The 42146-nt window shown below is 69.1% G+C and carries 34 protein-coding genes (1 of these 34 cut by a window edge); 12 read left to right on the top strand and 22 right to left on the bottom strand.

All coding sequences use genetic code 11. The features are described from left to right. Positions 1–926, bottom strand: a 926-nt coding sequence (locus tag F4X11_01320; GenBank protein MYN63662.1) for a TonB-dependent receptor plug domain-containing protein, incomplete at its 3' end; no start/stop codon positions are given. 252 nt (positions 927–1178) lie between these two features. Between F4X11_01320 and F4X11_01315 the strand changes: the two genes are divergently transcribed. Beyond that, the gene (locus F4X11_01315) at positions 1179–3989 is read left to right on the top strand and encodes a hypothetical protein (GenBank protein MYN63661.1); all 2811 of its coding nucleotides are present in this window, start codon (positions 1179–1181) and stop codon (positions 3987–3989) included. A gap of 116 nt (positions 3990–4105) precedes the next feature. Here F4X11_01315 and F4X11_01310 read toward each other — a convergent pair whose 3' ends face one another. The 5 genes from F4X11_01310 to F4X11_01290 form a co-directional block, all read right to left on the bottom strand. Then, positions 4106–5281: a PQQ-binding-like beta-propeller repeat protein gene (locus F4X11_01310; GenBank protein MYN63660.1), complete on the bottom strand. Its 1176-nt coding sequence runs from the start codon at positions 5279–5281 to the stop codon at positions 4106–4108. 108 nt (positions 5282–5389) lie between these two features. Further along, complete coding sequence (locus F4X11_01305) at positions 5390–6103, bottom strand: PQQ-binding-like beta-propeller repeat protein (GenBank protein MYN63659.1); 714 nt, start codon at positions 6101–6103, stop codon at positions 5390–5392. Between the two features lie 104 nt (positions 6104–6207). After that, entirely contained in the window at positions 6208–7062 is an 855-nt protein-coding gene (locus F4X11_01300) for an MBL fold metallo-hydrolase (protein MYN63658.1), read from the bottom strand. Between the two features lie 180 nt (positions 7063–7242). Then, complete coding sequence (locus F4X11_01295; protein ID MYN63657.1) at positions 7243–7467, bottom strand: UPF0175 family protein; 225 nt, start codon at positions 7465–7467, stop codon at positions 7243–7245. Positions 7468–7541: 74 nt separating this feature from the next. Next, complete coding sequence (locus F4X11_01290; GenBank protein ID MYN63656.1) at positions 7542–8543, bottom strand: hypothetical protein; 1002 nt, start codon at positions 8541–8543, stop codon at positions 7542–7544. Between the two features lie 138 nt (positions 8544–8681). Here F4X11_01290 and F4X11_01285 point away from each other — a divergent pair, with 138 nt between their 5' ends. The 3 genes from F4X11_01285 (at position 8682) to F4X11_01275 (ending at position 10722) form a co-directional block, all read left to right on the top strand. After that, complete coding sequence (locus tag F4X11_01285) at positions 8682–9950, top strand: PQQ-binding-like beta-propeller repeat protein (protein ID MYN63655.1); 1269 nt, start codon at positions 8682–8684, stop codon at positions 9948–9950. Positions 9951–10019: 69 nt separating this feature from the next. Next, complete coding sequence (locus F4X11_01280; protein ID MYN63654.1) at positions 10020–10277, top strand: ribbon-helix-helix protein, CopG family; 258 nt, start codon at positions 10020–10022, stop codon at positions 10275–10277. After that, the gene (locus tag F4X11_01275) at positions 10159–10722 is read left to right on the top strand and encodes a type II toxin-antitoxin system VapC family toxin (protein MYN63653.1); all 564 of its coding nucleotides are present in this window, start codon (positions 10159–10161) and stop codon (positions 10720–10722) included. The genes F4X11_01280 and F4X11_01275 overlap by 119 nt, the downstream gene beginning before the upstream one ends. Here F4X11_01275 and F4X11_01270 read toward each other — a convergent pair. After that, the gene (locus tag F4X11_01270; GenBank protein ID MYN63652.1) at positions 10658–12688 is read right to left on the bottom strand and encodes a PQQ-binding-like beta-propeller repeat protein; all 2031 of its coding nucleotides are present in this window, start codon (positions 12686–12688) and stop codon (positions 10658–10660) included. The genes F4X11_01275 and F4X11_01270 overlap by 65 nt on opposite strands. A 108-nt stretch (positions 12689–12796) precedes the next feature. Here F4X11_01270 and F4X11_01265 point away from each other — a divergent pair, with 108 nt between their 5' ends. Further along, positions 12797–13846, top strand: coding sequence for a phytoene/squalene synthase family protein (locus F4X11_01265; protein ID MYN63651.1), 1050 nt, complete (start codon positions 12797–12799; stop codon positions 13844–13846). Positions 13847–13938: 92 nt separating this feature from the next. On the opposite strand, the gene F4X11_01260 is transcribed toward F4X11_01265, so the two are convergent. The 5 genes from F4X11_01260 to F4X11_01240 form a co-directional block, all read right to left on the bottom strand. Then, entirely contained in the window at positions 13939–15903 is a 1965-nt protein-coding gene (locus tag F4X11_01260) for a PQQ-binding-like beta-propeller repeat protein (protein MYN63650.1), read from the bottom strand. 178 nt (positions 15904–16081) lie between these two features. Next, positions 16082–17005 (bottom strand): alpha/beta fold hydrolase, encoded by a 924-nt coding sequence (locus tag F4X11_01255; protein ID MYN63649.1) that lies wholly within the window; start codon positions 17003–17005, stop codon positions 16082–16084. An 85-nt stretch (positions 17006–17090) separates the two neighbouring features. Further along, entirely contained in the window at positions 17091–17636 is a 546-nt protein-coding gene (locus tag F4X11_01250) for an isopentenyl-diphosphate Delta-isomerase (GenBank protein ID MYN63648.1), read from the bottom strand. An 81-nt stretch (positions 17637–17717) separates the two neighbouring features. Beyond that, entirely contained in the window at positions 17718–19529 is a 1812-nt protein-coding gene (gene mutL / locus F4X11_01245) for a DNA mismatch repair endonuclease MutL (GenBank protein MYN63647.1), read from the bottom strand. A 10-nt stretch (positions 19530–19539) separates the two neighbouring features. Beyond that, positions 19540–22326 (bottom strand): pyruvate, phosphate dikinase, encoded by a 2787-nt coding sequence (locus F4X11_01240; GenBank protein MYN63646.1) that lies wholly within the window; start codon positions 22324–22326, stop codon positions 19540–19542. A gap of 168 nt (positions 22327–22494) precedes the next feature. Between F4X11_01240 and F4X11_01235 the strand changes: the two genes are divergently transcribed. Next, complete coding sequence (locus tag F4X11_01235) at positions 22495–23541, top strand: ATP-binding cassette domain-containing protein (GenBank protein MYN63645.1); 1047 nt, start codon at positions 22495–22497, stop codon at positions 23539–23541. Beyond that, entirely contained in the window at positions 23538–24908 is a 1371-nt protein-coding gene (locus F4X11_01230; protein ID MYN63644.1) for an ABC transporter permease, read from the top strand. Before F4X11_01235 ends, F4X11_01230 begins: the two co-directional genes overlap by 4 nt. 18 nt (positions 24909–24926) lie before the next feature. Here F4X11_01230 and F4X11_01225 read toward each other — a convergent pair whose 3' ends face one another. Together F4X11_01225 and F4X11_01220 are read right to left on the bottom strand one after the other, a co-directional pair. Then, the gene (locus F4X11_01225; GenBank protein MYN63643.1) at positions 24927–25277 is read right to left on the bottom strand and encodes a type II toxin-antitoxin system PemK/MazF family toxin; all 351 of its coding nucleotides are present in this window, start codon (positions 25275–25277) and stop codon (positions 24927–24929) included. Further along, on the bottom strand, positions 25270–25506 hold the full coding sequence (locus tag F4X11_01220; GenBank protein MYN63642.1) for a hypothetical protein: 237 nt from the start codon (positions 25504–25506) through the stop codon (positions 25270–25272). The genes F4X11_01225 and F4X11_01220 overlap by 8 nt, the downstream gene beginning before the upstream one ends. A 215-nt stretch (positions 25507–25721) precedes the next feature. Here F4X11_01220 and F4X11_01215 point away from each other — a divergent pair, with 215 nt between their 5' ends. Together F4X11_01215 and F4X11_01210 are read left to right on the top strand one after the other, a co-directional pair. Further along, a complete protein-coding gene (locus F4X11_01215; protein ID MYN63641.1) occupies positions 25722–26138 on the top strand; it encodes a PadR family transcriptional regulator in 417 nt (138 codons plus the stop codon). Positions 26139–26162: 24 nt separating this feature from the next. Beyond that, complete coding sequence (locus tag F4X11_01210; GenBank protein ID MYN63640.1) at positions 26163–27545, top strand: hypothetical protein; 1383 nt, start codon at positions 26163–26165, stop codon at positions 27543–27545. A gap of 4 nt (positions 27546–27549) precedes the next feature. Here F4X11_01210 and F4X11_01205 read toward each other — a convergent pair whose 3' ends face one another. The 5 genes from F4X11_01205 to F4X11_01185 form a co-directional block, all read right to left on the bottom strand. Continuing rightward, positions 27550–28521, bottom strand: a complete 972-nt coding sequence (locus F4X11_01205; GenBank protein MYN63639.1) for a hypothetical protein — start codon at positions 28519–28521, stop codon at positions 27550–27552. A gap of 130 nt (positions 28522–28651) precedes the next feature. Then, entirely contained in the window at positions 28652–31075 is a 2424-nt protein-coding gene (gene glyS, locus F4X11_01200; protein MYN63638.1) for a glycine--tRNA ligase subunit beta, read from the bottom strand. 2 nt (positions 31076–31077) lie between these two features. Continuing rightward, entirely contained in the window at positions 31078–32040 is a 963-nt protein-coding gene (locus F4X11_01195; GenBank protein MYN63637.1) for a glycine--tRNA ligase subunit alpha, read from the bottom strand. A gap of 83 nt (positions 32041–32123) precedes the next feature. Then, on the bottom strand, positions 32124–33119 hold the full coding sequence (locus tag F4X11_01190; GenBank protein ID MYN63636.1) for a nucleoid-structuring protein H-NS: 996 nt from the start codon (positions 33117–33119) through the stop codon (positions 32124–32126). Positions 33120–33325: 206 nt separating this feature from the next. Continuing rightward, a complete protein-coding gene (locus tag F4X11_01185; protein ID MYN63635.1) occupies positions 33326–33967 on the bottom strand; it encodes a hypothetical protein in 642 nt (213 codons plus the stop codon). 153 nt (positions 33968–34120) lie between these two features. On the opposite strand from F4X11_01185, the gene F4X11_01180 reads away from it, so the two are divergent. From F4X11_01180 to F4X11_01170, 3 genes are all read left to right on the top strand, one after another. Next, on the top strand, positions 34121–37036 hold the full coding sequence (locus F4X11_01180; protein ID MYN63634.1) for a S9 family peptidase: 2916 nt from the start codon (positions 34121–34123) through the stop codon (positions 37034–37036). Positions 37037–37190: 154 nt separating this feature from the next. Then, positions 37191–38429, top strand: coding sequence for an AAA family ATPase (locus tag F4X11_01175; GenBank protein MYN63633.1), 1239 nt, complete (start codon positions 37191–37193; stop codon positions 38427–38429). A 24-nt stretch (positions 38430–38453) separates the two neighbouring features. Next, positions 38454–39326 (top strand): hypothetical protein, encoded by an 873-nt coding sequence (locus tag F4X11_01170; protein MYN63632.1) that lies wholly within the window; start codon positions 38454–38456, stop codon positions 39324–39326. Positions 39327–39366: 40 nt separating this feature from the next. On the opposite strand, the gene F4X11_01165 is transcribed toward F4X11_01170, so the two are convergent. The 3 genes from F4X11_01165 to F4X11_01155 all read right to left on the bottom strand — a co-directional run. Then, complete coding sequence (locus F4X11_01165) at positions 39367–41385, bottom strand: PQQ-binding-like beta-propeller repeat protein (GenBank protein MYN63631.1); 2019 nt, start codon at positions 41383–41385, stop codon at positions 39367–39369. A gap of 123 nt (positions 41386–41508) precedes the next feature. Next, complete coding sequence (locus F4X11_01160; GenBank protein MYN63630.1) at positions 41509–42108, bottom strand: hypothetical protein; 600 nt, start codon at positions 42106–42108, stop codon at positions 41509–41511. After that, a protein-coding gene (locus F4X11_01155) for a PQQ-binding-like beta-propeller repeat protein (GenBank protein ID MYN63629.1) crosses the window boundary here: on the bottom strand, positions 42066–42146 show its final stretch. It continues 1719 nt past the right edge of the window; the window shows 81 of its 1800 coding nt (coding positions 1720–1800); the start codon falls outside the window, past its right edge; the stop codon is at positions 42066–42068. Before F4X11_01155 ends, F4X11_01160 begins: the two co-directional genes overlap by 43 nt.

Here is a 42146-nt window from a genome sequence, read left to right as displayed (position 1 = left end):
GGCCGGAACCCCCCGCCTCCCCCCGGCCCGGGGGCCGGGCCGTTGTCGTAGAGGTTGAGGATCTTGTCGTAGAGCGGTCCCTGGAACGAACGCCGCACGGCCAGCAGGCCGGAGCCCCGGTTGTCGAAGAGCGGCTGCTCGTAGACCCCATTGAAGCTCAGCAGTCCCGCGCCGAAGCTGCCGGCCGCGCGGTCGAGCCGGCCGCTCTTGCCGCTGATCTGCATCACGCTGGAGAGAACGCCCCCGTGCCGGGCTTCGAACCCGCCCTTGCTGAGCTCGACCGTGTCGACCGCGTCCATGTTGAAGGCGCTGAAATACCCGAACAGGTGGTCTACGTGGTAGACCCGGAACCCGTCGTACTCGACGCGGTTCTGGTCCGGCGTGCCCCCGCGGACGTAGAGGCCCGAGGAGGCCTCGTTGCTGCCGGAGACGCCGGGCAGGAGCTGAAACGCGCGGAACAGATCGCGCTCACCCAGGCTGGGCAGCGCGGACACCTGTTCCGGCGCGAGCTCGATGCGGCTGACGTCGTCGGTGGTGTCCAGCATCGGCACCTCGGCGATCACCGTCACGTCGGACGCGAACGTCGGCGTCAGCGTGAAATCGATGCGGGTGCTGAGCGGCCCCGTGACCTGAAGGGTGGCATCGTCGCTGGTGAAGTTGGGCAGCTCGGCGAACAGGATGAGCCGGCCCGGCGGGCGCGGCGCCTCGAGCGCGTAGGCCCCGTCACCGTCCGTGGTGGTGATCAGCGGCGTTCCGAAGACCCGCACGGTCGCGCCGGGGAGACGGGATCCGTCGGGGGTTTGCACGGTTCCGGTGATTCGCACGCCGTACGTCGCTTCGTCCGACGCGTTCTGTGCGAGAGCGTCGACGGAGGCGGTCGCCGCGCACAGTGCGAGCGCGAAGAGGTTGCATACGGTTCGGGGCATCGGTCCGTTTCCTCCGGGGAGAGGCCGATCGCTCCGGCTCGTCTTGCACCGGAGCGGGCAGCCGACAAGCGGCAGGCGCTGGCATGCAACCGCCTCTCACGGTTACGAAGGGATGGACCCGCCGGAGGCCGGGTTTATTCCCCGGACGGCTCGGCACCCGAATCCCTGCTCCGCACGCTGAGATCCACCCGCCCGGCGGCGGTCGACGCGTAAGCAGCCGGGGCGTCGGCGTCGTCAACACAGGCAGCAGCGATGACAGCCTGGCGGTCCGCGGCGGCGCTCGGCCTCCTGCTCGCGAGCAGCCAGCCGGCGGCCGCCCTGCAGACCGCGCTGGGACCCAGGGAGCCGCCGGTCCGCATAGCCGGCACCGTTTCCGACGAGACCGGCGGCGTGATGTGGGCGGTCACGGTGCGCGTCTTCGCCGACCCCTCCGGTGAGGCGGTGCGGGAGACCACGACGGATCGGAACGGTCGCTTCAGCGTGGAAGTGCCCCCCGGCCCGTATCGGATACGGGTATCGGCGCCGGCGTTTCGGACCGTCGACCGCCCGGTCGACGCCGTCGCCGGCCTGGAGCCGCTGGCCCTGACCCTGACCCTGGAGGGGTTGGAAGAGAGCGTCGACGTCGTCGACACGGCGGGGGAGTTCGCCGTCGACGCGCTGTCGAGCCTGACGGCCACGACCCTGTCCGGCGACGAGCTGCTGGGGCTGCCCGCCGACGAGGAAGACTTGGCGCTCTACCTGCTGCTGCTGGCCGGCGAGGATTCCACCGGCGACCTGGAGGGCGACGTATCCGGCTTCATCATCGACGGCTTCGACGAGGGCCGGCTGCCGCGACCGGAGGAGATCGCGCAGATCATCATCGATCCCACGCCCCTCAGGGCCGACGGCGGCGGCGAGGGACCGCGCATCGAAATCATCACACGCCCGGGAACGGGCCGCTGGCAGCGCTCGGCGAGCTTCGACTTCTCCGACGAGGCGCTCGACGCGACGACGCCGGGAGAGCGGACGAAGCCGGCACGGCAGACGCGGAACGTCGACCTCGACGTGAGCGGCCCTGTCCTTCCCGGACGCCTCGACCTGGACGTCGAAGCGTCGACCGACCGGCAGCAGCGCGCGGCCGACTCGCTGCGGGCCATCACGCCGGCCGGCAACGTCTTCGACGGCGTCGTCCGCCCGCGGCGCGAGCACGAGCTGGAGCTCGATGCCGACATCGAGGTCGCCTCCAATCGCAGCATGGGGGTCCGGTTCGACTACGAGACACGCCGCACCGAGAACAGCGGCGTGGGCGGCTTCACGCTGGCCGAGCGGGGCACGAACGACACGCGGCGCGACTGGTCGTTTCAGGTCAGCGAACGCAGGCTGGGAGAAGCGTTCGTCAACGATCTGCGGGTCCGGATGAGACGACGAGGCTCGAGCGCGGCCCCGGTGTCCGAAGGGGTGGCGATCGACGTCGCCGACGCCTTCAACCGCGGCGGGGGAACCAGGCGGAACCTGGACGAGGAAACCCGCCTACAGGTAGAGGACCGGCTGCGCTGGCAGCGGCGGGGCTGGAGCTTCCAGGCCGGTTTCGAGGCGAGCTACGACCGGAACTACAGCCTGTCGGAGGACAACTACAACGGCACGTTCGACTTCGCCAGCCTGCACGACTACTGCGGCGCGACCGGCTTCGCCGGCGTCAACTGCGATCCGACCCGGCGCCTCGTGGACGACGCGCTCGGCCGCGGCGTCGCCCCCACCTATCTGAACGGGCGCGGCGAGACGGTCGCGATCACCGGGCTGCCGACCACCTTCACGCTCACGTCGGGCAATGGCGAGCTCGACATCACCGAGCTGGGCGTCGAGAGCTACGTGCAGGCCGACCGGGAGTTCGGCGAGCGGGCGAGCCTGCGTCTGGGGCTGCGCTACGAGGCGACCAACTACTCGGTCGACTACCTGCGATTCGATCCGACCGTCAATTTCCAGTACCGGCTCTTCGACGACACCATCGTCAGCGTCGGGGGGCAGGTGCGGTTCCGGGACTTTCGGGATCACGTGCGGCTGATCCGCAACGACGGGTCGACGTATCAGAAGCAGCTCTCCATCTCGTCGCCGTCGTTCCCGGATCCGTTTCAGGGGGGCCGGGCCATCATCGACGAACGGCGCACGTCCCTGTACCGGCTCGACCCCGGCTACCAGTCCCCCTACAGCATCAATCCGCAGTTCAACGTGACGCAGCAACTGCCCGGCGGGCTGCGCCTGTCGGTGTCCTATCGCTTGAGCCACGGGCGCCGCCAGCAGCGCGTCCGCAACATCAATGCGCCGTTTCCGGGCACGCCCCTGCCGCCGGAGATCCTGCTGCTGCCGCGCGACGTCCGGCGGGAGGCGGTGGATCGGATGCGGCCCTTCTACCCCAACGTCGGCAACATCTACCGGATCGAATCGACGGGGACATCGGTGGGCCGGCGCCTGCGGGTCCGGCTCGAGCGGCGCCGCAGTCTGCAGGTGGCGGGGCTCGGCCTGTCGGGGAGCCTGAACTACAGCTACCGCTCCGGCGAGGACGACGACGACTTCAACAATCCGTACCTGCCGGCCTGGGGGCTGGCACGCCTGCAGCACAGGGTGCAGTCGCAGTTGCGTGTCCGACTCCCGCGCGATGCTGGACTGCGACACCCCTTCCTGAGGGCCATTGCCCGCGCCACCTACGAGGGGACGGCTTTCAACTTCAATCTGCGCGCCAACTCGGGCCGGCCGTACAGCATCCGCAGCGGACGCGATCTGAACGGCGATCAGTCGACGCGCGATCGGCCTCCCGGCGTCGCACGCAACACCGAGACCGGTCCCGGACGCATCAATCTGGACATGACGTTCACGAAGGAGTTCCGGCCGCGGGCGACGGACCTCGCCCGGACGGGCGGGGCCCGGAGCTCGGAACGGCGGGTCCGCTTCCAGGCGCGCTTCTACAACGTGTTCAACCTCACGAACGTGCGCGGCTACAGCGGGGTGCTGTCCTCACCGCTGTTCGGTCAGCCTACCGGGTTTCTGCGCGGCCGGACCGTGCGTCTGTCGATGCATGTCGACTTCTGAGTCGCCGGTCAGCGGAGCCGGCTGAAGGCTTCGGTCGTCGGGATAGGTAACCCGAGAACCTGGCGGACCAGGTCAACGGCCCGCCCGACCCGATCCAATCCTCCGGACCGGGCTGCTCACGCCTCCGGCAGTGCGAGCGCGATGTACTCGCTCGGCATGTCCTCCCAGCCGACGGTGACGACGATGTACTGCCGGCCGTCGACCAGGTAGGTCATCGGCGCCGACGTCGTGCCGCCGGGCAGCTCCATCTCCCACACCACGTCGCCGGTCAGCTTGTCGTAGGCGCGGAACATCTTGCCGCCCGCCCCGCCCCAGATCGGCTGCAGAACGACCACGCCGGCGTTGCCGCCCTCGCCGAGGAACACGAACGACTTCGTGACCAGGGGCGAGACGCGCCCCGGCTGGCCCAGCGGCGGCAGGTCCAGGTCCTGGAGCAGCGGATGGTCCCGCGGTCCGTTGCCGTTGGCCTTCGACCAGAGGATCTCGCCCTTCTTCAGGTCGATGGCGACCAGCCGGCCGTACGGCGGCTTGAAGATCGGCAGCTCGTTGGGGCCTTCCAGCAGCGCCAGCGTCTGCACGACCAGGCGCATGTCCGAGCGGGGATGCTCGGACGGCACGATCCCGATGACCGACTCGGCGTGGACCGACGGCACGTACAGGATCCCGGTCTCCGGATCGACGGCCGAGCCGCCCCAGTCGGCGCCACCGACCACCCCCGGCATCTGCAGGGTCCCCTTCGTGCCGCCCGGCGAGTCGTCGACCAGCGACGGCGCGGTGAAGAGCGGGCCGGTCACGTACTGCTCGAAGACCTCGAGCGCGTCGCGGCGCAGCTCCGGCGTGAAGTCGATCAGGTCGTCTAGGCTCGTACCCTGCTGGTCGAATGCCGGCGGGCGCGTCGGGAAAGGCTGGGTCGACGCGTACCACTCGCCCGGCACGTCGCCCGGCGGCACCGGCCGCTCCTCGATCGGCCACACCGGCTCGCCCGTCACGCGGTCGAAGACGTAGGTGAACGCCTGCTTGCTCACCGCCGCCACCGCCTTGACCGGTTCGGCGCGCCCATCGACCTGCAGGTCGATGACGTTCGGGGCGGCCGGGAAGTCGTAGTCCCAGATGCCGTGGTGCACGGCCTGGAAGTGCCAGACCCGCTCGCCGGTGCGGGCGTCGAGGCAGACGAGGCTCTCGGCGAACAGGTTGTCGCCGGGGCGGTAGCCGCCGTAGTAGTCGTTGGTCGGCGTCGACAGCGGCACGTATACCAGGCCGAGCTCTTCGTCCGCGCTCGGCCAGGCCCACATGTTGGTGTTGCCGCTGTACTCCCACGACGCCCGGTCCTCGGTGAGCGCGGTCAGCCAGGTCTCGTGGCCCGGCTCTCCCTCCCGCGGGACGACGTGGAAGATCCAGACCTACTCGCCGGTCCGCACGTCGAAGCCGCGCACGTCGCCCGGCGGCATCTCCTTCATCGCCGGCATGTTCGGGTTGGTGACGTCGGTCATGGCCGAGCCGATCACGACGATGTCGCCGACGACGAGCGGCGGCGAGCCCCAACTGAAGGTCTCCCACGGGCGGTCGAACCCCTGCGTCAGGTCCACCTCCCCGCCGTCGCCGAAGTCCGGGTACCGCTCGCCGGTGCGGGCGTTCAGCGCCACCAGGTAGGAACCGACCACGGCGAGCACCCGCGCGTCGTCGCTCTGCGGGTCGTCCCACCAGGCCACGCCGCGCGTCTGGCGTACGCGGGTGAACGGCTCGCCGTCGCGGTCGGGCGGCGTGTCGAACCAGAGCACTTCGCCGGTCGTCGCGTCGAGCGCCGCGACCGTACCGAGGGCCGAGCTGATGTAGAGGCGACCGTCCGCCATCAGCGGCGTGTTCTGCGCGGCGACGGAGGGAGTGAAGTCCTCGCGTCCTTCCCGCATGGCCTCCGGCAGCACCGACTGCCGCCAGACGATCTGCAGGTCACCGATCGTGTCCCGGTCGATCTGGTCCAGCGGCGAGTACTTGGTGCCGGCCGCGTCCGACCCGTAGGAGCGCCACTCCACGTCCTGGGCGTGGGTCGCCGAGGCGACGGCAACGAGTCCGAGACCGGCGAACGCCACGACGAACCGACTCTGCGCGCGATGCATCTACACCCTCCCCGACTGCCGCCCGGCGGCGGCACCCCATGACTGGCGCCTGAGCATCCTCGTGGCTGCCCAGGAACCCGGCAAGACCGCGTTGCGACAGCGCGTCAGCGTTCCGCCGCGATCTCGTCGTAGAAACCCGGAATGCTGCGGCGCATGAACAGGCCGTTCTCGGCCGTCGTCCAGCTCAGCGCCGCCGTCACGATCTCCGCCGACGCGTCCTCCTTGGCGAGGCCGCCGTCGATCAGCTCCCGCATGCGGGTGCGGACGGCGACGAACTGATCGCGGAAGGCCTGGACGTCGGCCCGCGTCATCAGGCCGCCGTGGCCGGGGATGGCGGTGTCGAAGTCGAGCGCAAGGATGCCGTCGAGCACACCGAGCCACTCCTTGCTGCTGCCGCCGTTGGCATAGTCGATGAACGGCGCCGTGCCGTGCAGGAGGTCGCCGCCGTGGACCGTGCCCAGGTCCGGGAAGTAGATGACCGAGTCGCCGTTGGTGTGGCCGCGGCCCAGGTGGTGCGCCCGCACCTCGACCCCGCCCAGGTGCACGGCGGTCTGGTCGCTGTAGACGATGCGCGGCGGCGCGTCCTGCTCGTTGCGGATCATGTTTTTGCGCGCGTTCTCGTGCGCGATGACGTCCGCCGAGTCGATGAACCCGACGTTGCCGCCGGCGTGGTCGCCGTGGTGGTGCGTGTTGATGACGTAGCGGATCGGCTGGTCGGTCACCTCGGCCACCCGCGCCTTGATCGCGTCCACGTTGCGCGGGAACTTGTCGTCGATCAGGATGACGCCCTCGGACGTCACGCGCACGCCGACGTTCCCGCCCACGCCGTTGATGTAGAAAAGGCCGTCCTTGACCGGCGTCACGCTCAACGACTCCGGCTGCTGGCCGGTCACGACGATGACGGCCGCGGCCGCAACGGCGAACGCCGCCAGGATGCCCGATCTGGAAATCCCCCGCATGTCGTTTCCCCCCTTGGCAATCACCCGACAAAGGCCCGGGCGCCAGCATCCACACCCGCAGCCTTGCCGCGTCGGCCCGATTATAGGCCCTGGGCCACCTCACCGGGGATGGTCCGCCCCTCTCCGTCGTGCGGCAGCAGGAGCGCAGGCGAGCTCCGGAGCAATCAGGTGCTGAGAGTCTCAGCCATCCCGCTGTTCCAGCTCATCCAGCTCCGTATCCAGCGGGAAGACGCGGTAGCGACGAAGTGACAGGAGGAACTCCACGCGGGGCATTCCAGCGAGTTCGGCGGCCCGCCCGGACGACAGTCGACCGAGCTCGTAGAGCTTGACGGCGGCCAGCATGCGAAGTTCGTTGGCAAACGCCCGCTCGTCGGTCTTCTCCGCCAACAGCACCCTCTCCGCCACGGTGATTGCGATTCGACGGGTCGTCCTCTTCTTCCGGACTCAACTGTTCGCGCAACTCCAGCGCCGGGCTCGCTTCAGGAGAGTTCAGCCAACAGCGCGGCGCCGTCGTCGCAGTCGATGATCCGGCCGCCGATCGCGGCGAGGCGCCCGGGATCGTCGACCCCGGCCAGGACCGCTGCCAACCGCTCCGCGGTCGCGGGGTCGAACTTGCGTGATGCCAAGCGGCCCAGGAGCACCCGTTGTGCGGCGACCCCCTCGGCGCGCCCTGCCCGCAGACCGGTTCCGTGGGCCTGCCGGCGGTGGCGGCCGATCTGCGGATCGTCGTCCGGGGTCGTGCCTTCCTGCCCGCCCAGCCTGCGGCCCACGCGGGTCAGGTCGGTCAGGGTTCGGGGGCTCATGTGCGACTCGTTCAGCGAAACATGGATCCTGGCCGCCGGCCATCCCGGAAACGCGCGGCTCTCCGCGGACACCCGGAAACGCCCCCCGTCGAGCCGGTAGATCGTCAGGCCCGGCCGGAGCCCCCGCGGGCGGTTCGGCGACGGGGTGTCCGGCGTCCCCACCCACACTTCCGGAAACCCCCAGGATTCGTACAACCCGAGCTTGTTGCGGCGGACGTCGGTGGTGTGATCCACCTCCAGGATCACGTTCGGCAACGGGTCTTCGTCCCGGATGATGGCCGGGTCGCTCGGCTTCCAGCGCCCCGGACGCAGGTAGATGGTCTGGTCCGCGACCATCACCCGCCGGGGTCGGCCCGCCCCGTCCCGCTCCATCAGGTAGACCGCGCCGTAGCAGCGGATGCGCGATCCGCGCTCCTGGGAGATCCGGGTCAGGATCTCGCTCAGGACGTTGGGCGGGCTCTCGTGGACCGGACCGGCGTCGCGCAGGACCTGCGCCGTCGACGACGCGCGATCCCAGTACTCGATACGTCCGTCGTAGGCCCAGACATCCTCCCACGTCATGGGGATGGAGTCGCAGCCGGGAAACTCCATCGCCGGCGCTGCTTCGGCGCTATCCGGGGCGGCATCGCCCTCGACCTGCGCGACGCCGCCGTATTCGCCCGTGTGCTCCGTCGCCATTCCCGTCCTCCTCGCCGATCCCGCCTCCCATCATGCCACACCGGACCGGCGATGCGGACTCGCTGGAATCCGGCTTCGCAATTGCCCGGCCGTCCTGCAATCCGACCGCCGTATACAATGCCGGCAAGGGAGAAAGCGATGCACAAGGGCGCCTCGACCGTCCCGCGGCTGGCCGTCTCGACCGTCGCGGTCGTCTCCATCCTCTGGTGCGCCGGCGCCATCGCCCGCGCCGCCGACTGGCCGCAGTTCCGTGGACCGACCGGCCAGGGGCACGCTCCCGATGCAGCGGTACCGCTGGAGTGGAGCGAGACGGAGAACGTCACGTGGAAGGCGCCGGTAGAAGGCCGCGGCTGGTCGTCACCCGTCATCGCCGACGGCCGTATCTGGCTGACCACGGCCGTCACCGATCCGGCCGACGGCAGCTCGCTCCGGCTACTGGCCTACGACGTCGAAACCGGGGCCAACACCCTCGACGTGGAGGTGTTCGGCAGCGACGAGACCTACCTGCTCAATCCGAAGAACAGCTTCGCCTCGCCGACCCCGGTCCTCGACCCGGACGGCGAGCGGGTGTACGTGCACTTCGGCGCGACCGGTACGGCGGCAGTCAGCACGTCGGGCGACGTCCTGTGGCGCACACGCTTCCCCTACATCTCGCAGCACGGGAACGGCGGCTCGCCCATCCTGCACGACGGCCGGCTCGTGATCAGCATCGACGGCTACGACACGGCCTATCTCGTCGCGGTGGACGCGCGCACCGGCGAGGAACGCTGGCGGTCGACCCGTCCCGATCCCGTGTCGCAGGCCTACTCGACGCCGCTCCTCATTCGCGTGGGGGACCGCGACCAGATTTTCAACGTCAGCGCGTTCCGCGCCAGCGGGCATGACCCGGAGACCGGGCGCGAGATTTGGCGGGTCCGCTATCCGAACGGCTTTTCGAACGTCCCGCGGCCCATCTACGGCCACGGGCTCGTCTACCTGTCGACCGGCTTCCAGGCCCCGACCCTGCTCGCGGTGCGCGCCGACGGAGAGGGCGACGTCACGCGCTCGCACGTCGCCTGGCGGCTCCGCCGCGGGGCGCCGCTCACGCCCTCGCCGATCCTGGTCGGCGACGAGCTGTACGTCGTCACCGACTTCGGCATCGCGACCTGCGTCGACGCACTGACCGGCGACATCCACTGGCAGCAACGACTGGGCGGCAACCACGCCGCCTCGCCGGTGTTCGTCGACGGGCGGATCTACTTCCAGAACGAAGAGGGCGTGACGACGGTGCTCGCTCCCGGCCCCGAGTTCCGTGTGCTGGCCCGGAACCAGCTCGATGGACTGACGCTGGCCTCGATGGCGGTCGCGGACGGCGCACTGTTCATCCGCAGCGACAACCACCTCTACCGCATCGAAGAGCGACGGTAACGGCAACGCGCCCGACCCTCGTGATGGACGGAGGCGCGAGACACGTCCGGTTGCTGTATACTGCGCTGTATGCCTGCCACCCGCACGCAGATCTACCTGCGGTCGTCGCAGCGCCAGCGCCTCGACGAGATTGCAGGCGCACGGGGCACGAGCCTCGCATCTGTCGTTCGCGAGGCGGTAGAGATGTACATCGAACAGGCACCGGTCGATCCGACGAACGCCCTCGAGAGCACGTTCGGCGCCGCACCGGAGGCACGCGCCCCGGCGCGCGACGACTGGGAGGCCCGATCCGACCGGCTTAGAGTTCCCGGACGATCCGGTGGCTGACCTGCTGGTCGACACGGACGTCTTCATCGACCATCTGCGCGGCGCCAGAGCACTGAAACCAGGTCGGAACCGGGTCCACTACTCGGTCATCACCCGGTGCGAGCTGCTCTCCGGCGCGGTCGGATCGGCGCTCGTCCAGCGGCTTCTCGATCCCTTCCGGGAACTGGCGGTGGGCCGCAGCGTAGCCGAGCGGGCCGGCCGGATTCGCCGCGAGACCGGCATCGCCACGCCCGACGCCCTCATCGCGGCGACGGCGATCGAGTACGACCTGACCCTCGTCACCCGCAACCGCAGGCACTTCGAGCCGGTGAAGCAGCTACGGGTGCGGGATCCCAGCCCAGGCCCGGGGACCGGCGACGAAGAAACCGCCGCCGGAGCGTCTACTCCTCCGGCAGCCGGTAGGCGATCAGCTCGCCCGGGAACCCGGCGCCGCCGATCGCCGTGACGATGTACTGCCGCCCTTCGTGCAGGTAGGTCATCGGCGACCCGGTCACCCCGGCCGGCATGTAGACGGCGCCGAGCTCCTCGCCCGACATCTTGTCGTAGGCGCGGAGCATCGCGCCTACCTCGCCCGACGGCGTGGTGAAAGTGCCCGCCTCGCCCGCGATGACCATGGTCGGCGTGTTCAGCGTTCCCACCCGCCCGATGCGGCCGGTCCGCGGCACGTCGACACCCTCGAGCAGCCGGTGGTTGCGGATGTTGTCCGGCGTCTCGCCGTGCGGCACCTGCCAGAGAATCTCCCCCGCCTTGAGGTCGATCGCGGTGATGCGGCCCCACGGCGGCTTGACGATCGGGATCCCTTCGATGGTCAGCGACGCCTCGCGAGCCGAGATGCCCTCCCCGCGCCCGCGGATGAAGTTCATGTCCGAGAGCTCGGGATCGTTGACCAGACCGAGCGACACCATCTGCGTGAACGTGTACAGGTAGATGATGCCGGTTTCCGGATCCAGCGACCCGCCGGGCCAGTTCGTCCCGCCGGCCTGCGACGGCAGCATCAGGGTGCCGTAGACGCCGTCCGCCTCCGAGACGGTGGGCGGGGTGAAGATCGGCCCCATCAGGTGCCGCGACGCGATCTCCTCGGCGCGCCGCCGCAGCTCGGGCGTCAGGTCGATCAGGTCGTCAACATCGACCCCCTGCCGATCGTACGCCGGGGGCTTCGTCACGTAGGGCTGGGTCGGCGCCAGCAGCTCGCCCGGCACATCCGACGGCTCGACCTCCCGCTCCTCGATCGGCCAGATCGGCTCGCCGGTCACCCGGTCGAAGACGTACAGCCACGACTGCTTGCTCGGCTGCGCCACGATCTTGCGCAGCTCGCCGTCGATCATGACGTCGGCCAGGATCGGCGCGCAGGGCAGGTCCCAGTCCCACACGTCGTGATGGATGAACTGGAAGTGCCACAGCCGGTCGCCCGTCTCGATGTCCACCGCCACGAGGCTGTCCGAGTAAAGGTTGTCGCCGTGGCGGTGACCGCCGTAGTAGTCGTTGGTCGGCATCTCGGTGGGCAGGTAGACGATGCCTTCTTCCAGGTCGACGCTGATCTGCCCCCACACCCCGGTGTTGCCGGTGTAGCGCCACGATTCGTTCAGCCACGTGTCGTTGCCGAACTCGTCCGCCCCCGGAATCGTGTGGAAGATCCACTTCCGTTCGCCGGTATCGGCGTCGAAGCCGCGGATGTAGCCCTTCGTGTTGCGCATCGAGCGGGGCCGGCCGCCGGGCACGGGCGCCGCGCCCACGACGATGGTGTCGCCGGCCACGAGCGGCGTGGCGTGCAGGCCGATCTCGCCCGACAGCGGATCGATATCCTGATCCATGTTCCGCATCAGGTCGACGATGCCGTCCTCGCCGAAGTGGGACAGCCGCTCGCCCGTCTTCGCGTCGAGTCCGACCAGCCGGTACCCGGGGGTGACGTAGAAGATCTCCCCGTCGCCGCCGTTGTCGCGGTAGGCCAGCCCGCGACCCGAGCGCCGCCGCGGCGCCACCTCGGCGCGCTCGCCCTCGTCGAGGCGGTGCATCCAGAGCAGCTCGCCGGTGCCCGCGTCCGCCGCGATTGCCGCCCGCCGCAGGCCGGCCGTCGAGTACAGCACGCCGTCGACCATCAGCGGCGTCGCCTGGAAGTTGAACTCCGGCTCCGGCCCGAAGTTGGCCGTGTTCAGCCGCCAGGCGACCTCCAGGTCGTCGAAGTTGTCGGCGGTGATCCGGTCGAGCGCCGAGTAGCGCGTGTTGGCGATGTCGCCGCCGTAGCTGCGCCACTCGCCGTTGTCGGTCTGCGCCGCCGCCGGTGCCGTGCCGGCCGCCAGCAATCCGGCGAGCACGATGATCGACGCGATGTGCATGCGCTGTATTGGCACGTTCGGCTCCTTCTTCGTCGCGTCGCGAAGGATAGCAGGAAAGCGGAGCCACAGAGCGACCATTTCAGGGCCGGGAGTCTGCGCCGCGGAGGCGGTGCAGACGGCTGGTCAGGCACGGCTGGGAGGAAAGCGGAGCCACAGGCGACGGTTTTCGGGCTAGGATGGCGGCCGATGACGGCTTCCTCGCCGACAGGACCGGCGCAGAGCGACCTCGCCTACCAGTCGGAGATCCTGCAGGGCGTCTCGCGGACCTTCGCCCTCAACATTCCGCAGCTCCCGAACCCGCTGCGCGACGTCGTCGGCAACGTGTACGCGCTGTGCCGGATCGCGGACACCATAGAGGACGAGCCGGCGCTGTCCCCCGCCCAGAAGCAGGCGTTCTCGGAGCGCTTCATCGACGTGGTCGCCGGCCGCGCCGAGGTGGCGCCGTTCTCCCGCGAGCTCGGCGCGCTGTTGTCGTCATCGAGCACGGAGCGCGAGCAGGATCTGGTCGCCAACACCGCCCGGGTGGTTCGCGTCACCAGGGGGTTCCGCACCGTCCAGCGCCGCGCCATCGAACGCTGCGTGCGCGTGATGTCGCGCGGAATGGCGGAGTTCCAGCAGAGGGCGACGCCGGAAGGACTCGAGGACCTCCCGCACCTGAACCGCTATTGCTACCACGTCGCGGGCGTCGTCGGCGAAACGCTCACCGACCTCTTCTGTGACTACTCCCCCGATATCCGCCGGCGACGCGACGAACTGTTCGCGCTGTCGGTCTCGTTCGGCCAGGGGCTGCAGATGGTCAACATCCTGAAGGACATCTGGGAGGACCGGCGCCGGGGCGCGTGCTGGCTGCCGCGCGACGTCTTTCGGACGACCGGCTTCGAGCTGTGCTCGCTGTCCGCCGGACAGCCCGCCCCCGGCTTCGCCGACGGTTTGTCGGAGCTGGTCGCAATCACCCGCCGCCACCTCACCGACGCGCTGCGCTTCGTCCTGATGCTCCCCCCCGGGGAAACCGGCATTCGCCGCTTCTGCCTCTGGCCGCTGGGCATGGCCGTGCTCACGCTACGGCGCATCCACGCCACGCCGGCGTTCAGGAGCGGCGACGAGGTGAAGATCTCGCGTCTCAGCGTGCGGGCGGTGACCGCGGTGACCAGCGCGCTGGTGCGTTCGAACGTGGGCTTGAGGCTGCTCTTCGAGGGACTGACCCGGGGGCTGCCGGCGCCCCCGAGGACCGTCTGATGCGCGCAGCCCGCCGCGGTGCCGGTGGCGCATGCGCGGGGGCGCCCCCCGACCGGTTCGGAGCCGAGCCGGCCGGATGACGCCCCCCGGCGCTATTCCGGCAAGCGGTAGGCGATCAACTCCCCGGGGAATCCGGCTCCACCGATGGCGGTCACGATGTACTGCCGCCCCTCGTGCAGGTACGTCATCGGCGAGCCCGACACCGACGCCGGCATGTAGACCGCGCCCATCTCCTCGCCCGACGCCTTGTCGTAGGCGCGCAGCATCGCTCCCACCTCGCCCGACGGCGTGGTGAACGTGCCCGGCTCGCCCGCAATCACCAGCGTCTTGGTGATCAGGGTGCCGACGCGGCCGATGCGGCCGGTGCGCGGGATGTCGACGCCCTGCAACGCGGGGTGGTTACGGACGTTGTCGGGCGTCTCGCCGTGCGGAATCTGCCAGAGAAAGTCGCCCGTCGACAGATCGATGGCGGTGATGCGGCCCCACGGCGGCTTGATGAGCGGTAGCCCGCGAATGTTCAACGCGCGCAGACGCGCGGGCACCCCCGGAGGATTCCCCCGGATGAAGTCCATGTCCGAGCGCTCCGGGTCGTTCACCAGGCCGAGCGAGGTGACCTGGGTGAAGGAGTACTGGTAGAAGATGCCGGTCTCGGGATCGACCGAGCCGCCCGGCCAGTTGGCGCCGCCGCCGGCCGACGGCAGCATCAGCGTGCCCCACGGCCCGTCCGTCTCGGCCACCACCGGGGGCGTGAAGATCGGCCCGATGCGGAAGTTCGAAACGAGCTCCTCCGCCGCGGCGCGCAACTCCGGCGTGAAGTCGATCAGGTCCTCGATGCCAACCCCCTGCCGGTCGTAGGGGGGCGGATGGGTCGGGAACGGCTGGGTCGGCGACAGCAGCTCGCCCGGCACGTCGGACGGCGGCATCTCGCGCTCCTCGATCGGCCAGATCGGCTCGCCGGTCACGCGGTCGAGGACGTACAGCCACGACTGCTTGCTCGGCTGCGCGATGAGTTTCCGCATGACGCCGTCGATCTCCACGTCGACCAGCACCGGCGCGCAGGGAAAGTCCCAGTCCCAGACGTCGTGCTGAATCACCTGCAGATGCCACAACCGTTCGCCGGTGTCGATGTCCACCGCGACGATGCTGTCCGAGAACAGGTTGTCGCCGTGGCGGTGGCCGCCGTAGTAGTCGTTGGTCGGCATCTCGGTCGGCAGATAGACGATGCCCAGCTCGAGGTCGGCGCTGATCTGCCCCCACACCCCGGTGTTGCCGGTGTAGCGCCACGAGTCGTTCAGCCAACTGTCGTTGCCGAACTCGTCGGCGCCCGGGATCGTGTGGAAGATCCACTTGCGGACGCCGGTATTCGCGTCGAAGCCCCGGATGTAACCCTTCGTGTTGCGCATCGAGCGCGGCGCGCTGCCGGGAACGTGGGCGGCCCCGACCACGATGGTGTCGCCGGCCACGAGCGGCGTCGCGTGCAGGCCGATCTCGCCGGCCAGCGGGTCGATCTCCTGATCCATGTTCTGCATCAGGTCGATGATCCCGTTCTCGCCGAAGTCGGCCAGGCGCTCGCCGGTCTTCGCGTGCAGGCCGACGAGCCGGTAGCCGGGCGTCACGTAGAAGATCTGCCCGTCGCCCCCGTCGTCGCGGTACGCCAGCCCGCGGCCGGACCGGCGCCGCGGCGCCACCGCGGCCCGCTCGCCCTCGTCGAGGCGGTGCATCCAGAGCAACTCGCCGGTCGCCGCGTCCGCCGCGATCGCCGCCCGGCGCAGGCCCGCCGTGGTGTAGATCACGCCGTCCACCATCAGCGGCGTCGCCTGGAAGTTGAACTCGGGCTCCGACCCGAAGTTGGCGGTCCGGAGCCGCCAGGCGACCTCCAGATCATCGAAGTTCCCGGCGTCGATCTGATCCAGCGGCGAATAGCGCGTGTTCGCGATGTCGCCGCCGTAGCTCCGCCACTCGCCGTTGTCGGTCTGCGCCGCAACCGGCGGCGCACCGGCCGCCAGCAGCCCGCCGAGAACGACGACCGCCGCGACCTTCATCCTGCGTGCAGACATGTCTGCCTCCTCATCGTCATTGCCAACCTGGACATGTCGACTCCTTGCTCCGACCGCACGCGGAGGGCCCTAGCCCGACAATCGTCGCCGAACGCGACCGCTGCGGTCGCGCTGCGGCCTCCGATTGCCGCCCAGCCGGGCCTGACTAGAAGTCTACGCCGTTCTACGGCGCAGACTCCTAGCCGCGGGCGGCGGACGCGTGTCGTCTCAGAAACTCGATCACGAGGCGGTTGAACAGCGCCGGCTTCTCGTAGTAGACCGAATGCCCGGCCCCCGGCACGAGCGCGAACTCGGAGCCCGGCATCTTGCGGTGCATCGCCTCGAGCGCCGCCGGCGGAAAGATCGAGTCCTCTTCGCCGACGACGAACAACGTCGGGATCTGGTGTGCGACGATCGGGCCGATGTCGGTCGACGCCGAGAGCAGTCCCGACGCGGCCCGCGGGCCGCCGCCCGGCGTGCGATCGAGCGTCGACCGCTGGATCTCGCGGTACAGGAACGCGAGCTCCGGTTCGCGCTCGCCGAACGACGGGGCGAACGCCCCGCGCTCGGCCGGCCGCCGCTGCATCAGACGGGCGACCTCCGGGTCCGTGTACCCGCCGGGGGTGTCGCACAACACGAGCGCACTGACCCGCTCCGGCCAGGCGGAGGCGAACCCGAGCGTGGTCCAACCGCCCATGGACTGTCCGACGAGCGCCACCCGGCCGATGCCCAGGTGCTCGAGGAGTCCGTGGAGATCGTCGACGAACGCGGCCCGGCCCGGTCCGGACGGCACGTCGCGAGAGTAGCCGAAGCCCCGATGATCGAAGGTAACGCACTCGAAGTGCTCGGACATCGCCGGGATCTGTTGCCACCAGCTCAGATGCGTCCCGCCGGCGCCGTGCGCGAACACCACGACCGGTCCCTCGCCGTGCACCTCGTAGTACAGCTCGAATCCATCATCGAGCGTCGCAGCGGTCAGGAACCGGCTCTGGGCGGCGAGTCGCGGAACCGCCCCCGCCGCCGCCAGCGACGCTCCGGCGGCGATCATCCGGCCGAGAAAACGCCGGCGTCCCAATCCCTGCTGCCGAGCCCTCACCGCCGACGATGAGTCGCATCGCTCCATGGCCCCTCCGGCGGGGCCTATTGTATCGCCTCGGCCGACTCACGACCTGCTGGAACCTCACCAGGACCGGGAACGCCGACCGGACTCAGATGCTGTCGGCACGCTGCCCGGGAAGCCCGCGAGCCACGAGTCCGTCGAGAGCGAGCTTGAACCAGGCGGTGAACGCCTCCGGCTCTTCGGCGAGGCGTGACTGGACCGCCGGAACGCGCTGCCACTGCCACTCTTCCACCTCCCGAGCGTCGGGAGCGGGAGCGCCCTGGAACCGTCCGACGATAACGTGATCGAATTCGTGCTCCACCAACCCGCCGTCCAGCGCCGCCCGGTAGACGAAGCCGAACACGGCCTCCAGGGGGCAGTCGAAGCCCATCTCCTCGCGCAGCCGGCGGTGGGCGGCGTCCAGCAGACTCTCTCCGGCCCGCGGGTGGCTGCAGCAGGTGTTGGACCAGAGACCACCAGAGTGGTACTTGCCGGTCGCGCGTCGCTGCAGCAGCAACCGGCCGCCCTCGTCGAAGACGAGGATCGAAAAGGCACGGTGCAGGATCCCCTCCCGATGAGCGGTTATCTTGTCCACCAGCCCCGTTTCGCGGTCGTGCGCATCCACGGCAACCAGGAGTGTCTCGGATTCTTGCATCTCTGTTCCACAAGCAAGGCGCGTGCCGTTCCGAGTCGCCGCTGCCGCGTGGCCTCCGACCGCGCCCGTCGGGGCGGCGAGTCAGGTACGTTCGAAGCGCTTTTCCAGCTCCTGCCGCGTCAGCCGCAGCAGCACCGGCCGTCCGTGCGGGCACACCGTCGAATAGGCGGTGCGCCGCAGCTCCTGGAGAATCCAGGTCATCTTCTCCATCGTCAGGCGGTCGTTCGCCTTGACGGCGGCGTGGCAGGCCGTGCTGGCCGCGATCCGGCCGATGGCGTCCGCGACGCTCGCTCCGCGATCGAGCCCCTCCAGATCCTCGGCCAGGGCGCGCACCGCGGTCTCGCAAGCGCCGTGGCTGAGCAGGGCCGGGACCGCCGCGACCCGGACGCTGTCTCCCCCGAAGGGATCAATCTCGAATCCCAGCCTGGCGAGATCGTCGGCGTGGGCGGCCAGGGCATCGCGGGCGCCCACCGGCAGTGCAATCAGCAGGGGCTCGAGCAGTCGCTGCGACTCGAGCGAGCCATGAGTCAACCGCTCGGTGACCTGCTCGTAGAGGATGCGCTCGTGGGCGACGTGCTGGTCGATGATGACCACCCCGTCGTTGTCGACCGCAATGATGAACGTGTCGCGGAACTGGCCCAGGGGCATCAGCGGCCCCGCGCCGACACCGGACGGGACGGCGCCGGGGAGTGCCTCGGGAGTGCCGGCGGACGCGGGGGGGCCGTCCGGGGCCCCCGGCCCCTCACGAACCACGGCCGTCCGACCGCCCTCGCCATCCCTGCGGCGAAAGACCTCGGTCACCGGCCCCCAGCGGCTCGCCGCGCCCATCCCGGCGACGATGCCCGGGATCGCGGGGGCCCGCGGCTCATCCCGCCCCCCCCGTGGTGGAGCGAGCGATACCTGCGGAACCGCCTCCTGCCCCAGCGCGTCGGCCAGACCGCGCCGCACCACCTCGTGCACCAGCGACTGCTCCAGGAACCGCACCTCGGCCTTGGCCGGGTGGACGTTGACGTCGACGCGCTCGTGCGGAAGCTCCAGGAACAGGTGCACCTCCGGGCTGCGCGGCTTGACGCTGGCGCGGCTGTAGGCGTCGTTCACCGCGTGCAGGATGGTGCGGTCCTTCACCGCGCGGCGATTGACGAACAGGTGCTGCGGGCCGCGGGACGGGCCGTCGGCGGCCAGCGCGGCGGCCAGCCCGGACAGCCGGATCCCCGCCGCCTCCTTGCGCAACTCGACCAGCCCCGGCCGGTCTCCGTAGATCTGGAAGAACCGGTCGGCGAAGCTCGCCACCGGCGGGTAGTCGAAGAGGTTGCGCGGACCGCTTCGCAGCCGGAAGCCCACCTCGGGGCGCGCGAGGGCGAGCTGCGTCAGGGAGCGCGAAATGTGCCCGGTCTCGGCCCCGTCCGACTTCAGGAACTTGCGCCGGGCCGGAACGTTGTAGAAGAGATCGCGGACCTCGACGGCGGTGCCCTCCGGCAGTCCGGCCTCCGCCACCCGCGCCTGCTCGCCGCCGTCGACGCCGACCTCCACGCCGCTCGACGCGCCGCGGGCGCGGGTGCGCAGCCGCAGGTGCGACACCGACGCGATGCTCGGCAGCGCCTCGCCCCGGAAGCCGAGCGTGGCGATGGCGGCGAGGTCCCCGAGGCTGCCGATCTTGCTGGTCGCGTGGCGCTCGACGGACAGCTTCGCGTCGCCGGGAGTCATCCCCTCGCCGTCGTCCTCGACGCGAATCAACCGCTTGCCGCCCAGCTCCAGCGTCACCGCCACGCGCCGGGCGCCCGCATCGAGCGCGTTCTCGACGAGCTCCTTGACGGCCGAGGCAGGACGCTCCACCACCTCGCCGGCCGCAATCTGGTTGGCGAGCCCGGCCGGGAGCCGGTTGATCCTGCCCATGCCCCTCCGGCTACCGGCGCGCGAGCGCCGCCTGCGCGGCGGCCAGCCGCGCGGTCGGCACACGGTACGGCGACGCGCTGACGTAGTCGAGGCCGGCGTCCTCGAAGAAATCGATCGAGGCGGGATCGCCGCCGTGCTCGCCGCAGACGCCGAGCTTCAGCTTCGGCCGCACGCCGCGGCCCCGCTCCACCCCGATGCGGATGAGCGCGCCGACCCCCACCGTGTCGATGGTCTCGAACGGGTCGCGGGTCAGGATGCCGCGGTCCTGGTAGTCCTTCAGGAACTTGCCGATGTCGTCGCGCGAGAACCCGAACGCCATCTGCGTCAGGTCGTTGGTGCCGAACGAGAAGAAGTCGGCGTCGGCCGCGATCTCGCCGGCGACGAGCACGCTGCGCGGGATTTCGATCATGGTCCCGACCAGGTACTTCACCTTGACCCCGGCGGTGGTCATCGTCTCGGCCGCCACCCGGTCGATGATCGCCTTCTGATCGCGGAACTCGCCGACGTGGCCGACCAGCGGGATCATGATCTCGGGAACGACCTTCGTCCCCTCCCCGGCCAGCCGACAGGCCGCCTCCATGATGGCGCGCGCCTGCATCTCGGCGATCTCCGGATAGCTGATCGCCAGCCGCACGCCGCGGTGCCCCATCATCGGGTTGAACTCGTGGAGCTGCTCGACGCGCCGCAGCAGCGCCCGCTGCTCCTCGAGCTCCTTCCCGCCGCCGCCCTGCACCTCGGCGCGCGCAATCTCGACCATCAGCTCCTCGCGCTTCGGCAGGAACTCGTGCAGCGGCGGGTCGATGAGGCGGATGGTGACCGGTTGCCCCTTCATCGCCTGGAAGACGCCGTAGAAATCCTCGCACTGCAGCGGCAGCAATTTGTCCAGCGCCGCCCGCCGCTCGGCCTCGGTCTCGGCCAGGATCATCCGCTGCACGATCGGGATCCGCTCCTCACCGAAGAACATGTGCTCGGTGCGGCAGAGGCCGATGCCCCGCGCGCCGAACGCGTAGGCGGTGGCGGCCTGGTCCGGCTGGTCGGCGTTGGCGCGGATGCCCAGCCGGCGGACCTTGTCGGCCCACCTCAGCAGCTTCGAGAAGCGGCCGTAGATATCCGACTTGCGCTGGTTTAGCTCGCCGGCCAGCACCTGCAGAATCTCGCTGGGCCGGGTCGGCACGCGCCCGATCTTCACCTCGCCGGTCAGTCCGTCGAACGACACGTAGTCGCCCTGCTCGAAGCTCTGCCCGTTGACGGTCACCACGCGCCGGGATTCCGAGACGTGCAGCTCGCCCGCCCCGACCACCGACGGCTTGCCCATCTGGCGGCCGACCACCGCGGCGTGCGAGGTCATGCCCCCGGTCGCGGTCAGCACACCCTGCGCGACGTGCATACCGTGAATGTCGTCCGGCACCGTCTCCTTGCGCACCAGCAGCACGTCGCGGCCCTGGCCGGCCCAGCGCACCGCCTCGTCGGCGGTGAAGACCACCTCGCCGCAGGCCGCCCCCGGAGACGCCGGCAGTCCCTTCGTCACCGCCGGCAAGGCGGCCCAGGCGTCCGGGTCGAAGACCGGCGCCAGCAACTGCGACAGCGCGTCCGGGTCGACCATGCGCACGGCGTCTTCCGGCTCGATCACCTTCTCGGCGACCAGATCGGTGGCGATCACCACCGCGGCGTGCCCGGTGCGCTTCCCGTTGCGCGTCTGCAGCATGTAGAGCTTCTCGTCCTCGATGGTGAACTCGAAGTCCTGCACGTCCTTGTAGTTCTGCTCCAGACGCTTCGTGATGGTACGAAGCTCTTCGTAGGCGCGCGGCATCACCTGCTCGAGCTCGCGGATCGGCTGCGGCGTGCGGATGCCGGCCACCACGTCCTCGCCCTGCGCGTTGATGAGGAACTCGCCGTAGAACTCGTTCTCTCCCGTCGCCGGGTTGCGGGTGAAGCCGACGCCGGTGCCGGAGCGATCGCCGGTGTTGCCGAAGACCATCGCCTGCACGTTGACGGCCGTCCCGATGGCGTCGGGGATGTCGTAGATGCGGCGGTACTCCTTCGCGCGCGGGTTCTGCCAGGACCGGAACACGGCGTCGCGCGACATCCGGAGCTGGCGCCGCGGATCGAGCGGGAACGGCTCGCCGCTCTCGCGGATGACCACCGCCTTGAAGCGATCGACCACCTCGCGCAGGGCGATCTCGTCGAGCTCGGTATCGAGGTCGACGCCGCGGTGCGCCTTGACGCCGTCGAACTCCTCCTCGAACGCCTCCTTGGGAATCTCCAGCACGACGTTGCCGAACATCTGGATGAAGCGGCGGTAGCTGTCGAACGCGAAACGGCCGTTGGCGGTGCGCGCCTTCAGCCCCTCGACCGCGCGGTCGTTGAGACCCAGGTTGAGGATGGTGTCCATCATGCCGGGCATCGAGAACTTGGCGCCCGAGCGGACCGATACGAGCAGCGGTTGATTCGGCGACCCCAACCTGGCGCCGGTCAGCTTCTCCAACCGCTCCAGATGCTTGTCCATCTCCTTGTCGATGGCCGCGGGCACCCGCCGGCGCTGCTCGTAGTAGACCGTGCAGGCGTCGGTCGAGACGGTGAACCCCGCCGGCACGGGCAGCCCGGCGTTGGTCATCTCGGCCAGGTTCGCGCCCTTGCCTCCCAACAGATCGCGCATCGTCCGGTCGCCCTCGGCGGAGCCGTCGCCGAAGAAATAGACGTACTTGGCCTTGTCGGCTGACTGTTTCGCGCTCGACTTGCCGGTGGACCTGGTCGACCTGGCGGGCTTGCTCTTCCTATCCGACGGCTTCTTGGACATGCGTATGGATCCGGCTTTCTGTTGGAGCGTCTCCGATGGTGGACGGTGCGACCGCGCGGCTATTCTAGCGTGAACACCCGGACGACGCGCCAGCCCGAGACCGGACGACAGGGCCGTCGTCGGTGTCCGGAACCGCGGGGGACGGACGGACGTCGAAACAGGAGGAGCATGCCCCCCGGGGGGAAGACGAGTGAATGCGCGCCGCCGCCTGGACGGACCGACAGTGGAAACAGGAGGAGCATGGACCCCGCCATCCGGATGACCGGTGTCACGAAGACGTTCGGGCGGATGACCGCCGTCGCCGAGCTCGACCTGGAGGTGCCGCGGGGCGGGCTCTACGGCTTCATCGGACCGAACGGCGCCGGCAAGACGACGACGATCCGGATGATCATGTCGATCCTCTTTCCGGATGCCGGCGCCATCTCCATCCTCGGTCACCCGTCGGCTCTGGAAGCGAAGGACCGCATCGGGTACCTGCCCGAGGAGCGGGGAATGTACAAGCGGATGAAGGTACAGCCGTTCCTGCGCTACCTGGCGCGCCTGAAGGGTGCCGACGGCCCCGATCTCGATCGGCGGATTGCGGGGGCGCTCGAGCGGGTCGGCCTCGACGGGGTCGAATCGAAACGCTGCGACGAGCTCTCGAAGGGCATGTCGCAGAAGGTGCAGTTCGTTGCGGCGACGATTCACCGACCGGACCTGCTGATCCTCGACGAGCCGTTCAGCGGGCTCGATCCGGTCAGCATGCGGATGCTGCGCGACCTCGTCATCGAGGAGCACCGCCGGGGCGCGACCGTCCTCTTCTCCACGCACGTGATGCCGCAGGCCGAGGAAATCTGCGAGCACGTCATCATGGTGCACGAGGGCCGCAAGGTGCTGGACGCCGACCTCGGCGACATCCGCAGCCGGTACGATCCGCGCTCGATCCGGTTCGAGCCGCTCGATCCCGGAGCCGATACGACGGCGCTGGCCTCGATCGCCGGCATAGAGCGCGTGCGGACGGACGACCGGGGACTGGAGATCCTGCTGCTGGCCGGGACGGATCCGGCCGCGACGATGCGGCGGATCCTGGACACGACGCCGGCTGCCCGCATCGAGCTCTCGCGCCCGCGTCTGGAAGACGTGTTCGTCGAGCTGGTCGCCGGCGGCGCCGCCGCGACCGAGGCGGACCGGCTGCGCGCCACGCTCCGGGAAACGGTGGAAGAGGCGCCGGCATGACCCGCATCCTTCACGTCGCCCTCCGCGACTTCGTCGCCACCGTGGCCACCAAGGGCTTCATCTTCGGCCTGCTCGTCATGCCGGCCATTCTGGGCGCGTTCGTGATCGTCGGGCCGCGCATCTTCGACGACGACGCCTACCGGATCGCGGGTGAGTACGCCGTCATCGACCCGACCGGCGTCGTGCTCCCGGAAATGCGGGCCGCACTCGATCCGGAGCCGGTCGCCCGCCGGCGGCTGGAGGCATTCCGCCGGAGCCTCGGCGAGGCCCCGGAAACGGTGCGCAGCATGGCCGAGACGGCGAGCGCAGAGTCGATCGACGAGGCGCTCGGCCCCGCCCCCGACGTCCGCGTGCTGGCACTGGCGGCCGACACGGACGTCGAGGCGGCGAAAGGCTGGCTCAACGAGGAAACGGACGGGCCGCGCCACGCGGCTCTCATCGTGATTCACGAGCACGCGGTGCAGGCTGCGGATTCCGGCGGGGAGCTCGGCGCCTACGACCTCTACGTGGCTCCCGGTCTCGACGACCGCGACCTCTCGTTCATCCACCGCAACGTCCGGGATGCGATCGTCGATGCGCGCATCGCGGCCCGCTCCCTCGACCGCGCCGAGATCGACGCTCTGCTCCGGGTGCGGCGCCAGGCCTCGACCACGGTCAGCCCCGACAGCGAGCGCGAGACGGTTCGCGGATTCAACTTCATCCTGCCGGTAGCGTTCATGGGCCTGCTGATCATGGGCATCATGGCCGGCGGCCAGACCATGCTGACTTCTACCATCGAGGAGAAATCGACTCGCGTGGTGGAGGTACTCCTGTCGGCGGTGTCGCCGATGGAGCTGATGGCCGGCAAGCTGCTCGGCGCGGTCGCGATCAGCCTGCTGATGATCGGCCTCTACCTGGGGATCGGCCTCGTGGCCCTGTCGTCCTTCTCGATGTTCGGCCTGCTCGATCCCTGGCTGATTCTCTACCTGCTGATCTTCTTCCTGATCGGCTTCTTCGTGATCGGCTCGCTGATGCTGGCGGTGGGCGCGGCGGTCAACGACATGACCGAGGCGCAGTCGCTGCAGATGCCGCTGATGCTGATCGTCATGCTCCCCGGGTTCATCTGGCCGGCCGTCTCGCGCAACCCCGACTCGGCGCTCGCCGTCACCGTCAGCCACCTGCCGCCCGTCAACACGTTCGGGATGGTCCTGCGGCTGGCGTCGACCCAGCCCCCGCCGTGGTGGGAGGTGTGGCTGTCGATAGGGACCGGCCTCGTGTCTGTCGTCGCCGCCGTGTGGGTCGCCGCCAAGGTGTTCCGCATCGGTCTGCTGATGTACGGCAAGCCGCCGAACTTCAGAACGCTGCTCCGCTGGGTCCGGGCGGCGTAGGAGCGGCGGGCCGACGGCTCATTCGTCGGCCAGATCGAGGACGTCCAGTAGCGCCTGCCCCACCTGTCGCATCACCCGCGGCCCCAGCCGCGCGAGGGGACCCCGAATCAGCCGGCGGTTGTCGATGGCCCGGAGCTGATCGATCAGAGCATCCGAATCGCGCTGCAGGCCGCCCGTCGCGGCAATCCGGATGCGGAGCGGATAGGCGTTCTCGACCAGGCTTGTGGTAAGCGGCGCGACGAGCGTCGAGGGATGCCCGGCGTCGAGCAGCGCCTGCGCCTGCACGATCAGGACAGGCCGGGTCTTCCCGGGCTCGGTTCCCCGGCGCGGATTGAGATCTGCGACCCAGATCTCGCCCCGCTCAAGCATCGAAGTCCCGTTCGATGGCATCGAACTCGGCGTTGACCCGCATGCTCTCCCGTCTCACTCGGTGGGAGGCGCCCCGCAGCCGGTCAGCGCGCAACCGCGCGTGCGTGTCGCGATTCATGCGCTCCAGCGCCCTCCGGACGTACTCGGCACGAGACAATTGCAGCGCTGCGGCGCACTCGCCGGACGCCGCGAGCAAGTGCTCGGGAAGCTTCAGTGAGATTGCAGGCATGAATATCTGTACTGGAATTCTATGAGGATATCAATAGTGGATATCCACACCAGCAATCCGTCGAGGTGCCCCCCAAATCGGCCCCCCGCGCCCGGGGGGGAAAAAAGGACTCGGACCGCCCCACGCTCAAAGAACGGCTAACTACATTGAATTGCTATGTATAGTTGTGCTATGTATATGAGGTCGCGCGGGAATCCACTCGTGAGTGCCGGACGATGAACATCAGCAAGGACTTGGTAGCCGCTTCGGCCGCACCGCTCGTTCTCGCCATCCTGGCCGAGGGCGACAGTTACGGCTACGCCATCATCAAGCGCGTGGGCGAGCTGTCTGGCGGGCAGCTCCGGTGGACGGACGGGATGCTCTACCCCGTGCTGCACCGCCTCGAGCGTCTCGGCCACGTGCAGGCCCGCTGGGCCACCGCGGAGAGCGGCCGGCGGCGACGCTACTACCGCATCACGGCGACGGGGCGGGCGCACCTGGCGGCGCAGCGCGAGCAATGGCAGGTGGTGGACAAGGCCCTGCGCGGGATCTGGCGCACGCTCACCCCGGCCATCGCGCGACCTCCTCACGGTCGCGTTGGAAGTATCGCCGGCGCGAGACTTCTGCGGCGGAGACTCCCGGCTCTCGGATGACGACGACCAAGGACAGGACGACCCATGGCAAGACACGACGAGACGCTCGAAGCGCAGATAGCGCAGTGGCGGTCCTGGCTGCGCCGGCGCCCGGCGATCCGCCCCGCCGACGTGGAGGAGCTCGAAGGGCATCTGCGCGACCAGGTGGCGGCGCTCGTTGCCGCCGGTCTCGCCGCCGACGAGGCCTTCCTCGTGGCGGTCAAGCGGATGGGCAACCTCGACGCCGTGTCGCGGGAGTTCGCGCGCGAGCACTCCGAGCGGCTGTGGAAACAGCTCGTGGTGGCGCCCGCGGGTGCGACCGAAGCGGAACGACGGGCGTCGTCCGTCGAGACCCGTGTCGTCGTCGGCCTGGCGGCGGCCGCGGGGCTGGCGGTGAAGCTTCCGGAGCTGTTCGGCTACCCGCCGCTGGTCGATGTCGACGAAGAGCTCCGGCCGTTCTACTTCCGCAACATGAGTTTCTTCGTGCTCCCGATCCTCGCCGGCTACTTCGCCTGGAAGCGTCGGCTGGACCGGGCGGGATGCGTGCGCCTGGCGGTGCTGTTCGCCGTGGCCGCCCTCGTCATCAATGTCTTTCCGTTCGCACACGGCGGTCACACGATACTGCTCGCGGCGCTGCACTTGCCGATCGCGCTGTGGCTGGTGGTGGGCGTCGCCTACGCCGGCGGACGCTGGCGCGACGGCGGCGGGCGCATGGACTTCGTGCGCTTCTCCGGCGAGCTGTTCATCTACTACGTGCTGATGGCGCTGGGCGGCGGCGTGCTCACCGGTTTCACCCTCGCCACCTTCTCCGCCATCGGCGCAAACGTCGAGTGGTTCGCGCAACAATGGCTGCTGCCGTGCGGCGCGCTGGGCGCGGTCATCGTCGGTGCGTGGCTGGTGGAGGCGAAGCAGAGCGTCGTCGAGAACATGGCGCCCGTGCTGACCCGCCTGTTCACGCCGCTGTTCGCTGCGGTGCTGCTCGCCGTTCTGGCTACCATGGTCTGGACCGGCAGCGGCATCGACGTGGAACGGGAGGTGCTGATTGGCTTCGACCTGCTCCTGGCGGTCGTCCTCGGCCTGCTGCTGTATGCCGTCTCGGCGCGCGACCCGCACGCTCCTCCCGACGCGTTCGACGCGCTGCAGCTGCTGCTTGTCGTCAGCGCCCTCGTCCTCGACGGCGTGGCGCTGGCGGCCATTGCCGGGCGCATTTCCGAATTCGGCTTCAGCCCGAACCGGGTGGCGGCGCTGGGCGAGAATCTGATCCTGCTGGTGAACCTGGCTTGGTCGGCCTGGCTCTACGCGCGCTTCCTAGGCGGCCGCGGTCCCTTCTCCGCCCTCGAACGCTGGCAGACGGACTACCTGCCGGTCTACGCGGTCTGGGCCGGCTTCGTCGTCGTCGCCTTTCCGCCGCTGTTCGGCTTCCTGTGAAGCCTCAATAGCGCCTGACCCGCGTCTCGCCCATCGAGTTCGACATGTGCAATCGCAGCAGCAGCGTCTCGGCGCTCGCTTCGGCCTCCGTCGGAAGGCGGCTGACCGCGCCGAGGACGTTGGCCGCGTTCGAGTCGGGCGCGATCCGAACCGTGTTCGGAACATTCAGCCTGAACTCGCCCATGGTGTTCTCGATCGTCAGGTCGGCGGCCTGGCCGCGGGGCCAGTCGCCGCCGAGATCGGCAATCATGCTGCCCATCCGCCCAGACATCTCGATTTCCCGTGCTCTCGCGTTGCCGAGACGCTCGACCCGGATCTCGCCCATGCCGCCTTCCACGTGCACCCGGCTCGGAACGCCCTCGAGCGGTTCGCTGAAGTCGAGCCGGTGCTCCCCCATGACGAGCTCGGCATCCAGCTCGGTGAGGGTCAGGCCGCCCAGATCGGTACGCGACTCTCCGGCGCGCAGCCTCAAGGTCAGCGCGATCGGAACGTCCGGCGGTATGGTGACCGTGAGCGCGTTGTGCACGTTGTCGTGCCCGCCGATCGCGCCGGCAAACAGCCGCACGAGGAACGGGTGGGCGGGACGCAGACGAATCGTCGTAGCCGGGCCGCCCGGCTCGCCCGCTGGCGTGTGATCCTCGATCAGCTCGTAGTACCCCTTCGCATACGAACCGTCCACCTGGACCCCGGCGCCCGGCGGGCCTGGACGCACTTCGAACTCGCCTTCCTCCAGCTCGATCTCCACCCGCAACGGCTGCCCGGGACTTCCCTCGCCGGCGGCCTGCTCGCCCGCGTGCCGGCTCGCGACGCTGGAGTCAACCGGCTCGAGGACCGGGTCGCCCAACTGCTCGACGGTAGACGTCGCCCAGACGAAGCCGACTGCGGTCAACCCGACAAGCGCGAAGACCAGCACGCCCGCGGCGCCCATGACTACGAGGAGAATCTTCTTCCAGTCCCAGCCAGTCTGCTGTGCCATCCCTCGGCCCTCCGTCTACCGGCTTGGACGGTGCGCGGACCGGTGTGGTTCCCTGCCCGGAGGTCCAGCCGACGCCTGCGGTTCCCCCGGACCGAATCCGCTCCGCATGCGGATATACGAGGCCGGATCGTCAGGACGACGTTTCCGGAACGATCTCGGAGACGTCCGCGAGTTGCAGGATGACCTGCTCGACCCGCTGCATGAGGCCCAGACGGACATTTTGCAGTGTCGGGTCCTCGACCATGACGAACACTTCGTTGAAGAAGCGGTCGACGGCCGGGCCTATCCTCGCGGCCTCGGCGAAAGCCTCGCGGAACCCGGCGCCCGTGCTGACGGCAGCGTCGATGATGGAGCGACGTGACTTCAGTTCATCGAGCAGCGCCCGCTCGGCCGGTTCGGTGAGCGCCGGTTCGAACTGCTCGTCCGATGAGCTGCCGTCCTTGCGCTCCCGCGCGATGTTCTTGACGCGCTTGAACAGCGTCGCCAGGGTCCGGAAGTCGGCCGTGTCGGTGAATTCCGGAAGCACCTCCAGCTTGCGGCGGGCATCCAGGGGCCGAATCTCGTCGAGCGGCTGGTGCGTCACCGCGCGCACGTTGCGACGGTCGAATCCGCGCTCCTCGAGAATGTAGCGAAGTCGTTCGAGGAGAAAATCTACGGGCCTGGACTTCAGGGCATAGCCTGGCCACCCTGCTTGCGCCGTGAACTGGCGCACCTCGGATCGATGCTCCTCAAGCAGTTCCTTCACGCGTTCTCGACCGAGTCCGGTGTCCTCTTCGACACCCTTCCCGGACCGGCCGTCCTTCCACTTGCGATCCAGCGCCCAATACACCCTGGACCAGTCATCCTTCGTGTGCATGTTGCGGGCGGGTCCGAGAAGCGCTCCGACAGGAACGCGAACGTCCAGCCCGGTCAGCTCGGGAAGATCGATCAGGATCCGCAGCATCCCCTGCGCCTGGCGGCGAATCCCGAGGGGGTCACGCGACCCGGTCGGCTTCTCGCCGGCGCCGAACAGACCCACCACGGTGTCCACCTTGTCGGCCAGCGCCACCGCTGCCCAGGCAGCCGCCGCCTTGCCCAGGTCGTCGCGCGACGGCGGATCGTCGGCGGCGACGCCAATCGGCAGGTAATGGTGGTAGATGGCCTTCCAGACGGCCTCCGGCTCGCCCTGCTCGCGCGCGTAGACGCCGCCCATGGCGCCCTGCAGCTCCGGGAACTCGCCCACCATGTCGGTGGCCAGATCGGCCTTGCAGAGCGTTGCCGCGCGCCGCGCTGCTCGGGCGACCTCGACGGATTGGCCCAGTACGCCGCCGGCGATCCGTTCCGCCAGCTCCTCCACCCGCTTCGACTTGTCGCGGTAGCTGCCGAGCCGCTTGTGAAACAGGAGGGTGTCGAGCCGGTCCAGCCGGTCCTCGAGCCGCTGCGTCCGATCCGCATCCCAGAAGAAGCGCGCGTCGCGCAGGCGGGCCACGAGCACCCGCTCCGAGTTGCGGGCGATACGCGCATTGCGGGCCTGCGCGTGTCGGCGCTCGGCGGCACTCGCGGCCGGATCGTCGCCCGGCGTGTTGGTCACCGCGAGAAAGTGCGCCGAGAGTCGGTCCCGCTCGTCGACGACCGGGAAGTAGTGCTGGTGGTGCACCATGGTGGTCGAGAGCACCTCGTCGGGCAACGCGAGGAACTCCTCGGGAAAGGCCCCGGTCACCACCGCGGGATGCTCGACCAGATCCGGCACCTCGGCGTGGAGCGCCGACTGCCGGTCGAGCGTCGCCAGCCGGCCGCCGACCTCATTGGCGCGGTCCTCCAACTCGCGAGTGACGCGAACGCTGCGGTCTTCCCGATCGATCAGCACGCATGCTTTCTCGAGACGGTCGCGGTAGTCGGCGAACGACGTCACCTCGATCGGCGCTCCCGGCGTGCCGTCGCCACCGAAGAACCGGTGCCCGTAGGTGACGCTGCCGGCCCGGACCGGCGCCACCCCGGCAGCCTCCGCGCCCGGAGTCCGGCCGATCTCGAACGGCACCACCCGAGAGGCGTACAGGAAGACGAGCCACCGGACGGGACGGCCGAAGAGGAACTCGCCGCGCCCGTCGCCCAGGGTGGCGTCCCAGCGCATCGCCTTGGGAAAGGCCAGACCGCGCAGCGTGGCGGCGAGAACGCCCCCCAGCAGGGACCGCGTGTCCTCCCCGTCCTGACGGCGGTGACAGGCGAGGTATTCGCCCTTCGGCGTCTGCACACGCGCCAGGTCGGCGACGTCCACCCCCTGCTTGCGGGCGAAGCCAAGGGCGGCCCGCGTCGGCTCGCCGTTCGCGTCGAAGGCGGCCCGGACGGGCGGCCCGGTCACCGTCTCCTCCAGATCCGACTGCCGATCGGCCAGCTCCGCAACCGTGGCCACGAGCCGCCGGGGAGCCACGAACGCCCGCACCGGCGTGCGGCGCTCGATACGCGCCGCGTCCAGTTGCGCGGCCAGCCGGTCGGCGAGTTGCGCCTCGATGCCCGGAATCCAGCTTGCGGGCATCTCCTCGCAACCGATCTCCAGGAGCAGCTCCCGGTATTCCATGCCTACGCTTCCCCGACCTGCTCGACCCGCGGATGGCCCGGCGCCGCGTCATCGTCCGCCGCGTCGCCGCCCGCCGGCTCGGCGCCGGTCCCGTCGGACGATCGGCCCCGCTCCCACGCCGCGTGCGCCTCGGCGATGGCGACGGCCAGCTTCCTGACGCGCAGGATGTAGGCGGCCCGTTCGGTCACGCCGATGCTGCCGCTCGCGTCGAGCAGGTTGAAGGTGTGCGAGCACTTCAGGCAGTGGTCGAGGGCCGGCAGGGTCAGTCCGGACGCCAGCAGTTGCTCTCCCAACTCGTAGTAGCGGTCGAACAGGTCGCGGTGCGTCCGCCCGAACTCGCCGGCCTCCAGCTCGACCTGCCCGAAGGCGTACTTCGACTGCTCGACCTCCTCGCGATGCCGCACCTCCCGGTAGGAGACGCCGGGCGCCCAGGCAAGGTCGTACACGTCGTCCACCCCCTGCAGGTGCATCGCGATGCGCTCGAGCCCGTAGGTCAGCTCCACCGAGATCGGCGCCAGGTCCATGCCGCCGGCCTGCTGGAAGTAGGTGAACTGCGTGATCTCGAGCCCGTCGAGCAGCACCTGCCAGCCGATGCCCCACGCACCCAGCGTGGGCGACTCCCAGTTGTCCTCCTCGAAGCGGACGTCGTGGCGGGTCGGATCGATGCCGCACGCCTGCAGGCTGTCCAGATAGAGACGCTGGGCGGCGTCCGGCGACGGCTTCAGGATCACCTGAAACTGATGATGCTTGAAGAGCCGGTTGGGGTTCTCGCCGAAGCGGCCGTCGGCGGGCCGGCGCGACGGCTGGACGTAGGCGACGTTCCAGTGGCGCGGCCCGATGACGCGGAGGAACGTTTCCGGGTGCATCGTCCCGGCGCCCACCTCGACGTCGAGCGGCTGCTGCAGCAGGCAGCCCCGCTCCGACCAGAAACGGGACAGGGTGAGGATCAAGTCCTGGAGGGTCATGACGGCACCACCGTCCCCGCCACGGCGAACGTCACCGCTCCCAGTACTGCTCTTCGCATGATCTTCCGCGGCCGCCCGAGCCGTCAGTCCGGGTCTTCCAGAGAGTCGTAGAACTTGATGATGTCGCCGCGGTCGTCGGACTCGTTGAACGCCATCCCCGCCCGCGGATGCTGGTTGAGCACCCCGGTCATCATGTAGGGGTAGTCGAAGCCCCACTTCAGGGCCTCGCGCATCGGCTCGATGTGGTGCTGGATGCAGTGCAGGACCGGCCGCAGCCGGAACTTGGGGTTGTGCAGAAAGCTGAGCAGCAGCTCCATCGCGCAGTTGCCCGCCCCGCGCCCGAGACCCGCCATGCTGGCGTCCAGCCGGTTGGCGCCCTTGATCGTCGCCTGCACGGTGTTGGCGAAGGCGAGCTGCCGGTTGTTGTGGGCGTGCATGCCGACTTCCTTGCCGGCCGGCGCGGCGTAACTCCGGAAGGTGGTCATGTAGTCGTCGATCTGCTCGCAGTAGAGCGCGCCGAAGCTGTCCACTATGCAGATGACGTCCGCCTCGGACTGGGCGACCAGCGCCAGCGCCTCGTTCAGCTCCCGCTCGGGGACCGTCGACAGGGCCATCAGGTTGAGGCTGGTCTCGTAGCCCTTGTCGTGGGCGTCCTTGATCATGTCCAGGGCCAGCGGAATCTGGTGGATGTAGGTGGCCACCCGGATCAGGTCGAGCACGCTCTCCGACTTGGGCAGAATGTCCTCGGCGTAGTCGCTCTTCTCGGCGTCGGCCATCGCCGACAGCTTCAGCGGCGTGTCGTTGTCGCCGACGATGCGGCGGATGTCGCTCTCCACGCTGTGCTTCCAGGGACCGAACTGGCCGGGCGGGAACTGCTTCCGCGAGTTGATGTAGCCGATCTCCATGTAGTCGATGCCGCTCTCGACGCAGGCCTGGTAGACCGCCTTGACGGTCTCGTCCGGGAACTGGTGGTCGTTCATCAGGCCGCCGTCCCGAATGGTGCAGTCCATCACCTTGATCTCGGGGCGGTACGAAATCCAGTGGCCCGCAGGGGTGTCCTGCGGCGCTCGCTCACTCATCGCACGGTCTCCTTTGTCGCGTCGTGGCATCGTTCAACTCGGCGTCGCCTGCTCCGGCATCGGATTCTTGCGGCCCGGACTTCCAGCTACTGCATCGGCGATGAATCGGTCGCTTCCGGGAACACCGACTCGATGGAGGCGGCCAGCCGCCGGCCCCCTCCATCACCCGATCCGGTTGATTCTACAGGGATTCGAGAAGCGCGTCGTCAATCCGGAATCCAGGCCCGGCCTTTCAGCAGCATGCCGCCGCCAACGACGAGCCACGCCACGAAAAGGGTTCCGGTGACCATGTGTACGGTCGTCGCGGCATCGAGCCAGACGAACTGGATCGCCAGGCCGAGCAAGGCCGATGCCGGCGCGATCCGCTCGAGCGTCCCGCCGGCGCGCCGTTGCCGCCCTGCCACGACGATCAACGCCAAGCCGGCAACGGCAAAGCCGGCCGCCCCGGTGAACCGCCGCAGCCACACCGTCGCCTCCTGGTGGCTCAGCGCAACCCGCTCGAGGCCCGCGACATCCATCCATTCCCGCGGCGCCGCGGCCAGGCTGACCGCAAGCGCCCCCGAACACGCGGTGAGCGCCCCCGATACCGCGAACAGGAGCGGGACGACCGCCGCGCGCCCTCGCCCGCCATCACCAGCGGCGCCGAACAGAAACCACCCGGCGGCGATCAGCGTCAGCCCCGACACCAACCGCCCGCCGCCGCCCAGGCCGTAGAGCCCCCGGCTGTCGGCAATCGCCGCGAGCGAATCCGCCAGCGTCTCGTGATCGGCATCGGCGGAGACGCGGCCCAGCACGGCCAGGACCGTGGCGAGCGCGGTGAGGACGAGCAGCAGGCCGACGTTGCGCATGGACTCGGGGATCTTAACGGCTCGCAGGATTGCTCGGACTGGGAACCGGGCCGACCGGCGCCGGATCTTCCCCGTTCCTGTACCCGTTACTATCCACAGGCATGGAAACGGCGGCGGCTCCTCGCCGATGGAGCCCGACCCGGAGATGAGAAGATGAGATACTCGTGCCCACGCGCCACAGTCTCCCCGGTGGCCCTCGCAACCGGCTTCGTCCTGCTCGTCGGCGCCGCCGTTCCCGTTGTCGCGCAGCGGGAATTCCTCGACCACGACGACGTGCTGCACTGGAACACCGTCGACGACCCGACCCTGTCGCCTGACGGAGAGTGGCTTGCCTTCGTCCTCACGCCCATGGAGGGGGACCCGGCGCTCACCCTGAAAGCGGCCGCCGGAGGCGGTCGCGCGCTGACGGTCCGGGGCAAAAGGCCGACCTTCACGTCGGACTCCCGCCACCTCGTCTACGCGGTCCCGGCGCTGGAATCGGAAGTCGACGCCCTCGAGCGCGAGGGAAAGGAGGGCGAGGAGCTCCCGAAGGACGCCCTCGCGGTGGCGGATATCGGCGCCGTAATCGTCGACGGAGACGCCGGGCCGAGCGGGATCCGCGACCTCGGACCGGTGGAGAGCTACGAGGTCGCGCGAGAGGGAAGCTGGATCGCGTACATGCCGGTGGAGGAAGACGGCGCGGACGGCTCCCGGGAATCGGAGGCGGAGAACGCCACCGGGGAACGGGCTCGGCAAGGCGAAGCGAGCGAGAGCGGCACGGCCGCGGAAGGAGATGTCGACGACGAGAAGGACGAAGGCTCCACGCTGGTCCTTCTGCACCTGGCTACCGGTGACGAGACACGCTACGACCTCGTCGCCGACTACGAATTCGCCGAGGAAGCCGCCGTCCTGGCGTTCACCACCTCGACGAAGGACGGGTCCGGAAACGGGGCCCACGTGGTGGCGTTGGACGACGTCACGCAGCGCGCGCTGCTCGAGGGCGACGGACGCTATGAGCAACTGGCGTTGTCGAAGGACGGCGCGCAGGTCGCCTTCCTGACGGACCGGGACGATTCAACCTCGGACCAGCCCGAGTTCACGCTGTACCGGGCCGGGGCGCCGGACTGGCGGGCAGAACCCCTCGCCGCTTCCGGCACGGACGGGGTTCCCGACGGCTGGTGGGTCAGCGAGCACGGTGAGGTCCGCTTCTCGGAGGGCGGCGCCCTTCTCCACTTCGGGACGGCGCCTCGGCCGGCGGCGGAAGCCGAGGACGAGACGCTGGAGGAGGACGAGGTCACCCTCGACATCTGGAACTGGAAAGACCCCTACCTGCAGCCGATGCAGCTCGTGCAGGCCGATGACGAACGGAAGCGCACGTACGCTGCGGCGTTCCACCGGGACGGCGGCGCTGTCGTGCAACTGGGCACGGCCGACGTCCCGACGGTCCGGTTCGCCGCGGAGTCGGACGCCGGGCACGCGCTCGGCGTCACCGACATGCCGTACCGGCAGCTCCTGTCCTGGGACGGGCGCTACAACGACCTCTACGCCATCGATCTGGCCAGGGGAACGCGTCGTCCCGTTGCGAACAAGGTCGGGCGCTTCGCCCGCGCCGCCATCTCGCCGGCCGGGAAGTACGCGGCGTGGTGGAACGGCGCAGAACGGCAGTGGAAGGTGGTGCGACTGGAGCGCGGTGAGCCGCTGACCGCGAGCGCCGACGTTCCGCACCCGGTCTGGAACGAGCTGGACGACCACCCGCACGATCCGCCCCCCTACGGCTCGGCCGGCTGGACCGCGGACGACGGCGCGTTCCTGTTCTACGACCGCTTCGACGTCTGGCGCTTCGAGCCCGAGTCGGGCCGGACCATCAACCTCACGGCGGGCGCGGGCAGGGAGTCGCAGACTCGCTTCCGCTACGCGCGGACCGAGCCCGAGCTGGACCACATCCCGGAGGGAGAAGCGCTCTGGCAGGCGTTCCACGACCAGAGCAAGCAGGGCGGACTCTACCAGGGCCGCACGGACCGCGAGGCCTCACCGGCCGAGGTGGTCATGGCGGACAAGAGCTTCCGGCTGCGCGGCAAGGCGAAGGACGCGGACCGCTGGCTGCTCACCCGCGAGGACTTCCGGGAGTTCCCGGACCTGTGGGTGACTGACCGTGGGATCACCGACATGCAGCGCGTGTCGGACGCCAATCCACAGCAGGCCGACTACCGGTGGGGTTCGGCCGAGCTCGTCGAGTGGACATCCAACGACGGCGTCGAGCTGCAGGGCATGCTGTTCAAGCCCGATGGCTTCGATCCCGCGGAGAAGTACCCCCTGCTCGTGTACTTCTACGAGCGGATGTCGGACGGCCTCCATACGTGGCGAACGCCCCGGCCGGGCAGCTCATCAGTGTCGGTTCCCTTCTACGTCAGTCGCGGCTACGTGATGTTCATCCCCGACATTCCCTACGAGATCGGTTACCCGGGCGAGAGCGCCCTCGACGCGGTCGTCCCCGGCGTGCTCGACCTCCTCGACGAAGGCTTCGTCGACCGGGATCGGATCGGCGTCCAGGGCCATTCCTGGGGCGGATACCAGATCGCGTACATGATCACCAAGACCGACCTCTTCGCCGCGGCCGAGGCGGGCGCCCCGGTCAGCAACATGACGAGCGCCTACGGCGGCATCCGCTGGCAGACCGGCATGAGCCGGATGTTCCAGTACGAACGGACGCAGAGTCGCATCGGCGGCTCGCTCTGGGAAGCCACCGCCGAGTACCTGCACAACTCGCCGCTGTTCTTCGCCGACAAGATCCGCACCCCGGTGCTGATGATGCACAACGACGAGGACGGGGCGGTGCCGTGGTACCAGGGTATCGAGCTGTTCGTCGCCCTGCGCCGGCTGCAGAAACCGGCGTGGCTGCTCAACTACAACGGCGAGGGCCATGGCCTGCGCCGCGACGCCAACCGCAAGGACTGGGCGGTCCGCATGCAGCAGTTCTTCGACTACTACCTGCAGGACGCGCCCGCCCCGGTGTGGATGGAGAAGGGCGTCCCGGCCGTCGACAAGGGCCGGACCCTGGGGACGGAGCTCGTGAAGCCGGACTCACGGTGAGTCCTGCGGCCCGCCCTGAACCAGCCAGGACGTCGTGCTCGAGTTCAATAGCACTCGGGTCGGGCACGAGTCAGCGTTGAATGGCGGCTACTACAATGTCCCGTGGACGTCCGCTTGGGCGTGGACGAAGTCCTGAGCGGGTGGGGCTGATGCGATGTACCTGAAGTCACTGCAGATCGAGCGATTCCGGGCCTTCAGGCGCACGGACGTCTCCTTCCGCTACCCGGGGGCGGTCGCGTCCGTGAAGCTGAAGTACCCCAACATCAACCTGCTCCTGGGCAACAACGGGATGGGCAAGTCAGCGGCGCTCAAGGCGGCCGCGCTCGCACTCATGAGTCCCGTCCTGGCATCGACCGGCTACCGACCGTATTCGCTTGTGCGACGGGAAGTGGACAAGTCTCCCAGGGACGCCGCAGTCCAGGCACACGTTGCACTCAGCGACCAGGATCGCGAAGGAGACAGCGGCCCCCCACCAGACAAACCAATGCTGATCGCACGAATCTCGCGTGTGCGTACCACGGAGAGATGCGTGTTCGATCCCGCTTTGGCAACTCGTGTTTGGGATCCGATGTACAGCGAGGATTCGGCGGCCTTCTTCTTCGTCGGTTACGGAGTCTCCCGCACCGTTGAGAGTTCCGCGAAGGTGGATTCGAGCCTCCGCCGCCGCTTGCGGCACGTTCGTTACGAAAGGGTGGCCAGCCTATTCGAGGAACAGGCCACGCTAATGCCACTCGCGGGATGGTTGCCGACCCTCCAGGCGACCAACCTCCAGCGGTACCAAGAAGTCGAAGTGCTGCTGAACGAGCTGCTGCCCGACGGCACCGACTTTCACGGTAAGATGCTGAACGGAGACTACACCTTCAGCCACCGTGACCTCGAGGTTTCGTTTTCCGCGCTGTCAGACGGATTCCGCGCCTACATCGGGTGGATTGGAGATCTCCTCTACCACATGTGTCAGTGTTGCCCGAACGGAACGGCTCTCGTGGACCACCGCGGGATCGTGATGATTGACGAGGTCGATCTACACCTGCATCCGCAGTGGCAGCTCGAAGTACTACCAACCGTTTCCCGAGCCTTTCCCCAACTCCAGTTCCTGTGCACGACGCACAGCCCCATCGTGGCGGGAACTGTAGAGTCGGCCAATCTGTTCCTGCTCTTGGCGGAGGGCGAGACCGCATCCTTTCTGGCAACGCCTGATCGGGAAGTCCACGGATTGACAGCCGACCAGATCCTCACCAGCTCTCATTTCGGTCTCGTGTCGACACGGGCCCCGGACTTCTACGAGGAGCTCCGCAAAGTGTCGGGCGACGTGTCGCGCGGAAAGCCGGGCGCAGCCGTCCGGTTCATGGAAATGACGTCCTTGGGCTCAGCGGCACAAGTCGACGGCGAGTAGACGCGGCGAGCGGAGCCAGCGGCCATGATCGGTTATCGGATTGGTCCGACAGAGCTACGACGCCGGATACGGGAACACGATCCCAACTGGCTTGCCCAAGCTGAGAATGGCGAAGAACCTGCGTGGAGCCGCATCAAGGATGTCTTCGTCAGCATTCAGCACTTCAAGTGCGGGTACTGCGAACGACCTATGCCTCGCCCGCAGCAGCGCCCAGGCGGAAGCGCAGCCGGCCGAACGTGGGGCGGACGGCGCGAGTACGATCTTGAGCACTTCCGACCAAAGCGCGAAGTCACGCGTTGGCCGACGGCGATTTCCGGACTTCAGTATGAATTCGAGACGGGCGAAGACATGGAGGACGGCTATCCGTGGCTTGCTCACGACTGCCTCAACTATCTCGTCTCGTGCAAGACGTGCAACCAGGACAACAAGAAGACCTGTTTCCCAGTCAGTGGGCCGCGTGGGACGGAGGGCGAAAACGTCCGCCAACTCAATCAGTCAGAACGACCCTTCCTGGTCAATCCAGTCGGCACGGACGACGTGCCACCCGAGGAACTGGTCTGCTTCCGCGGCTTCGTTGCAGTGCCCTGTAACGCACAAGGGCATGAACGCAGGCGCGGCCAAGTCATCATCGATCTCTTCGGCCTCAACCTGCGCGACGAGCTGAGGCTCGAACGGTGCAACCTGATCAGGGCGATGTGGCCGTATCTCGAGCTCAACCGTACGGGGAATCCGACGGAACGCGACGCCGCCGAGCGTGAGATTGATGGGCTGACCAAGCCCAGATCCCAGCATGCCAACTGCGCACGGTGCTTCAGGTCTCTCTACCAGGAAGACCGAGCCAATGCGAGGGCGTGTTACGAAGAGGCGGGACGCTTGTCGGACCGGCTACTCGCATGACTTCCCAACACCTCGCGGGCGAGTCGCGGATCGAGATGCATCAAGGCAGAGCCAGCGCGATGAGCTCCGCATCCGCTCCGCCGCGGCCGACCGCGACGACGATGTACTGCTTCCCCTCGTGGAGGTACGTCATCGGGTTGCCACCCGGGATCGCCGGCAGCGGCACCGAACCGAGGTGCTCGCCGGTCTCCTTGTCGTAGGCGCTGATAGTGCGCGTGCTGGCCGCCATCAGCAGCGCGGCGTCCGCCGTCGGGTCACCGGTCGCCTCACCCAGCGCCATGTCTGCCGCCGACTCGTAGCCGCGCCCGCCGTGGTTCATGATCAGCAACGTCGGCGTCACCAGCGGGCCGGAGCCGATCCCGCCCCCGCCACCGAGGGGCGGCAGATCCAGGTCGCGCAACGCCGGGTGGTAGCGCGGGCCGTCCCCATGCGGCGCCATCCAGCTCTGCTCGCCGGTGTTCAGATCCATCGCGGTCACCCGCTTGTAGGGCGGCTTGAACAGCGGCAGCCCTCGCGGGCCCGACAGGCCGACGCCCCAAGGATCGGTGAAGTACCCCACCGTGGCCGGCGGGTCGTACGGCACCACCTCCACGACGATCAGCGTGCTGGACGACGAGACGAATAGCTGCCCCGTCTCCACGTCCACCGCCGCGCCCTGCCAGTTCGCGCCGCCTCCGGCCCCCGGCACCTGGATGAACGGCACCTCGGCCCCGCGCACCACCGGCGGCGAGAAGAGCGGCCCGAACCGCGCCCGGCTGTTGATGATCCGGAGCGCCTCGGCGCGCAGCTCCGGCGTGAAGTCGATCACGTCCTCGATCGCGAAGCCCTGCCGGTCGAACGGCGGCGGCTTCGTCGGAAACGGCTGCGTGGGCGAGTACCACTCGCCGGGCACGTTGCCTTGCGGCACCGGCCGCTCCTCGATCGGCCACACCGGCTCGCCGGTGATCCGATCGAAGACGTAGGTGAAGCCCTGCTTGCTCACCTGCGCGATGGCCTTGACCGGGCGGCCGTCGACGGTGATGTCCAGCAGGTTCGGCCCGGTCGGGAAGTCCCAGTCCCAGAGCCCGTGGTGGATGGCCTGGAAGTGCCAGACCCGCTCGCCCGTCTCGACGTCGACCGCGACGATACTCTCGGCGAACAGGTTGTCGCCCGGCCGCATGCCGCCGTACCAGTCGTTCGACGGCGTGCCGGTCGGCAGATAAACGTAGCCCGCCTCCTCGTCGACCGCCATGTAGGACCAGACGTTGGAATGCCCGCTGTAGCGCCACGACTCGTTGCCCCACGTGTCGGCGCCGAAGTCGTCGCCCCGCGGGATGGTCCGGAAGATCCACCTCATCTCGCCGGTGCGCGCGGCGTAGGCCCGCACGTGGCCCGGAGATGCCTCGCGCAGCGTAATCCGCCCGTCCTGCACGATGCTGCCGACGATCACCGTGTCGCCGGCGATGGCGACCGGGGACGACCAGGTCATCCGCGAGGCGTCGATCTCGCGCTCGAAGCCGGCCGTGAGGTCGACGTAGCCGCCAGTGCCGAAGTCGGGATAGCGCCGGCCGGTGCGCGCGTTCAGCGCAACCAGCCGCTTGTCGTGGCTGGCGATGAAGATGCGCGCGTCGTCGCTCTGCGAGTCCTTCCAATACGAGACCCCGCGGTGGTGCCAGCCCATGTTGGGCGGCCGGTCGAGATACGCGTAGATCTGCGGGTCATAGGTCCAGACCGGCTCGCCGCTGCCGGCGTCGAGCGCCGCCACCTGCCCGAGCGCGGTGCTGACGTAGACCAGCCCGCCCGCCATCAATGGCACCGACTTGAACTGACTGGGACGGATGCGCTCGTTGGCCTCGGCCACAGCGGTGGAGAGCGACGTCCAGCGCCACGCGATCGCCAGGTCCGTGAAGTTGTCCGCGTCGATCTGGTCGAGCGGCGAGTACTTGGTGTTGGCCGCGTCCCGGCCGATGGCGTGCCACTCGCCGTCGGGCAGCGAGGGCTGCGCCCCGGCGGAACCGCCACTCGCCAGAACGGCCGCCGCCGCGAGTGGAACCAGACGACGATGCAGTCCCTGGGTCATCGGAATATCCCCTCCCGACCGTTCGCCGGCTTTCCGCAAGTATCAGAACAGGCGTCGATCATCGCGCGGCGGGAATCGGGAACGGCGCCCCGGCAAGGTGTCGGCGACCGCTCCCCGGCCCGCTCACGGCAGCGCCAGCGCAATCAACTCCGCGTCGGCACCGCCGCGCCCGACCGCGACCACGATGTACTGCTTCCCCTCGTGGAGGTACGTCATCGGGTTGCCGCCCGGCGTCGCTGGCAGGGGTACCGATCCGAGGTGCTCGCCGGTCTGCTTGTCGTAGGCGCTGATGGTGCGCGTGCTGGCCGCCATCAGCAGGGCGGCGTCCGCGGTCGGATCGCCCGTGGCCTCGACGAGCGCAGCATCGGCCGCCGACGCGAAGCCGCGCCCGCCGTGGTTCATGATCAGCAGAGTCGGTGTCACGAGCGGGCCGGAGCTGAGACCGCCCCCGCCGCCGAGGGGCGGCAGGTCCAGGTCGCGCAACGCCGGGTGGTAGCGCGGGCCGTCCCCGTGGGGTTGCATCCAGGCCTGCTCGCCGCTGTTGAGGTCTATCGCGGTAACGCGCTTGTAGGGCGGCTTGAACAGCGGCAGTCCCTGCGGTCCGGACAGCCCGACACCCCAGGGATCGGTGAAGTACCCGACCGTGGCCGGCGGATCGTAGGGCACCACCTCCACCACGATCAGCGTGCTCGACGACGAGACGAACAGCTGCCCCGTCTCCACGTCCACCGCCGCGCCCTGCCAGTTCGCGCCGCCTCCGG

The organism is Acidobacteriota bacterium (assembly GCA_009861545.1).
GTDB lineage: Bacteria > Acidobacteriota > Vicinamibacteria > Vicinamibacterales > UBA8438 > WTFV01.
Note: the sequence above shows the minus strand (reverse complement) of the source record. Positions and strands in the feature narration are given on the sequence as shown.

Excerpts from the sequence above, each read along its gene's own strand:
- F4X11_01315 (MYN63661.1), top strand. The coding sequence starts at position 1,179 with ATGACAGCCTGGCGGTCCGCGGCGGCGCTCGGCCTCCTGCTCGCGAGC.
- F4X11_01310 (MYN63660.1), bottom strand. The coding sequence starts at position 5,281 with ATGTGGGCCTGGCCGAGCGCGGACGAAGAGCTCGGCCTGGTATACGTG.
- F4X11_01305 (MYN63659.1), bottom strand. The coding sequence starts at position 6,103 with ATGCATCGCGCGCAGAGTCGGTTCGTCGTGGCGTTCGCCGGTCTCGGA.
- F4X11_01300 (MYN63658.1), bottom strand. The coding sequence starts at position 7,062 with ATGCGGGGGATTTCCAGATCGGGCATCCTGGCGGCGTTCGCCGTTGCG.
- F4X11_01290 (MYN63656.1), bottom strand. The coding sequence starts at position 8,543 with ATGGCGACGGAGCACACGGGCGAATACGGCGGCGTCGCGCAGGTCGAG.
- F4X11_01285 (MYN63655.1), top strand. The coding sequence starts at position 8,682 with ATGCACAAGGGCGCCTCGACCGTCCCGCGGCTGGCCGTCTCGACCGTC.
- F4X11_01280 (MYN63654.1), top strand. The coding sequence starts at position 10,020 with ATGCCTGCCACCCGCACGCAGATCTACCTGCGGTCGTCGCAGCGCCAG.
- F4X11_01270 (MYN63652.1), bottom strand. The coding sequence starts at position 12,688 with ATGGTCGCTCTGTGGCTCCGCTTTCCTGCTATCCTTCGCGACGCGACG.
- F4X11_01265 (MYN63651.1), top strand. The coding sequence starts at position 12,797 with ATGACGGCTTCCTCGCCGACAGGACCGGCGCAGAGCGACCTCGCCTAC.
- F4X11_01260 (MYN63650.1), bottom strand. The coding sequence starts at position 15,903 with ATGTCTGCACGCAGGATGAAGGTCGCGGCGGTCGTCGTTCTCGGCGGG.
- F4X11_01255 (MYN63649.1), bottom strand. The coding sequence starts at position 17,005 with ATGGAGCGATGCGACTCATCGTCGGCGGTGAGGGCTCGGCAGCAGGGA.
- F4X11_01250 (MYN63648.1), bottom strand. The coding sequence starts at position 17,636 with ATGCAAGAATCCGAGACACTCCTGGTTGCCGTGGATGCGCACGACCGC.
- mutL (MYN63647.1), bottom strand. The coding sequence starts at position 19,529 with ATGGGCAGGATCAACCGGCTCCCGGCCGGGCTCGCCAACCAGATTGCG.
- F4X11_01240 (MYN63646.1), bottom strand. The coding sequence starts at position 22,326 with ATGTCCAAGAAGCCGTCGGATAGGAAGAGCAAGCCCGCCAGGTCGACC.
- F4X11_01235 (MYN63645.1), top strand. The coding sequence starts at position 22,495 with ATGCCCCCCGGGGGGAAGACGAGTGAATGCGCGCCGCCGCCTGGACGG.
- F4X11_01230 (MYN63644.1), top strand. The coding sequence starts at position 23,538 with ATGACCCGCATCCTTCACGTCGCCCTCCGCGACTTCGTCGCCACCGTG.
- F4X11_01225 (MYN63643.1), bottom strand. The coding sequence starts at position 25,277 with ATGCTTGAGCGGGGCGAGATCTGGGTCGCAGATCTCAATCCGCGCCGG.
- F4X11_01220 (MYN63642.1), bottom strand. The coding sequence starts at position 25,506 with ATGCCTGCAATCTCACTGAAGCTTCCCGAGCACTTGCTCGCGGCGTCC.
- F4X11_01215 (MYN63641.1), top strand. The coding sequence starts at position 25,722 with ATGAACATCAGCAAGGACTTGGTAGCCGCTTCGGCCGCACCGCTCGTT.
- F4X11_01210 (MYN63640.1), top strand. The coding sequence starts at position 26,163 with ATGGCAAGACACGACGAGACGCTCGAAGCGCAGATAGCGCAGTGGCGG.
- F4X11_01205 (MYN63639.1), bottom strand. The coding sequence starts at position 28,521 with ATGGCACAGCAGACTGGCTGGGACTGGAAGAAGATTCTCCTCGTAGTC.
- glyS (MYN63638.1), bottom strand. The coding sequence starts at position 31,075 with ATGGAATACCGGGAGCTGCTCCTGGAGATCGGTTGCGAGGAGATGCCC.
- F4X11_01195 (MYN63637.1), bottom strand. The coding sequence starts at position 32,040 with ATGACCCTCCAGGACTTGATCCTCACCCTGTCCCGTTTCTGGTCGGAG.
- F4X11_01190 (MYN63636.1), bottom strand. The coding sequence starts at position 33,119 with ATGAGTGAGCGAGCGCCGCAGGACACCCCTGCGGGCCACTGGATTTCG.
- F4X11_01185 (MYN63635.1), bottom strand. The coding sequence starts at position 33,967 with ATGCGCAACGTCGGCCTGCTGCTCGTCCTCACCGCGCTCGCCACGGTC.
- F4X11_01180 (MYN63634.1), top strand. The coding sequence starts at position 34,121 with ATGAGATACTCGTGCCCACGCGCCACAGTCTCCCCGGTGGCCCTCGCA.
- F4X11_01175 (MYN63633.1), top strand. The coding sequence starts at position 37,191 with ATGTACCTGAAGTCACTGCAGATCGAGCGATTCCGGGCCTTCAGGCGC.
- F4X11_01170 (MYN63632.1), top strand. The coding sequence starts at position 38,454 with ATGATCGGTTATCGGATTGGTCCGACAGAGCTACGACGCCGGATACGG.
- F4X11_01165 (MYN63631.1), bottom strand. The coding sequence starts at position 41,385 with ATGACCCAGGGACTGCATCGTCGTCTGGTTCCACTCGCGGCGGCGGCC.